This window comes from Streptomonospora sediminis (assembly GCF_054778995.1).
Genome location: NZ_BAAGYZ010000072.1, coordinates 1 through 57,671, shown reverse-complemented (window position 1 = coordinate 57,671; position 57,671 = coordinate 1). Strand labels below are relative to the sequence as shown.

General features: G+C 71.4%; 50 protein-coding genes (1 of these 50 running past the window's edge). 36 read left to right on the top strand and 14 right to left on the bottom strand.

Annotation, left to right across the window (positions count from 1 at the left end):
- Window positions 1-969, bottom strand: the 5' portion of a protein-coding gene (locus tag ACYVD5_RS14650; protein ID WP_461001585.1) for an AurF N-oxygenase family protein. The gene continues 6 nt to the left of window position 1, outside the view; the window shows 969 of its 975 coding nt (coding positions 1-969); it begins with the start codon at window positions 967-969; the stop codon falls past the left edge of the window.
- Between the two features lie 251 nt (window positions 970-1,220).
- Between ACYVD5_RS14650 and ACYVD5_RS14645 the strand changes: the two genes are divergently transcribed.
- Window positions 1,221-2,066: a MerR family transcriptional regulator gene (locus ACYVD5_RS14645; RefSeq protein ID WP_461001584.1), complete on the top strand. Its 846-nt coding sequence runs from the start codon at window positions 1,221-1,223 to the stop codon at window positions 2,064-2,066.
- 24 nt (window positions 2,067-2,090) lie between these two features.
- Here ACYVD5_RS14645 and ACYVD5_RS14640 read toward each other — a convergent pair whose 3' ends face one another.
- Entirely contained in the window at window positions 2,091-3,929 is a 1,839-nt protein-coding gene (locus ACYVD5_RS14640) for a GMC oxidoreductase (RefSeq protein WP_461001583.1), read from the bottom strand.
- 216 nt (window positions 3,930-4,145) lie between these two features.
- Here ACYVD5_RS14640 and ACYVD5_RS14635 point away from each other — a divergent pair, with 216 nt between their 5' ends.
- Window positions 4,146-4,769: a DUF6230 family protein gene (locus ACYVD5_RS14635; protein ID WP_461001582.1), complete on the top strand. Its 624-nt coding sequence runs from the start codon at window positions 4,146-4,148 to the stop codon at window positions 4,767-4,769.
- A 4-nt stretch (window positions 4,770-4,773) separates the two neighbouring features.
- Window positions 4,774-6,300, top strand: a complete 1,527-nt coding sequence (locus tag ACYVD5_RS14630; protein ID WP_461001581.1) for a DUF6114 domain-containing protein — start codon at window positions 4,774-4,776, stop codon at window positions 6,298-6,300.
- A gap of 141 nt (window positions 6,301-6,441) precedes the next feature.
- Here the strand turns inward: ACYVD5_RS14630 and ACYVD5_RS14625 are convergent, their stop codons facing one another.
- Window positions 6,442-8,400 carry a UvrD-helicase domain-containing protein gene (locus ACYVD5_RS14625; RefSeq protein ID WP_461001580.1) on the bottom strand — a complete coding sequence of 653 codons (1,959 nt, stop codon included), beginning with the start codon at window positions 8,398-8,400 and terminating at the stop codon, window positions 6,442-6,444.
- 1,076 nt (window positions 8,401-9,476) lie between these two features.
- On the opposite strand from ACYVD5_RS14625, the gene ACYVD5_RS14620 reads away from it, so the two are divergent.
- Window positions 9,477-10,130 (top strand): DUF1707 SHOCT-like domain-containing protein, encoded by a 654-nt coding sequence (locus tag ACYVD5_RS14620; protein WP_461001579.1) that lies wholly within the window; start codon window positions 9,477-9,479, stop codon window positions 10,128-10,130.
- Window positions 10,131-10,185: 55 nt separating this feature from the next.
- Here ACYVD5_RS14620 and ACYVD5_RS14615 read toward each other — a convergent pair whose 3' ends face one another.
- From ACYVD5_RS14615 to ACYVD5_RS14590, 6 genes are all read right to left on the bottom strand, one after another.
- A complete protein-coding gene (locus ACYVD5_RS14615) occupies window positions 10,186-10,704 on the bottom strand; it encodes a hypothetical protein (protein WP_461001578.1) in 519 nt (172 codons plus the stop codon).
- A 381-nt stretch (window positions 10,705-11,085) separates the two neighbouring features.
- The gene (gene cydC / locus ACYVD5_RS14610) at window positions 11,086-12,822 is read right to left on the bottom strand and encodes a thiol reductant ABC exporter subunit CydC (RefSeq protein ID WP_461001659.1); all 1,737 of its coding nucleotides are present in this window, start codon (window positions 12,820-12,822) and stop codon (window positions 11,086-11,088) included.
- Between the two features lie 134 nt (window positions 12,823-12,956).
- On the bottom strand, window positions 12,957-15,167 hold the full coding sequence (locus ACYVD5_RS14605) for an ABC transporter ATP-binding protein/permease (RefSeq protein WP_461001577.1): 2,211 nt from the start codon (window positions 15,165-15,167) through the stop codon (window positions 12,957-12,959).
- Window positions 15,167-16,273 (bottom strand): cytochrome d ubiquinol oxidase subunit II, encoded by a 1,107-nt coding sequence (cydB, locus tag ACYVD5_RS14600; RefSeq protein ID WP_461001576.1) that lies wholly within the window; start codon window positions 16,271-16,273, stop codon window positions 15,167-15,169. Before cydB ends, ACYVD5_RS14605 begins: the two co-directional genes overlap by 1 nt.
- Window positions 16,274-16,285: 12 nt before the next feature.
- Entirely contained in the window at window positions 16,286-17,755 is a 1,470-nt protein-coding gene (locus ACYVD5_RS14595) for a cytochrome ubiquinol oxidase subunit I (protein ID WP_461001575.1), read from the bottom strand.
- 250 nt (window positions 17,756-18,005) lie between these two features.
- Complete coding sequence (locus ACYVD5_RS14590; protein ID WP_461001574.1) at window positions 18,006-18,413, bottom strand: hypothetical protein; 408 nt, start codon at window positions 18,411-18,413, stop codon at window positions 18,006-18,008.
- A gap of 141 nt (window positions 18,414-18,554) precedes the next feature.
- On the opposite strand from ACYVD5_RS14590, the gene ACYVD5_RS14585 reads away from it, so the two are divergent.
- Entirely contained in the window at window positions 18,555-19,025 is a 471-nt protein-coding gene (locus ACYVD5_RS14585; RefSeq protein ID WP_461001573.1) for a nitroreductase/quinone reductase family protein, read from the top strand.
- A 467-nt stretch (window positions 19,026-19,492) separates the two neighbouring features.
- Here ACYVD5_RS14585 and ACYVD5_RS14580 read toward each other — a convergent pair whose 3' ends face one another.
- Window positions 19,493-20,293: a DUF305 domain-containing protein gene (locus ACYVD5_RS14580; protein WP_461001572.1), complete on the bottom strand. Its 801-nt coding sequence runs from the start codon at window positions 20,291-20,293 to the stop codon at window positions 19,493-19,495.
- A gap of 119 nt (window positions 20,294-20,412) precedes the next feature.
- Between ACYVD5_RS14580 and ACYVD5_RS14575 the strand changes: the two genes are divergently transcribed.
- Window positions 20,413-21,111: a DUF3105 domain-containing protein gene (locus tag ACYVD5_RS14575; protein WP_461001571.1), complete on the top strand. Its 699-nt coding sequence runs from the start codon at window positions 20,413-20,415 to the stop codon at window positions 21,109-21,111.
- 85 nt (window positions 21,112-21,196) lie between these two features.
- On the opposite strand, the gene ACYVD5_RS14570 is transcribed toward ACYVD5_RS14575, so the two are convergent.
- Window positions 21,197-21,658: a DUF3515 domain-containing protein gene (locus tag ACYVD5_RS14570; protein WP_461001570.1), complete on the bottom strand. Its 462-nt coding sequence runs from the start codon at window positions 21,656-21,658 to the stop codon at window positions 21,197-21,199.
- Window positions 21,659-21,714: 56 nt separating this feature from the next.
- Window positions 21,715-21,948, bottom strand: coding sequence for an Lrp/AsnC family transcriptional regulator (locus tag ACYVD5_RS14565; protein ID WP_461001569.1), 234 nt, complete (start codon window positions 21,946-21,948; stop codon window positions 21,715-21,717).
- Between the two features lie 169 nt (window positions 21,949-22,117).
- Here ACYVD5_RS14565 and ACYVD5_RS14560 point away from each other — a divergent pair, with 169 nt between their 5' ends.
- Complete coding sequence (locus tag ACYVD5_RS14560) at window positions 22,118-23,182, top strand: thiamine-phosphate kinase (RefSeq protein WP_461001568.1); 1,065 nt, start codon at window positions 22,118-22,120, stop codon at window positions 23,180-23,182.
- A 441-nt stretch (window positions 23,183-23,623) separates the two neighbouring features.
- On the top strand, window positions 23,624-24,331 hold the full coding sequence (locus ACYVD5_RS14555) for a cellulose binding domain-containing protein (protein ID WP_461001567.1): 708 nt from the start codon (window positions 23,624-23,626) through the stop codon (window positions 24,329-24,331).
- Window positions 24,332-24,505: 174 nt separating this feature from the next.
- On the opposite strand, the gene rpmB is transcribed toward ACYVD5_RS14555, so the two are convergent.
- A complete protein-coding gene (rpmB, locus tag ACYVD5_RS14550) occupies window positions 24,506-24,691 on the bottom strand; it encodes a 50S ribosomal protein L28 (RefSeq protein ID WP_078762759.1) in 186 nt (61 codons plus the stop codon).
- 440 nt (window positions 24,692-25,131) lie between these two features.
- On the opposite strand from rpmB, the gene recG reads away from it, so the two are divergent.
- From recG to ftsY, 13 genes are all read left to right on the top strand, one after another.
- Entirely contained in the window at window positions 25,132-27,387 is a 2,256-nt protein-coding gene (gene recG, locus ACYVD5_RS14545; RefSeq protein ID WP_461001566.1) for an ATP-dependent DNA helicase RecG, read from the top strand.
- A 101-nt stretch (window positions 27,388-27,488) separates the two neighbouring features.
- Entirely contained in the window at window positions 27,489-28,064 is a 576-nt protein-coding gene (rsmD, locus tag ACYVD5_RS14540; RefSeq protein ID WP_461001565.1) for a 16S rRNA (guanine(966)-N(2))-methyltransferase RsmD, read from the top strand.
- A 73-nt stretch (window positions 28,065-28,137) separates the two neighbouring features.
- Window positions 28,138-28,632, top strand: coding sequence for a pantetheine-phosphate adenylyltransferase (coaD, locus tag ACYVD5_RS14535; RefSeq protein ID WP_461001564.1), 495 nt, complete (start codon window positions 28,138-28,140; stop codon window positions 28,630-28,632).
- 546 nt (window positions 28,633-29,178) lie between these two features.
- The gene (locus ACYVD5_RS14530) at window positions 29,179-29,721 is read left to right on the top strand and encodes a YceD family protein (RefSeq protein WP_461001563.1); all 543 of its coding nucleotides are present in this window, start codon (window positions 29,179-29,181) and stop codon (window positions 29,719-29,721) included.
- 143 nt (window positions 29,722-29,864) lie between these two features.
- Complete coding sequence (gene rpmF, locus ACYVD5_RS14525) at window positions 29,865-30,041, top strand: 50S ribosomal protein L32 (protein WP_461001562.1); 177 nt, start codon at window positions 29,865-29,867, stop codon at window positions 30,039-30,041.
- A 275-nt stretch (window positions 30,042-30,316) separates the two neighbouring features.
- The gene (gene rnc / locus ACYVD5_RS14520; protein WP_461001561.1) at window positions 30,317-31,057 is read left to right on the top strand and encodes a ribonuclease III; all 741 of its coding nucleotides are present in this window, start codon (window positions 30,317-30,319) and stop codon (window positions 31,055-31,057) included.
- Window positions 31,058-31,064: 7 nt separating this feature from the next.
- Window positions 31,065-31,931 carry a bifunctional DNA-formamidopyrimidine glycosylase/DNA-(apurinic or apyrimidinic site) lyase gene (gene mutM, locus ACYVD5_RS14515; protein ID WP_461001560.1) on the top strand — a complete coding sequence of 289 codons (867 nt, stop codon included), beginning with the start codon at window positions 31,065-31,067 and terminating at the stop codon, window positions 31,929-31,931.
- A gap of 100 nt (window positions 31,932-32,031) precedes the next feature.
- Complete coding sequence (locus ACYVD5_RS14510; RefSeq protein WP_461001658.1) at window positions 32,032-32,292, top strand: acylphosphatase; 261 nt, start codon at window positions 32,032-32,034, stop codon at window positions 32,290-32,292.
- A 288-nt stretch (window positions 32,293-32,580) separates the two neighbouring features.
- Entirely contained in the window at window positions 32,581-32,772 is a 192-nt protein-coding gene (locus tag ACYVD5_RS14505) for a hypothetical protein (RefSeq protein ID WP_461001559.1), read from the top strand.
- A 436-nt stretch (window positions 32,773-33,208) separates the two neighbouring features.
- Window positions 33,209-36,778: a chromosome segregation protein SMC gene (smc, locus tag ACYVD5_RS14500; protein WP_461001558.1), complete on the top strand. Its 3,570-nt coding sequence runs from the start codon at window positions 33,209-33,211 to the stop codon at window positions 36,776-36,778.
- Window positions 36,779-37,208: 430 nt separating this feature from the next.
- Complete coding sequence (locus ACYVD5_RS14495; protein WP_461001557.1) at window positions 37,209-38,153, top strand: ABC transporter substrate-binding protein; 945 nt, start codon at window positions 37,209-37,211, stop codon at window positions 38,151-38,153.
- Between the two features lie 6 nt (window positions 38,154-38,159).
- Window positions 38,160-39,194, top strand: coding sequence for a FecCD family ABC transporter permease (locus ACYVD5_RS14490; protein WP_461001556.1), 1,035 nt, complete (start codon window positions 38,160-38,162; stop codon window positions 39,192-39,194).
- A 122-nt stretch (window positions 39,195-39,316) separates the two neighbouring features.
- Window positions 39,317-40,495 (top strand): signal recognition particle-docking protein FtsY, encoded by a 1,179-nt coding sequence (gene ftsY / locus ACYVD5_RS14485; protein ID WP_461001555.1) that lies wholly within the window; start codon window positions 39,317-39,319, stop codon window positions 40,493-40,495.
- Window positions 40,496-41,126: 631 nt separating this feature from the next.
- On the opposite strand, the gene ACYVD5_RS14480 is transcribed toward ftsY, so the two are convergent.
- Window positions 41,127-41,390, bottom strand: a complete 264-nt coding sequence (locus ACYVD5_RS14480) for a hypothetical protein (protein ID WP_461001554.1) — start codon at window positions 41,388-41,390, stop codon at window positions 41,127-41,129.
- A gap of 619 nt (window positions 41,391-42,009) precedes the next feature.
- On the opposite strand from ACYVD5_RS14480, the gene ACYVD5_RS14475 reads away from it, so the two are divergent.
- The 15 genes from ACYVD5_RS14475 to ACYVD5_RS14405 all read left to right on the top strand — a co-directional run bounded on the left by ACYVD5_RS14475 (window position 42,010) and on the right by ACYVD5_RS14405 (window position 57,458).
- Window positions 42,010-43,320 carry an ammonium transporter gene (locus ACYVD5_RS14475; RefSeq protein ID WP_461001553.1) on the top strand — a complete coding sequence of 437 codons (1,311 nt, stop codon included), beginning with the start codon at window positions 42,010-42,012 and terminating at the stop codon, window positions 43,318-43,320.
- Between the two features lie 547 nt (window positions 43,321-43,867).
- A complete protein-coding gene (locus tag ACYVD5_RS14470) occupies window positions 43,868-45,022 on the top strand; it encodes a LolA-like protein (RefSeq protein ID WP_461001552.1) in 1,155 nt (384 codons plus the stop codon).
- A gap of 100 nt (window positions 45,023-45,122) precedes the next feature.
- A complete protein-coding gene (gene ffh, locus ACYVD5_RS14465; RefSeq protein WP_461001551.1) occupies window positions 45,123-46,718 on the top strand; it encodes a signal recognition particle protein in 1,596 nt (531 codons plus the stop codon).
- A 336-nt stretch (window positions 46,719-47,054) separates the two neighbouring features.
- The gene (rpsP, locus tag ACYVD5_RS14460) at window positions 47,055-47,552 is read left to right on the top strand and encodes a 30S ribosomal protein S16 (RefSeq protein ID WP_461001550.1); all 498 of its coding nucleotides are present in this window, start codon (window positions 47,055-47,057) and stop codon (window positions 47,550-47,552) included.
- A 1-nt stretch (window position 47,553) separates the two neighbouring features.
- Window positions 47,554-47,796: an RNA-binding protein gene (locus ACYVD5_RS14455; protein ID WP_461001549.1), complete on the top strand. Its 243-nt coding sequence runs from the start codon at window positions 47,554-47,556 to the stop codon at window positions 47,794-47,796.
- Window positions 47,797-47,986: 190 nt separating this feature from the next.
- The gene (rimM, locus tag ACYVD5_RS14450; protein ID WP_461001548.1) at window positions 47,987-48,499 is read left to right on the top strand and encodes a ribosome maturation factor RimM; all 513 of its coding nucleotides are present in this window, start codon (window positions 47,987-47,989) and stop codon (window positions 48,497-48,499) included.
- Window positions 48,500-48,592: 93 nt separating this feature from the next.
- Window positions 48,593-49,396 carry a tRNA (guanosine(37)-N1)-methyltransferase TrmD gene (trmD, locus tag ACYVD5_RS14445; protein WP_461001547.1) on the top strand — a complete coding sequence of 268 codons (804 nt, stop codon included), beginning with the start codon at window positions 48,593-48,595 and terminating at the stop codon, window positions 49,394-49,396.
- A gap of 359 nt (window positions 49,397-49,755) precedes the next feature.
- Window positions 49,756-50,100, top strand: a complete 345-nt coding sequence (rplS, locus tag ACYVD5_RS14440) for a 50S ribosomal protein L19 (RefSeq protein WP_461001546.1) — start codon at window positions 49,756-49,758, stop codon at window positions 50,098-50,100.
- A gap of 275 nt (window positions 50,101-50,375) precedes the next feature.
- Complete coding sequence (gene lepB, locus ACYVD5_RS14435) at window positions 50,376-51,326, top strand: signal peptidase I (protein WP_461001545.1); 951 nt, start codon at window positions 50,376-50,378, stop codon at window positions 51,324-51,326.
- Window positions 51,327-51,540: 214 nt separating this feature from the next.
- Window positions 51,541-51,864 (top strand): DUF2469 domain-containing protein, encoded by a 324-nt coding sequence (locus tag ACYVD5_RS14430; RefSeq protein ID WP_156001510.1) that lies wholly within the window; start codon window positions 51,541-51,543, stop codon window positions 51,862-51,864.
- A 675-nt stretch (window positions 51,865-52,539) separates the two neighbouring features.
- Window positions 52,540-52,884, top strand: a complete 345-nt coding sequence (locus ACYVD5_RS14425) for a YraN family protein (protein WP_461001544.1) — start codon at window positions 52,540-52,542, stop codon at window positions 52,882-52,884.
- Complete coding sequence (locus ACYVD5_RS14420) at window positions 52,884-54,443, top strand: YifB family Mg chelatase-like AAA ATPase (RefSeq protein ID WP_461001543.1); 1,560 nt, start codon at window positions 52,884-52,886, stop codon at window positions 54,441-54,443. Before ACYVD5_RS14425 ends, ACYVD5_RS14420 begins: the two co-directional genes overlap by 1 nt.
- 405 nt (window positions 54,444-54,848) lie before the next feature.
- Window positions 54,849-56,015 (top strand): DNA-processing protein DprA, encoded by a 1,167-nt coding sequence (gene dprA, locus ACYVD5_RS14415; protein ID WP_461001542.1) that lies wholly within the window; start codon window positions 54,849-54,851, stop codon window positions 56,013-56,015.
- A 94-nt stretch (window positions 56,016-56,109) separates the two neighbouring features.
- Window positions 56,110-56,487, top strand: coding sequence for a RidA family protein (locus ACYVD5_RS14410; protein WP_461001541.1), 378 nt, complete (start codon window positions 56,110-56,112; stop codon window positions 56,485-56,487).
- Window positions 56,484-57,458 (top strand): tyrosine recombinase XerC, encoded by a 975-nt coding sequence (locus ACYVD5_RS14405; protein ID WP_461001540.1) that lies wholly within the window; start codon window positions 56,484-56,486, stop codon window positions 57,456-57,458. The genes ACYVD5_RS14410 and ACYVD5_RS14405 overlap by 4 nt, the downstream gene beginning before the upstream one ends.
- Window positions 57,459-57,671 lie beyond the last annotated feature (213 nt).

The following is a 57,671-nucleotide window of genomic DNA, read 5'->3' as shown; positions in this document are numbered from 1 at the left end:
GCGTTGAGCCTCCGGGCCGGCGGTCGAGGGGCCGGCGGCCGAGCGGGCCGCTGTGGCTCCGCTGCTACCGAGCAGTCCGGCTTTGCGCCAGAAGTACCTGCCGGGTCCGGAGATGGCGCCGGCGCGGTCGAGGGTGTCGACGACCTTGCGCGCCGCCCAGGTTTTGGTGTCGGTCCAGTGCGGGTTGCGGCGGGCCGCTTTGCGGGCCGCGCGCGGGTCCAGGCCCACGCGGGCGTAGGCCTTGGGGCTGACCAGGCGGGTCGCGGAGTAGTAGACGACCAGGCCCAGCACGAACCGGCTGTAGTGCTGGACGAGGGGGCCGCGCCGCTGCCAGTCGCGCGCGAACTCCTCGCGGGCGTAGCGCATGTGCCGGGCCTCCTCGACGACGTGGATGCGCGAGACGGCGCGGGTCAGCGGTTCCAGTTCGTCGTCGGCCATGATCTCGCGCTGCAGCTGGTCCAGGATCTCCTCGACGAACAGCGCGCCGCTGAAGGTCAGCGGGCCGTTGGACACCGTCTTGAACACGCGGCCGAGGAACTGGGCGACGGGGTCGAGCCGGTAGTAGGGAGCGTCCAGCTTGCCGAGCAACTTGGCGAACATGACCGAGTGGCGGCACTCGTCGGCGACCTCGGTGTAGGCGTACTGCACGTGGTTGGTGGTGGGGTCGCGGTCGTAGGCGTGGCGCACCAGCATCTGCATCAGGATCGTCTCGAACCAGATCCCGATGCTGGCCAGGCTGGCGATCTCCTGGCGGCTGAGCTCTTTGCGCTGTTCCTCGGTGAGCGTCTCCCACAGCTCGGTGCCGTAGAGGGACACCCGTTCGGGCCGGATCGCGTAGCGGTCGCGGTCGATGGGGGCATCCCAGTCGATCTCCACGAGCGGGTCGAAGGACGCCTTGGCCGAGGAGCGCAGCAGGCGTTTGGCGATGTCTTCGCGATCGGTGGTTCGGGTCTGCGGCTCAACGGTCACGCCGGTCCTCCTTATCCCGGTCGGCGGCGGTCCGGCGGGTACCGAGGGGCCTCGGGGCGGCCGCCGGGCCGCGCCGTGCGGGGCGGATGTGTGATCTCGTCCACATTCGGATGCCGAAACATTACAACGGGCATTGTCACAATTCAACCGGTAGTGGAATGTGGCTCACTGTGCGGAGCGGCGCGCAGTAGGACGGCGGGCCCGGTCGGGCTGTGCAGCGGCGCCCGGGTAAACACGCCTAGTCTTGGGGCATGGCCGAATACCGCATCGACGAGCTGGCGCGGCTCGCAGAGACCACGGTGCGCAACGTCCGCGTCTACCAGGACCGGGGGCTGCTGTCGCCGCCCCGCCGCGAGGGCCGGATCGGTATCTACACCGAAGCCCACCTGGCGCGCCTGCGGTTGATCGGGCAATTACTCAAACGGGGCTACACCTTCGCCAACATCAGCGAGCTGGTCACCGTCTGGGAGCGCGGCGGCGACCTGAACGACATCCTCGGCTTCGAATCGGCCATCGGCGACCCCTGGTCCGACGAAATCCCCGGCTACATCACCGTTGCCGAGCTGCGCGAAATGTTTCCCGGGCAGGTCAGCGCGCCCAACATCACCCGGTCGCTGCGGCTGGGCCTGCTGGAGCGCGAAGGGGTGCGCTTCCGCGTGCCGAGTCCGCGGCTGCTCAACGCCGGCGCCGAACTCGTGGCGGCCGGCATGGAGCTGAGCACCGTCCTGGACATCTCCGAGCGGTTGAAGGAGCGCGTGGGCGGACTCGCCGGCGAGCTGGTGCGCACGGTGGCCGACCACATTCTCGCCGAGCACGCACCCAACGGCATCCTCCAGGGCGACGAGATCGCCGAGACCGCCGCACTGGTGCGCCGGCTGCGGCCGCTCGCCCAGACAGCGGTCGATGCACTCCTCGCCGACGCAATGGCCCGCCACCTGCACGAGGTGCTCGGCGAACACTTCGCCGAGGTACTGGAACACATCAACCAGCGCAAGAGCGCCGGGGACCCCGGCGGCGACGGCGCCGCCGGGGTCTTCGGCGCGGTGGCACAGGTCGGCAACCGCCCGGACGGCGGCAGCGCCGAGCGGTCGGCCTGAGCCGCTCCGCCCGGCGCAGCGGGGTCACTCCCGGGTGCTGTCCGCGCTCGCCACGCTGAGCGGCAGCGGGGCGGTGAAACGCAGCTCGGCGCTCGCGCCCGCGGGAACGGACGGGCGCTGCGGGAAAACCGCGGCGATGCGGCGGTACCCGGACTCCGGGGCCGGGCGCGGGTCCGCCGCGCCCTTGTTCGGCCAGAACGACATCGCCCGCTCGGCCTGGGCGGTGATGGTCAGTGACGGGTTGACCCCGAGGTTGGCCGTCACCGCCGCACCGTCGACGACGTGCACGCCGGGGTGGCCGTAGAGCCGGTGGTAGGGGTCGATCACGCCGGTTTCCGGCGAGGCCCCGATCGGGCAGCCGCCGAGGAAGTGCGCCGTCAGCGGGATGTCCAGGACCTCGCCGACGGTGCCGCCGGGGTCACCGCCGATCTCGTCGGCCAGCCGGGTCATCACCTCCTGGCCCTGCGGGATCCAGGTCGGGTTGGGTTCGCCGTGGCCCTGGCGCGAGGTCAGCACCCGCCGGCCCAGCACCCCGCGCCGCGTGAACGTCGTCAGCGAGTTGTCCAGCGACTGCATGACCAGGCCGATGATGGTGCGTTCGGAGAAGCGGCGTACCGACAGGCTGCGGGAGAAGACGCGGGGGTGGCGCGCGGCTAGCCCGAGGAAACGCAGCCACCGCGGCACCAGCCCGCCGCCGGGGACCTGCATGGTCGCCAGCAGCCCCATGGCGTTGGACCCCTTGCCGTAGCGGACCGGTTCGACGTGGGTGCGGGAGTCGGGGTGCATGGAGGAGGTGATGGCCACGCCGCGGGAGAAGTCCTCGGGCGGGTCGGCGCTCTTGCTCATAGCACCCGCCAGCGACTCGGAGTTGGTGCGCGTCAGCGCGCCCAGCCGCGCCGAAACCCGCGGTAGCAACCCGCTGTCGCGCATGCGGTGCAGCAGCGTCTGGGTGCCGTAGGTGCCGGCGGCGACCACCACTTGGCGGGCGGTGAACGTGCGGGCGTGCTCGCGCCTGCGCGGCGCGCCGGTGGCCAGCGTGTCGACAGCATAACCCGGCCCCCGGTCGCCGCGGGCGGGCAGCTCGCGCAGCCGCTCGGCCGTGGTCATCGGGTGGATCACCGCGCCGTCGCGTTCGGCGAAGTAGAGGTAGTTCTCGGTGAGCGTGTTCTTGGCGCCGTGGCGGCAGCCGGTCATGCACGAGCCGCATTCGATGCAGGCGTCGCGCTGCGGGCCCGCGCCGCCGAAGTAGGGATCGCCGCCGGACTCGCCCGGATCGGCCGGGTGGCCGCCGTCGCCGTCGCGGTCGTCGCCGAAGTAGACCCCGACGGGCGCCCGGTGGAAGGTGGCGCCCACGCCCATGTCCTCGGCGACCTTCTGCAGGTGGTTGTCGGAGGGGGTCATGGTCGGGTTGGTGCGCACGCCGAGCATGCGCCGGGCCTGGTCGTAGTAGGGGGCGAGTTCGCTGCGCCAGTCGGTGATGCCGCGCCACTGCGGGTCGTCGTAGAAGTCGTCCAGCGGCGTGTAGAGGGTATTGGCGTAATTCAGCGAACCGCCGCCGACTCCGGCGCCGGCCAATATCATGACGTCGCGTAGCAGGTGGATGCGCTGGATGCCGTACATGCCCAGCGCGGGGGCCCAGACGAAGTTGCGTAAGTCCCACGAGGTCTCGGGCAGAGTCTCGGGACTGAACCTGCGGCCGGCTTCGAGGACGCCGACGCGGTACCCCTTTTCGGTCAGTCTGAGTGCGCTAACTGCACCGCCGAAACCTGATCCGATGACCACAACGTCGTAGTCGAACCCGTCGGCTCCGGGGGTGGCGGGTGTGGGGTAACGGGGAGCTGTATTGGTGTTGTCGGTCGCCACGGCTTCGCCTTCCTGAACCATCCACGCTGATGAGGGCCCTGCTCCCGGCGGGTTCCGCACGCGAGTCAGGCGGGTGGAAATGTGACATCAACTATTGTAATGTTCCTCACCTACCAGCGGGTAAGGTGTCCTGGGTAACACACGGCAGTGCACACCTCACAATCCCTCGCCCCCGTCACGGGCGCCGAACACGGTGTCCGTAAAGGAGGAAGTCCCATGGCAGAGGAGACGCAAGCGGAAGCCCCCCGCGCCTCCGGCGGAACCGCCTGGAAACGGTTCGGACTCGCCCTCATCCCGGCGCTGGGCGCCGCGGCGGTACTGGTCGGCATGACCGCCCAGGGGACCCTCGCCGCATCGTTCGCCGTCTCCGGCGAAAGCTTCAAGGTCTCGGCCGACCAGCTCAAGGGCACCGGGTTCGCCCAGTTCGGCGACGTCGCAACCTCCGCTGACGGCACCGGGCACCCCGTCGCCATCTCGGTCATCGACGACGTCGAACTCAGCAACCTCTGCCAGTCCGTGCTGATGGACACCCCGGTCGGCGAGGTGACCCTGCTGGTCAACGCCGGCCAGGGCGACCAGCCGGCAACGGCCAAGAACATGGTCATCGACGTGCAGCAGCTCTCCGGCGACGCCAAGTTCACCGAGATGGAGATCGGCCGCGACGCCTCCACCGTCGAGAACGCCACCGGCGAGACCGGCAAGAGCGGGGCCTTCGGCCAGCAGGCGGACACGATCAAGATCGACGGGCTCAAGCAGACGGCGTGGTCGGTCAACGCCGGAACCTTCAGCCTGACCGGGCTGCACCTGGGCATGAAGCCCGGCAACCACGAGTGCTTCTGATCCGATGACGCGAAACGGCGCCTCCCGCGCGTGGCAGACCCCGCGCCCGGCGTTCCGCGAGTGGCGCAAGAGCCGGCCCTTCTGGGGCGGCGTGCTGATCCTCCTCGCCGGAATCGTCATCGTCGCGGCCCCCGCGCTCAACCCCCTCGACCTGATCGTGCAGCAGGGCATCGCCGGTGTCTCGGGCTACTTCGCCGGCGTGCTGCTGATGGCGGTCGGCGTACTGGTGTGGCTGCAGCCCCCGCAGCGGTTCTTCTACGGGATCGCGGCGATCCTGCTTTCCCTGGTCTCCTTCGTCACCTCGAACTTCGGCGGATTCGGGTTCGGGATGCTTTTCGGCATGATCGGCGGCGCGCTGGCCGTGGCCTGGGTACCCGACCGCGGCCGCCCGTCCCGCGCGCCGCGGCGCAACCGCGGGAGGCGGCGCGGTGCCGCGGGCGGGAGCGGGGCCGGGGGTGCGGCCCCGACCGCAGAGGCGCGTCCCGCGCGCGGCCCGGCGGACGTAGGGGACTCCGGGGACTCGGAGGGCTCGGAGGGCTCGGGGGACCGGGCGGATGCCGAGCGCGCGGCGGAAACAGCGGAAACAACGCGGGAAGCCGCCGAGGGTCCGGACCCAGGATCCCCGGGCGGCGGCCAGCACCGGCGGCCGGGCTCCGATGGGGGCGGGACCGATGCGCTGCCGGACGGCGGTCGGCTGCACTCCCTCGTCGCCGTTGCGGCCGTGCTCGCCCTCGCCGCGCCCGCACCCGCCGCGGCCTCCTGGCCCTGGGACGACTGGTTCGGCGGCGGCGACGAGGAGACCTCCTCGCCCGCGCCTTCGCCCTCGCCCACCACTGGTCCGGGGTCATCAGCGTCGCCCGCACCCTCCGGCGGCGACGGCGGTGGCACCGGCGGCGCGGGGCAGGACGGGCAGGACGGCGCAGGGGAAGACTCGGAAGAAGCGCCGGACGGCCAGGACGGCGGAGATGGCGGAGATGGCGGCAAAACCGAACCCGCTGCGGAGTGCACGGTCCAGGAGGGGGCGGCCTCCATCAGCAAGGAAAAGTACCGCGCCCTGCTGGAAGCCTGCAGGCAGGCGAAGGAGCAAGGCAAAGCGCCCGAGTTCGAGGTGCAGCAGAGCGACGACCGCTGGCTCGCCCACACCGAACCCTCCGGGCTGACCGCCGACAGCCTCAGCATGGAGGGCGCCGCCTTTGAAGGCGTGGTGGAGTATCCCGTCAAGGGCGGCACGGTGCGCTACCTCAAACTGTCCATGGACACCGCCGAGGTCAGCGGGGCCCGGCAGTGGTCCAAGGACGGCGGCGCGACCACGTCGATGGATATCCCGGAGATGACCATGTCCGGCGATGTGGTCATGCACGTCACCCGGATGAAGCTGCGGATCCTCGGGATCCCGCTGGAATTCACGCCGAGCTTCCCGCCACCGCTCCTGCTCCCGTCGATGACGGTCACCGACCTGGAGGCCGACCAGTCGCTGGCCCAGGCGCAGACGGTCGAGATCCCTGCGCTCGACCAGCAGGTGAAGGAGTAAGCGGACTGTGGGAGCGGCGGAGCCGGGCGGACCCGCTCCACCGCCCCCGGACGGTGTTTCGGTTTCGCGGGGCCGCCGCAGTTGCCGGCGGCCCCGCCTCGGGTGTTGCTGCGCTGACTGGTACTGGCCGGTCCTACCTGGTCAGACCGCCGAGAGGGCTGCTGCGGACTCCGCGGGATCGGCGGGACCAGCGTCCTGGTCCGCGCCGTCCACATCGGGCAGCAGCCGGCTCGGCGCACCGGCATAGGACACGTGCAGCGCGTCGCGGGCGCGGGTGCAGGCGACGAACAGCAGGTTGCGCTCCTGCTGGTAGATCTGCTCCAGTGCCACCGGGTCGCCCTCGGCGGAGTCGATGGCGGCCTTGGGCGGCAGCAGGGGTTCGCTCATGCCCACGATCGCCAGGCAGCGGAACTCCTGCCCCTTGAGCTTGTGCATGGTGCCCACACGCACTGCCCGGACGTCGCCGCCGGAGTCCAGCGGTGCCGTTGCGATGCCGCGGGCCTGGAGCTCCTTGCCGATGTGGCGGACGATCCACTGGTTGCGGCCGGCCACCGCGATCGACGACGGGTTGGCACCCGCCTTCAGCCAGCCCTGCACCCAGTCGCCCATGGTGTTGCGTTCGCCGGCCCGCGACGCGCAGCCGCGCACCACGGGTTCGGGGCCGTGCAGCAGCGAGCGGTAGCCCGCAAGCGTGTCGGTGCTGTCGTCCATGCCCACGGTGGCGTTGCCGCCGAGGATCGGCATGGCCCAGTCGAGGATCTCCTGGCTGACCCGGTAGCTGACGCGCAGCCGGTGGCTGCGGCCGCGTACGTTGATGCCGAGGGAGGCCAGGGACACGCGGTTGTCGTGGATGCGCTGGTTGGGATCGCCGACGATGAACAGGTCGTCGGGCTCGGCGGGCACTGCGGCGCGCAGCATCCGCCACTGCGCCGGGTGCAGGTCCTGGGCCTCGTCGACGACGACGTGCCGGTAGCGCGGCCCCGTGTTCGCGAGTGCGCGCGCGGCCTCCAGCGCGACCTGCGGGTAGGCCCACTCGTTGGCGACCTCCATCGCGCCCGTGTAGCGCTGGATGGCCTCCCACACGTGGGTGCGGTGCTCGGGCGCGAGGTGGAGCACGCGGCCGCTGCGCTCGCAGCGGATGTAGTCGGGCAGGCGGGTGAGGTTCTGCGCGAGGATCACCTGTTCCCACTCGTCGGCCAGGAAGCGGCCGGAGTAGGGCAGCCCTTCTGCGCGGGCGGCCGTGCGCCAGCGCTCACTGAGCTCTTCGCGCCCGAGGGTTTCGGGGCTGCGCCCGGTCTGCTCGTGGACGAGGGAGCGGGCGAGGCTGTCGACGGTGGCGACCTCGACGCGGCCGCGCAGGTCGCGTTCAGGCAGGATGCGGTCGAGCTGCTGCGAGAGGGTCTGGGCGAGCAGCCGGTTGAACGTGGTCAGCAGTATGGTCCGCCGGCCGCCGCCGGGGTGGCGGGCGGCGTCGCGGCGGGCGAGCTGCGCGGCGCGGTGCAGGGCGAGGACGGTTTTGCCGGTGCCCGGACCGCCGGTGATCTGGGCCGAGCCGGCGAAGTGCGCCTCGACGATGCGGTACTGGCGCGGGTGCAGGGTGACCTGCCAGTCGGCGAAGGACTTCCCCAGGTGGGCGGAGAGTTCGTCGGGGCCGGTGACCCGGGGCAGCGCGGTGGAGAACGCAGCGGCGGAGTCGGAGTTGGAAGAGTCCGGAGTTGCGGTTGCAACGGCGGATTCCGGAGCGGACTCGGCGCGGGGTGCGGGCAGCTCGGGCAGCTCGTGTGCGAAGGCCGCGGCTTCCTCGCGGGGCCGGATGGCGACCAACCACTCGGAGTCCTCGGCGCCCGGGGCGACCACCCCGGACCATTCCCGCCCGACGCGCAGCAGGCGGACCCGGGAGTCGGCGGGATCGGCGGCCGGGGCGGCGGCGGCTTCGGTGGCGGCTTCGGCTGCGGGGGCAACAGGGTCGGCAACGGGTTCGATCAGGCTGCGGTCGCCGGACATGTACGCCTGCACGGCAGTGAGCGCCGCGGCCTGGATCCCTTGGTCGAGTCGGGAGAATTCAGAGAGGAAGGTCGGGGAAATGGCGAGCTTGGGCACGTCCTGTATTCCTCCGGTCGCAGTCCGGGCGTCGGTTGCGTAGGGGAGTTGGTCTGGTCGGGGACCGGCCAACACGTTCAGTAAGTGACATGCTCGCGCTGGAATTTGGGCAAACGCGGCACAACACCGGTTTTCCGGCTTGCTGCGGCGCGTTGTCGGGGGTCATGAATATGCAGGTCAGCGCGCCATTTTCGGCAGTGTTTTCGAGTGCCTGCGGGGTGGTGTCGCCGTGTTGGGTGAGAACCGGCCGAGAACGGGGCCATCTGGGGTCCGATATGGGGTATAAGGGCTGTCCGAAACAGGGGTCGGGGAGGCGGAAAACGCTGGTGGCACACGCTGGGCGTCCCTGTACTCAGGTGTGCGCAACGAGCCCGGATGGGATGTCCGTTAAGGATGGTGCGCGACCGCAGAGCGTGCGTGGGGGCCGGCCGCACTCGGTGGCGCACCGACCCTGCGGCGGAAATGCCCAAAATCAATGCTGAGATGGGCATTCCAGCATGATCATCGCCGGAAGCCGACCTGGCCGGGTTTCGGGGCCCGCTCAGCTGGGCTCAGGTCCCTGCCAGGGCCCGTCCTACCCCGGCAGGGGCCTCAACCGCCTCGCTCGGTGCGCTCGCGAGGGCCCCATGCCCCCATGGGCCGGGGTGCGCCGTGCGGCGGGCGCACAGGTGGCCGACGGGCCGTTGCCGCAACGGCGCGGCAGGCGGCTGCTCGGTGCCGAAACGAGGGTCCGCCCGCTGGGCTGTGCCGGGCCGCGTGCGTGCTGGTGCAGGCCGAGCGCGCATTTCGCGTGGCACCCATCAAGCAAACGGATCCACAATCATCGCATGGACAACGTGGCCGTGCGCACCATTCTTCGAGTCTTGTTTTGCTTACCTTTGCGATGGTTTCGCCCCTCTGGGCTACTCTGTGTTTCCATATGTGTCTCTGCGGTGATTTTCGGATAATTCGACAAATGGTCTGCCTTTATGGGTTTTATGGCCGTGCTGCTAACTCTGGGGGCAGTGGGGCGGCCTACACTAAGATGGGCCGTCTCCGGTGAGATTCGCCGGGTGCCGACCGGCGGAAGGAGCACCGTGAGTCCGGACGGAGAAGTTCAGCCGATGCAGATGCGCACGTCGGACGGTGACCGCGACAAAGTGGCGGAGGTTCTGCGGGAGGCGGCGGCGGAAGGCCGTATCACCCTGGACGAACTGGACGAGCGTCTGGAACGCACCTACCGCGCACAGACCTATGGCGACCTCACCCCCATCACGGCCGACCTGCCGACTGCAGGTGCGGCCCAACCCGCGCACGTGCCGGCCGCCGGCGGCGCGGGTGCAGGGGCCGGGCAGGTCGAGCCGGCCCCGCCCCTGGTCATCCGGTCGGCGGCCGGATCCGTGGTGCGCCGCGGGAACTGGCAGGTGCCGCAGCGGATCGAGGTCAGCAACCCCTCGGGCGAAACCCGGCTGGACTTCCACGAGGCCACCCTGCTCAGTGACGTGATCGACATCGTGGTGAACGGCCCGTTGGGGTCGACCCGGCTTGTGCTGCCGGACAACGCAACCGCCGCCATCAGCGTGGACACCTCGTGGCTCGGTGGTCTGGATTCGGCGGTTCCCGAGATTCCGGCTCCTCCGGCGCCGCATTTCCGGATCTCCGGCAACGTCAAGGCCGGCATATTGAAGGTGCGCTATCGGCGGCCCAGGGACGAGATGGCGAGCTGGCTGAACTGGGAGAACTGGACGTAACCCGGCGGCCGGGACCAGTGGGTCGGCAGAGCGCTTGCGCCGCCGCGCGCCCGGTTCACCCGCCCTTGCGCGCGGGTTCCACCCGGTGGATGCCCAGTGCCGTAGCGGTGAGTTCGGGTTCGGGAAACCGCGCGGGATCGAGGCGGACCTCGGCGACCAGGCCGGGCTCGGCCAGCCAGAACGCCAGGCCGCCGCCCCGCAGCCCCGGCGCACCGCGGTGCCGGAACGGCTGCAGGTCCCAGTCGGCGGGGTCGCGTTCGTGGTACTCGGCAAGGAACGCCCGCGCCGCCGGAAGATCGGCGAGGCGGTCGCCCCGCAGCACGTTGACCTTCAGGTCGACGCTGTAGCCGCCATCAGGCAATTCGCGTTCCCACACCCGCGAGGCGAACACGACGCCGCCCCACTCGGTATGGAAGTCCGTGACCTGGTCGCCGATCCCAGCGGGCAGATGATCGACGGTAAATTCCGCCAACTCGTGCATTGCGTCCTCCTCGACCGTGCCGCCGGCCGGTGGAGGGAGCAACCCGAATCCGACGACCAGCACGGTGGACAGGACGCGGGCGAGGAAGCCCATGGCGCACCTCCGGAAATGCCGCCGGTCATCCCCTGCGGATGCCCGGTCGATCTCCATGCTGGAAGAGGCGCGGTCCGGTCCACCAGACGAATTCATTCCCTGTGGACAGCCGCGCGATTCCGCGGCCGACACTGCCGCACGGGCAAGGGCCGAACCGGACGGAGGCCCAGGGCACGACCATGCCGGGGTTCCCGGGGGACCCCTTAATTCAAGTCAAGCCGACAACCGCCCCACCCCGCTAACCAAACCCGGCACCTGTGGACAGCCGCCATCCCCGCATCAAGGCGCAAATCCCGTTGGCGCAGCAATCTGCGCTGCAGCCCCGGCAACGCTGGCAAACCGCCCGCCCTGAATCGCCAGGAACCGCTCGGTCCCATCGGCTCAAACGCGCAATGCCCGCGCGTACCAGCCCTGTTCCTCGGCCGCCAACTCCTCGTGGGTGCCGTGCTGGACGACCTTCCCCTCGGCAACCACGTAGATGTCGTCCACCCGGTCCAACCCGGCCAGATCATGGGTGATGAACAGGGTCGAGTACCCCGCGGCCGCCGTCAGCAGGTCGTCCACGACCGCATCGCGGGTGTCCGGGTCCAGATGCGCCGTCGGCTCGTCCAGCACCAGGACCCGCGGCGCCGCCAGCAGCGCGCGGGCGAGCGCGACCCGCTGGCGCATACCGCCGCTGAGCCGGACACCGTGCGAGCCGACCTCGGTGCCGAGCCCGTCCGGCATCGCACGCACCTCGTCGGCCAGGCGCGCCCGTTCCAGAACCTCCCACAGCCGTTCGTCATCGGCGCCGGGCGCCGCCAGCCGCAGATTCTCGCGTACCGTGCTCGCGAAGATGTGCGGATCCTGCGGCACTCCCGTTATAGCGGCCCGCACCTCGTCCGCGGCGTACTCCGTGATGTCGGCGCCGTTCAGCGCGACGGAGCCCGCATCGGGGTCGCGGAACCGCAGCAGTACCGCGGCGAGCGTGCTCTTCCCGGCACCGCTGGGGCCCACGACCGCGACCGTTCGGCCCGGGGGCAGATCCACGTCGATGCCCTGCAGCGCCCACGGTTCCTCCGGCGCGTAGCGCACGTGCAGGGAGCGTACGCTCAGCCCGCTGTCGCTGTCGCTGTCGCTGTCGCTGTCGGCCGCGGCCTGCGCGGCAGAGGGGAGCGGGCGCTCGGGATCGCGCGGCGGCGCGATCGACGGCGGAGTGTCCAGTACGCTGAACAGCCGCTCGCCGCCGGCCCGGATCGAGCCCAGCCGCGCCGCGACGGCCGGCAGCGGCGCCACGACCTCGAACGCCGCCAGGACCGTCAACACCAGTACCGCCAGCGAGATCGCACTGAGCGAGCCGCCCTCAACGGCCGCCACACCGAGCAGCAGCGCACCCCATACCGACAGTCCGGTGATGAGCGACGACGCCCCCGCCCCGAAACCCAGCGCGGCGGCGTCGCGCCGCGCGATCCGGGTCAGCTCCGCGTCGGCGTCGTTGACCCGCTGCACTGCGCGGTCCATGGCGCCGTAGGCCACCAGGTCGGGCGCCCCGTAGAGCGTGTCAACCAGGGCAGTTGACAGCTCGCCGCGCGCGGCGGCCTGGCGCTGCCCCGGTCCCCGGCCCAGGGCCGCGGCGATCAGCGGCACCGCCAAGCCCGCCAGCAGCAGCCCCGCACCCAGCAGCAGCCCGCCCGGTGCCAGCAGCACCGTGCAGAAGACCACGGCCGCCCCGCCCGTAAGCAGCGCCGCCAGCGGCGGTGTCAGCCCGCGCACCAGCAGGTCCTGGGTGGCGTCGGTGTCGCTGACCAGCCGCGAAACCAGATCGCCGGAGCGGAAGCGGCGCACCGGCTCGGTGCGGGCCAGCCGTTCGTAGACGCGCACGCGCACATCGGCCAGTGTCGAAAACGCGGCATCGTGCGTGACCAACCGCTCCAGATAGCGCGTGACCCCCCGGGAAATGCCCAGCGCCCGGGTGGCGACCACGGCCACACTGAGCGCCGTGATCGGCGGGTGCTCGGCCGCCCGCGCGATGAGCCACGCGGCGACGCTCAGCAGGGCCACGCCCGACCCGGTCGCGAGCGCGCCCAGCAGCACGCCCAGCAGGAAGCGGGCGCTGCGCGGGCGGGCCAGCGCGATCATCCGCCACAACGGGTCGCGGCCGGGCGCGGGCGGACTGGTGTCGGCCGCAGCGGGGTTGGGGTTGGGGTTGGCGGAGGTGGAGCCGGTGCCGGCCGCACTGCCGGCGGCGGTCCGCTCAGAGTTCCCGGACGTCCTCATGAAGCCACCCCCGACTCGACACGCCCGCCGCGCACGGGCACCACCCCGTCGACCGCATCGGCCCAACGGGTGTCATGGGCCACGACCACCCCCGTGCGCCCCGCAAGCAGCCGGGTGACGGCGGTGCGGACCGCGGCGGCGTTGTCGGGATCGAGGTGGGCGGTCGGCTCGTCCAGCAGCACGATCGGCGCATCGCGCAGAAACGCGCGGGCAACGGCGATGCGCTGGCGCTGGCCGGCGGACAGGCGGGCGCCGCGCTCGCCGAGCCGGGTCTCGTAGCCGTCGGGGAGCGCCCGGATGAAGGCGTCGGCCTCGGCGCGCTCGGCGGCCCGCCGCACCTCCTCGATGCCGGAATCGGGCGAGCCCAACCGGATGTTGTCGGCGACGGTGTCATCGAAGAGGTACGGAGACTGCGGTACCCACGCAATGCGGCGGCGCCATTCGTCGGCGGGGATGTTCTCCAGCGGTACCCATCCAGCGTCGTCCGTGCCGCCTACCAGGATCCGGCCCGACGTGGGCGCGGTGAACCGCAGCAGCAGCGAAAGCAGTGAACTCTTCCCGGACCCGCTCGGTCCCGCGAGGAGCAGCGACCGGCCGGGCTCGATCAGCAGGTCGACACCATCGAGCGCGGGCCGCTCCCGCCCCGGATAGACCAGCCGCACGTCCGCCAACCTGATCCGCACCGAGCCGGAACCGACCGCGGCCGGAAGCCGTTGGGCGGCGGTGCCGCTGCCTGTTGAGTCGGGAGTGCCGGTGCTTCGCGGACTCCGGGGGGCGCCTTCGGGTTCGCCGGTGTCCGCTCCGCTCGCTCGTCGCCTCTCCAGCTCAGTGCCCTCTTGGAGCGATCGGCTTCTCGCTCTGCTTCGCGGACTCCGGGGGGCGCCTTCGGGTTCGCCGGTGTCCACTTCGCTCGCTCGTCGCCTCTCCAGCTCTGTGTTTGCCGGGAGCGTTCGGCTTCTCGCTCTGCTTCGCGGACTCCGGGGGGTGCCTTCGGGTTCGCCGGTGTCCGCTCCGCTCGCTCGTCGCCTCTCCAGCTCTGTGTTTGCCGGGAGCGTTCGGCTTCTCGCTCTGCTTCGCGGACTCCGGGGGGTGCCTTCGGGTTCGCCGGTGTCCACTTCGCTCGCTCGTCGCCTCTCCAGCTCTGTAAAAACCTGTTCTGCCGCCGCCACCCCCTCCATGCTCGCGTGGAAGCGGGAACCCACCTCGCGCAGCGGGAGGTAGGCCTCCGGCGCGAGGATCAGCACCAGCAGGGCGGTCTGGAAGTCCAGTACCCCGTACATCAGCCGGATGCCGATCTCGACGGCGACCAGGGCAACCGCAAGGGTCGAGAGAAGTTCCAGCACGAACGCCGACAGGAACGCCACGCGCAGTGTCCCCATGGTGGTGCGCCGGTGCTCGTCGGTGATGCGCCGGATGATGCCGGCCTGGGCCTTGGCACGGCGGAAGATGGCCAGGGTCGGCAGCCCTTCCACCACGTCCAGGAAGTGCCCGCCCAGCCGGTTCAGCAGCCGCCACTGGCGCTGGGTGCGCGCCTGGGTGTGCCAGCCGACCAAGGCCATGAACAGCGGAATCAGCGGCAGCGTCGCCGCGATGACGGCTGCGGAGATCCAGTCGGCGCCCACGACGACGACCAGGACTGCGACGGGGACGAGCACCGCCAGCACCAGCTGCGGGAGATACCGGGCGAAGTAGTCATCCAGCGCGTCGAGGCCACGGGTGGCGAGTGTGACCAACTCACCGGCGCGTGGCGTGCTCGTCCCCTCTGCGGAGCCGGTCTGCCCTGACAACCAGACCGCTTCCGCCCCCGATTGCCCTGCGGGCCCCGGGGAGTCCGGGTTCCGTTCCTGCGCTTGCGCGCCGGACCGGTCGGCGCCGCTGTCAGCGCCGCCATCACCGCTCGTGCCGGTCACGTGCGCGACCAACCGCCGGCGCAGCTCCGACTTGGCCTTCGCCGCCGAACGCAGCGCCGCCGCCTCCTGGGCGTAAGCCATGGCCGCCCGCGCCACCGCCACTGCCGCGACGGCGCCGATCGCCCAGGACAGCTCGGCTGCGCCCATCCCCGCGGCCGCCCCGGAGATCACCCGCGCCAGCAGCCATGCCTGGGCGAGCACGAATCCGGTCACGGCCACCCCGGTAACCACCGTGACGGCCAGGTGCACCCGGACGGACCGCGCCGTGCGCACCAGGCGGGGATCGAGGGGCTTCATCAGATGGGTCCTCCTCGGTCTCCGGTGTCGCCGGCAGGCGGCGCGGGAGCAGCGGACTGACCGCCGCCGCCCCCGGCACCGGTCGCGTCAGGGCCACCACCATAGGCCGGTTCGGGATGGATCTGTTCGCGGGTGACCCGTTTGCGGAACACCCAGTAGCTCCAGGCCTGATAGCCCAGCACGAGCGGCAGGAACACCACGCCCACCCACGAAATCACCGTGAGGGTGTAGCCGGCCGAGGACGCGTTCTGCACGGTCAGGTCGAAGGCGGGGTCGGTGGTCGACGGCAGCACCGCGGGGTACAGCGACCCGAACAGGGTGACCGACGCCGCGCCGATGGCGACCGCCGTCGCGGCGAACGACCACCCTTCGCGCCCGGCCGCCGCCAGACCCGCCCCCGCCAGCAGCGCTGCGACGGTGACCGCGGCAACGGGCAGTGTCCAGGCAGCCCCGTAGGAGTACTGCGTCCAGGCCAGGAACACCGCACCTGCGGGCACCGCGACGAGCGCCGCGCGGATCGCGGCGGCACGGGCGCGGACCCGGACCGGCCCCGCGGTCTTGAGGGTGAGGAAGACGGCGCCGTGCAGGGCGAACAGCGACAGCGTGGTCACCCCGCCCAACAGGGCGTACGGGTTGAGCAGGTCCGCCAGGCCGCCGGTGACGATGCCGCCGGCGTCCATCGGCACCCCGCGCACGATGTTGCCGAAGACCACACCCCACAGCAGGGCGGGTGCCGCGCTGCCGAAAAGGATGGCCCGGTCCCACCACGCGCGCCAGCGGGCGGTGTCGCCCTTGCCGCGGTACTCGAAGGCGACCCCCCGCACGATCAACGCGAGCAGGATTATCAGCAGCGGCAGGTAGAAGCCGCTGAACGTCGAGGCGTACCAGGCGGGGAACGCGGCGAACATTGCGCCCGCCGCGGTGATCAGCCACACCTCGTTGCCGTCCCAGATCGGGCCGATCGCGTTGATCATGACCCGCCGGTCGGTGTCGTCGCGGCCGATGACCGGGAGCAGCATCCCCACGCCGAAATCGAAACCTTCGAGCACGAAGTAGCCGGTCCACAGGATCGCGATGGCGATGAACCAGATGTCGGGGAGTTCCATGGTGGTCGGCTCCTAGTAGACGAAGGCCGCAACGGGGGCGTCGGTCTCGTCGTCGTCCGCGCGGTCGGGGACGACGTGGGAGGGCCCGGCCTTGATGTAGCGCCACAGCAGCCCGCCCTCCACGACGGCCAGCAGGCCGTAGATCCCGGTGAACATCGCCAGCGAGAACGCGACGGTGCCGAGGCTGACACCAGGGGAGACGCTCGCCGCGGTGAGGAGTTCGCCGTGCACGGTCCAGGGCTGGCGGCCCATCTCGGTGAGGATCCAGCCCACGATGTTGGCCGCCAGCGCGGCGGGCAGCGCGAGGATCGCGGCGTAGTAGAACCATCGGGTGGCGGGCAGGCGGCGGCGCCGGGTCAGCCACAGCCCGGCGGCCGATACGGCGACGCCGAACAGCCCCAGCCCGATCATCAGCCGGAAAGCCCAGTACAGGACGAAGACGTTGGGGATGTAGTTGCCCGGACCGTAGAGCTCCTCGTACTCCTCCTGCAGGTCGTTCATGCCCTGCACCGTGCCGTCGATCTTGCCGGTGGCCAGGAAGCTGAGCACGTGGGGCACGTTCACGTCGATGACGTTGAGCCGCTCGTCGGTGTCGCCCACGGCAAAGGTGGAGAACGGCGCGCCCTGCTCGGTCTCCCAGTGTGCCTCGGCCGCGGCCAGTTTCATCGGCTCGTAGGCGGCGGCGAGTTTGGCCTGGTGGTCGCCGGAGTAGACCGCCAGCACACCGGCGATCAGGGTGACGACCATGCCCGCCCGCAGCGTGATGCGGAACAGTTCCCGCTCGCGGCCGGCGGGGGTCGAGGCGGTGGCGGCGGCGGTTTCGCCGTCGCCGTCGCCGGTGGCCTGCGTGCGCCTGCCGCTCCAGAGCTTGTAGGCGCTCACCGCTGCGACGAACATCCCGGCGGTGATGAAGGCCGCCGACAGCACGTGCAGGTAGGTGGACCAGGCCTGGGTGTTGGCGAGCACCGCCCAGATGTCGGTGAGCTGGGCGCGGCCGGTCTCAGTGTTGCGGGTGAAACCGACGGGGTGCCGCATCCAGGCGTTGGCCGCAAGGATGAAGTAGGCCGACAGGTTCGTGCCGACCGCCACGGCCCAGATGCAGGCAAGGTGGATCCTGCGCGGCAACCGGTCCCAGCCGAAGATCCACAGCCCGATGAACGTGGACTCCAGGAAGAAGGCCACCAGCGCTTCCATCGCCAACGGGGCGCCGAAGACATCGCCGACGAAGCGCGAGTACTCGCTCCAGTTCATCCCGAACTGGAACTCCTGCACGATCCCGGTCACCACGCCCATGGCGAAGTTGATCAGGAACAGCTTGCCGAAGAACTTGGTGGCCTGCAGGTATTGGTGCTTGCCGGTGCGGTACCAGGCAGTCTGCAGCGAGGCGACGATGACCGACAGTCCGATCGTCAGCGGCACGAAGAGGAAGTGGTAGATGGTCGTAATACCGAACTGCCACCGTGCGAGATCCAGAGCTTCCATGCCCGCTTCTCCAAGTGCCCCGATTTAGACGGCCCGTAGTACTCCAAACTGTAGTACTACGCTCTGTCGTAAGTCGAGTCGCCCCCAAGAGGCACACATCACCGTCCCCCCGCCCGGCGCGGGCACGTGCGGGGATCGGGGCGCGATTCGCCTACCGGCCAGCCGGCCGCGGACGCTCTGGGGTGCGGCCACGATGGGCCGTCATCGGGGGCGCCGAGCCATACCCGGTGGTGTCCGGCGGTGTCGGCGCTCAGCCCGAAAGCGGTGATGGCGGGGCGCCCGTTCTCCTCCCACCAATGGCGGGCCGCGAGCAGTTCGTCCCACAGCCGGCGCGGTCCGCCCTGTTCCACGCGGCCGTCGCCGTGCAGGCGCGCCCACGACGGGCCCCGTCGGTCGCCGACAGCCACACGTACCGGTCGCCGCCCGGCTCGTACACGCGCATGCCGAGCCGCCACCCGGGGACCGTGAGCGCGAGAACGGGGCCGGCGTCGTCATCCAGCACCGCATCGCGCGGGTCGCCCTCGACATGGGTCTCCTCGCCGGGGGCGGCGTTGAGGTCGTGCGGCGGGCCGCCGCGGTGCCCGCGCAGCAGCATGAACGAGGTCTCCCCGGCGAACCGGCCCGCCGCCGCGCCCGCTCTGAACGAGATCGGCGGCATATGGGCACGGAGAGACGGAATAACGGGTGCCCGAAGGCGTTTCACTCATTCGCGCGACGAACATCGCGGGCCGGTCGACCGACCCGATGACAGGAAATGACCGCTGATGCACAGTCCAACCCAGGCACGCGAGGAGATCTTTTGAGCTTCGACACGCCCGAGGGCACCCGCGGTGCCCAACCGCCGACCGCCGATCAGATGCGCGCAACGAACGAACGCATCATGGCGGACCTCCGCGCCGGCGGCAGCGGAACGGACACGATCAACGCCTTGGTGCTCATCACCATCGGCCGCAAGAGCGGTCGAGAGCGCCAATCCCCGGTCGCCTATTTCCGACTCCAGGACGGCTCCTACGCGATCGCGGCCTCCGCCTACGGCGTCGCCAAGCACCCGCTCTGGTATTACAACCTGGCAGACGCGCCCGACCGCGTGCGGGTGGAGGTCGCTGGGGAAGAGTTCGCCGTCACCGCCCAGGAACTCACCGGCGCCGAACGCGACCGCGTGTGGGCTCAGATCACCGCAGAAGCCCCGGAATTCACCGCCTACGAGAAGGCCACCGACCGCACGATCCCGGTCATCCGGCTGAGCCCCACCAAGGACCCTGTCGGCTGAACCGCGCCCGAAGGCCCCGCACACTGCACAATGCGGCGCGGGGCCTTCGTCTGTCCGACGCCTTCTTCTCGGTCGGACACTCCGGCCCACGGACCGGCCGCCGACCGCATGGCCTGCGCGCATCCCAGCGCCCTTGCCATCGCACCGACCGTGCTCGATAAACGGCCCTCGTTACGGAGGGTCCGGGCGGCGGCGTGGTCGGCGCGGTCACCGGTTCTCCGCCCCGCGCACGGCCTGCTGGATGGTGAGCCGGGTGTGGATGCAGCGTGCTGAACAGCGGCGCCTGCGCTCAGGGAAATGGTCCCCGTCCTGGGCGGTAGTGCGTTCCGGCGCCCACACGCCGGCCCGTCGTGGAGACGCCGAGGCGCTGCCGCAGTCCATCCGTGTGCACATCGAAAGCGATGAGTGCAAGATCGCGAACCTGAATTACTGGGCGGGCATGGTCGGCGGCACTCCCCCGCCCTCCATCACTCCACCTCGGCGCCGCGGTCGTGGAGCATGTCCTCCATGAGGTCGATCTCGCTCTGCTGGGCCGCGACCATCCCGTCGGCGAAGTCGACGACCATCTGTTCCTGGCCGAGGTCGACCGCTGCCTCGGCCATTTCGATGCCGCCTTCGTGGTGCTCGATCATCAGTTGCAGGAAGAGGATCTCGGCGTCCTCGCCCTCGGCGGCGCGGAGGTCGTCCATTTCAGCTTCTGTGGCCAGGCCGGTCATGCGCTCGGGTTCGTCCTGCTGACCGCCTGAGCCGTGTCCGCCGTGGCCCGACATCCAGGCCATGGCCGGCTGCGCGCCGCGCGCCGGGAGGTCCCACTGGACCAGCCAGCCCTGCATCCGGCCGATCTGCTCCTGCTGGGTGCGCAGGATGTCGGTGGCCAGCACCCGCAGGACCGGGTCGTCGGCCTCTTCCAGCAGGATCAGCGACATGTCCACGGCCTGGGAGTGGTGCACGCTCATGTCGCGCAGGAAGCCGGCGTCGGCGGAGTTGTCGACCGGGTAGCCCGGCCGTCCCAGCAGGTAGCCGCCGATCAGGGCCGCGATGACGAGCGGGACGGCGATGAGCAGCGGCACGGTCCGGCGCCGTGTGCCGCCGGGCTCAGGGTTCTCGGCTTCGGCGCTCCCGGCCTCAGCGCTCTCGGTTTCAGCGCTCGCGGCCCCGGCACTCGCAGCGCTCTCGGCGCTCTCAGCACCGGCCGCGGTGCCGCGGCGGGCGTCTTCGGCCCCTTCCGCCTCGTTGCGGGAGGTGTCGTCGTCCACCGGCTCTGTCATATGCTCTTCCCCACTTATGGGAACCATTCTGGCGAATCGGGCGTTCGGGATGGCGCACGCACTGTGTATTGAGCGTAGCGGTGCACGACATCCACCGAACCCACCCCGGGAGTAGCGCAGTGGCCAAGAACGCATCCGACCGCCGCCGCAAAGCCGAGGAACGGCGCCTCCAGCGCGAACGCGAGGAACGCCGCGGCCGCATCCTGCGGGTGACGGCATTCACCGGTGCGGGAGTCCTGCTCGCGGGAGTGGTCGGCTTCGGGATCTGGGTGGCCATCGACCGCGGAGCCAACGGCGGGGGCGGCGGTGGTGTGCAGGCCTCGGACATCAACAACCTGCAGACTTTTGACGGGCTGACCAACAACCACGTCGCCGAGCCCGTCGACTACGAGATGTCCCCGCCGGCCGGGGGCGACCACCATGCCGTGTGGCAGAACTGCGGCGTCTACGAGGAACCGCTGTCCGCCATGAACGCGGTGCACTCCCTGGAGCACGGCGCGGTCTGGATCACCTACGAGCCCGACCTGCCCCAGGAGCAGATCGACAAGCTCGACGACCTGTACTCCCAGGGCAGCTACATCCTGGTCAGCCCGTTCGACGGCGACATGCCCGCGCCGATCGTGGCCAGCGCCTGGGGCAATCAGATCGAACTGGACTCGCCCGACGACAAGCGGCTGTCGCAGTTCCTGCGCGCCTTTGAACGCAGCCCCAACGTGCCCGAGCCCGGCGCGGCCTGCACCGGCGGGCTCGGGCTCAACGCTGCGGAGCTGGAGGATGCGGGCGGCATCGAAGGACTCACCGGCGGAATGCAGCGATGACCCGGCGCTGATGTGGCGCTGAACAGGTACCGACCGGCCCCGGCCCACCGCCGCCCCAGCGTGCGTGGGCCCGGCCCGGCTCTGCCTACAGCTCGCCCGAGGGCAGGGACGGGATCTCCCGGTCGATCAATTTGCTGATGGCCACCAGCCCTTGCGCCGGGGCGCCGTAGGAGGCCGGGACGGTCAGCTCGACGTAGGCCTCGCGTCCGACGGCCGTGTAGGTCTCGGGGCGTTCGGCGGAGCCGGGCAGCCAGGAGATGCCGTTGACGACCGCCAGTTGGGATTCGGGCCGCAGATCGCCGGGGCGCCCCACACCGCAGCGCAGGGCGATCGGGGGATCGCCCCACGCGGCCGTGTAGGGGGTTTCGGGCTCGGTCTCGGCCCGCTGTTCGCCGTACATGGCCTCGGGCGTGCGGTCGACCAGCGCGCGGCACAGGTCGGCGGCCTTGTTGCCGGGGGAGGGCGCGGGTACCTCGGCGGTGGGGGAGCACCCCGCCAGCGCCGCCGCGGCGCCGAGCGCGGCCAGTACCGCTGCAGCACGTCGCATGTCCTCGCCACCGGGTTTCGCGTTCGGGCCTGGTCCGCCAGTGGCCAGGGCTCCGGTCAGATGTTCACGATCGGGCAGGTGAGCGTGCGGGCGATACCGTCGAGCCGCTGAATCCGCGCCACCACCAGGCGCCCCAGCGCGTCGACGTCCTCGGCCTGCGCGCGCACGATCACATCGTAGGGGCCGGTGACGTCCTCGGCCTGCGTGACCCCGCTGATGGCGCCGATCTCGCGAGCGACATCGGCCGCCCGGCCCGCGTCAGTCTGGACCAGCACGTATGCCTGCACCATGGAACACTCCGTTGCTCGTCGTCTCCGGCCGCAGCGGGGCCGTCCGGATGCGGCCCGCTCCGCCGTACTTTGCTGTCCTGCGCTGTGCCGCCCTCGCGGCCGGCTTGCTGCGGCCCCGCAGGCAGGGTCTAGACCACTGCTGCCGAGGCGTCACCGTACCCTGAGGGCTGTGTTGAGCACCATTGGGGAACTGGGCGAATTCGGCCTGATCGCGCGCGTGACGGCCAGATTCCCGGGAACAGGCAACGTAATCCTCGGCCCTGGCGATGATGCCGCAATCGTGACCGCCCCCGATCGCCGGGTGGTGGCAACGACCGATGTGCTGGTCGAGACCAGGCACTTCCGCCGCGAGTGGTCAACGGCCGAAGAGGTCGGGCGCAAGGCGGCGGCGCAGAACATCGCCGACATCGCCGCCATGGGGGCCCGCGCAACGGCCCTGCTGGTCGGCTTTGCCGCGCCGCCGGAGTTGCCGGTGGCCTGGGCGGAGGATTTCGCCGAGGGGATGCGCGCCGAGTGCGCCGCCGCCGGCGCCGCGGTCGTCGGCGGCGACATGGTGGCCGCCGATGCGATCACCGTGGCCGTCACCGCGCTGGGCGACCTGGAAGGGCGCGCGGCCGTGCGCCGCGACGGGGCGCTGCCGGGCGACGTCATCGCCGTCACCGGCCCGCTCGGCCTGTCCTCGGCGGGATTCGCGCTGCTGGAGGCCGGTGTGGGCGGCGCCGACGACGCGGCGCGCGTGCTGGCGGCCCGCGGGTCCGCCGGTCCGGACGGTCCCGCCGCTGTCCCCGCCGGGGGCCCGGCCGGCGCCGAGTGGCTGCGCTGCCTGGACGAGCACCGCACACCCCACCCGCCTTATGCCGAAGGCCCCGGCGCTGCGCTGTTGGGCGCTCGCGCGATGCTCGACATCAGCGACGGCCTGGTCCAGGACCTGGCCCACATTGCCCGGGCCAGCGGGGTGGCGATCGACCTGGACTCCGCGGCCTTTGTGCCCCACCCGGCCCTGAGCGCGGCGGCGGCGCTGCTGGAGGCGTTGGAAGCGCCCGGACGCACGCCGGTACAGCGCATGCTCTTCGGCGGTGAGGACCACGCCCTGGCCGCCGCGTTCCCGCCCGGCACGCAGCTGCCGCCGCACTGGTGCCCGGTCGGTTCCGCGACCGCTCCCGGCGAGGCCGGGCCCGAGGTGCGGCTCGACGGGGCCGCCGCAGTGCCGCGCGGCTGGGACCATTTTGCCTGAGGTCCTGCGGCCGCCCGGATCCGTCCGCCCGAATCCGCCCAGCGTGATTCGGCCCGGCCGGTTCCGCCCCGCAACCGTTTTCGGCTGACCACTTGCGGCAACCGCCGGCCAACCGGTTCCGGCAGCGGCCCGGCCCGTCCGGCCGGTGTCCGAACCCGGCCGTTCCGGTACGTACGACCATGCTGCGGTACGGCCATGCCGGTACCGAGACCGGCATCCGAACCCCTTCAGCGTTTACGGCGCCAAACGCGTCGAAACCGGCGAACGCTATGTCAGAACGCGCCAACCCCGGGTTAGGATGTCGGTTTTGAAGGCCAATTCGCGCTAAGCTCTGGCTGCTGCATCAGTCTGCACCGGAACGGGGTCACCGTGCGGCCACGTGGAACGGAGCGCCGCTCCGAGGCGGGATCGCCCAAACCGCGGCAGAGCATCTCCGAGCGCATGCGTGCCGATCGCCGCGACCCACTCGCCGAACCGGTGCGCCGCGGCGCCCACCGCTCCGAACCCGCCGAGAAAAGCGGCCTGGCCTCCGTCGGCTACTTCCTGGGCAGTACCGTGCCCCGGCGCGTACAGCCCCCGCGCCTGCTCAACGTGCTGCTGGTCTCCGGTGTCACGCTCGCGCTGGCCCTTTTCGGCTACAGCACGACCCAGATCTACCTGCGCTTCAGCGAACCCCCCACCGCCCAGGACAGCGGACCGGTCACGCCCGGCACGAGCGACCGGCTCGCCCCCAGCGGCGGCAGCGCCTCGCCCGAGTCCGATCCCCACGCCTCGGGCAGCGGTGGCGGGAGCACCCCCAACGCCGCCGTGGTCAGCGTGGTCTCCTACGAGGCCGTCGAGTCCTCGGCCACCGAGTTCACCGGCGAGGTCACCGTCACCAACACCGGCGCCACGGTGCTCGACGATTGGGAGCTCGCGCTGGAGTTCGCCGACGCCAAGGTCACCTCGGCGTGGGACGTGGAATGGCGGGCGACCGAGAACGGCATTGTCGCGCGCGAGCCCGAGTGGTCCAAAGGACTGGGGCCGGGCGAATCCGTGACGGTCAACTTCACCGCCGACGGCCGCGCGCAGAACCCCGTCTCCTGCTCACTGAACGGCCACACCTGCGACCTGGGCCCGGCACCGGACGACCGGCCTTCGGGCAGCTGACCGCGGGACCGCCAACAGCCGGAAGACCCATGGTCAGGACGGCCGACGGCCGCACGCTCACACCCGGATGGGCTCCCGGCACCGGCCTGCCTGCAACATGCGGACATACCAAAAAGCACCACGGCCGGAAGCCGTGGCGCTCATGGCAGCCGTGGATCGCGGAGCGGATGCGCCTCAGCGATCGACCTTGCCGGCCTTGATGCAGGAGGTGCACACGCTCAGGCGCTTGGGCGTACCGCCCACGCGGGTGCGCACGGTCTGGATGTTGGGGTTCCAGCGGCGGCGGGTGCGGCGGTGCGAGTGGGAAACACTGTTACCGAACCCTGGTCCCTTGCCGCAGACGTCGCAGACGGAAGCCACGGTAACTCCATTCAAGCGCTCGGATCCGCACGCGCAAAGGCGCTGCGGGCAGCCCGAGAGAGGTTTGGTGAGCAGGCCGGCGCGGGGCGCCAACCGTCGGAGCGTACACGACGACCTGCACCGACTTCCAATCGCGAAGCAGTGCAGAGCGCTGAGCGCGCACACGGGTGCGGGGGTCGAACGGCCGAGCCCGAATCCGGGTGTGCGCGGCGCGACCGGAATTCCCGGCGGACGCCGCACGTCCGCTCACCACTATACCGGCTTGCGGCCACCACCCCGGCCCGCTCCCACCGGCCGGACCATGCCGCCGCCCCGGCCGGCAGCGGCGGAAAGCGCCGGAAACCGGCACGTGCGCCGCTCCCGGTGTCGGTGCCGGGGTGTAGAAACGATCTAGCGTGTTGGCAGAGGAGGCAGTAGCCACCGGGCGAGGGGGGACCCGAGTGATCAGTTGGGACGAGCCGCTGCGCACCCCGTTGGGGGCCGCCGCGGCAAAGAAACTCGCCGGCGAACTCGACCTGCACACTGTCGGCGACCTGTTGCGGTACTACCCCCGCCGCTACGCCACCCGCGGCGAACTCACCGACCTGGCCACCCTGGCCGAGGGCGAACAGGTCACGGTCGTGGCCGAGGTCTACTCCGTGCACAAGCGCGACCTGCGCCGCGGACCCGGCGGTAAGCCGCGCAGCCTGCTGGAGGCCGTCATCACCGACGGTACCGGTCGGCTCACGCTGGCCTTCTTCGCCAAGGTCGGCTACCACCAGCGCGAACTCGTCACCGGCCGGCGCGGCATGTTCGCCGGCAAGGTCTCCACCTACCGCGGCAAGAAGCAGTTGGCCCACCCGGTCTACGAGATCCTGCCCGAGGACGACTCCGCGGCCGGCGAGCGCGCCCGCGAGTTCGCCGAGCGCCCCATCCCCATCTACCCGGCCACCAAGGACCTGTCGTCGATGACGATCGCCCGCTGCGTGGGCCAGGTGCTCGACCAGGCCGCCGACCTCGCCGACCCGCTGCCCGCCGACCTCCGCTCCCGGCGCCGCCTGCTCGGCCTGCACGAGGCCCTGGAGCGCGTCCACCGCCCGGCCGACTCCGACGACATCCCCGCCGCCCGCATCCGGCTGAAATGGGACGAGGCCTTCGTGCTCCAGTTGGCCCTGGCCCGGCGCCGCCGCGAGGCCGCCGAGATCGCGGCCCGCCCGCGCCCCGGCCGCACCGGCGGGTTGCTCGACTCGTTCGACGCCGCCCTGCCCTTCACCCTGACCGAGGGCCAGCGCGAGGTCGGCACCACCATCGCCGAAGGCCTGCGCGACACCCACCCCATGCACCGGCTGCTGCAGGGCGATGTCGGCGCGGGCAAGACCCTGGTCGCGCTGCGGGCGATGCTGCAGGTGGTCGACTCCGGCGGGCAGGCCGTCCTGCTCGCGCCCACCGAGGTGCTCGCCCAGCAGCACCACCGTTCCATTTCCGCGATGCTCGGCCCGCTGGGCCGCGCCGGGCAGATCGACGGCGCCGAGAACGCCACGAAGATCGCCCTGCTCACCGGTTCCCAGCCCGCCGCAGCCCGCCGCGAGGCCCTCCTCGACGCCGCCTCCGGCGCCGCCGGCGTGATCGTCGGCACCCACGCGCTGCTGCAGGAGCACGTCTCCTTTGCCGACCTCGGGTTCATCGTCGTCGACGAGCAGCACCGGTTCGGTGTCGAACAGCGTGATGCCCTGCGCGAGAAATCCGCCGAGGGCCGCCCGCACGTGCTCGTGATGACCGCCACACCCATCCCCCGCACGGTGGCCATGACCGTTTACGGCGACCTGGACGTGGTGGCGCTCACCCAATTGCCCACCGGGCGCGCCGCCGTGTCCACCCACGTGGTTCCGGTCCTCGACAAACCGCATTTTCTGGAGCGTGCCTGGCAGCGCGTGCGCGAGGAGGCCGGCCGGCAGCGCCAGGTCTACGTGGTGTGCCCGCGCATCGGCGGCGACGACCAAGCCGACCAAGCCGACCAAGCCGAGCAGGTCGAGCAGCCCGAGCCCACCCCCGCCGACACCGCGTCCGGCGAGCCCGCCGGCACCGGCGACGACGAGACCCGCCGCCCCCCGCTGGCCGTGGCCGAGGTCGCCGCCGAACTCGCCGCGGGCCCGCTCAGCGGGCTGCGCGTCGAGCCGCTGCACGGCAGGCTCTCCGCCGACGAAAAGGACGCCGCCATGCGCCGCTTCGCCGACGGCGGCACCGACGTGCTGGTGGCCACCACCGTCATCGAGGTCGGGGTCGACGTGCCCAACGCCACCGCCATGGTGATCATGGACGCCGACCGCTTCGGTGTCTCGCAACTGCACCAGCTCCGCGGCCGGGTGGGCCGGGGCGGCCTGCCCGGCCTGTGCCTGCTGGTGACCGAGGCCGAAGAGGGCACGCCGGCGCGCGAGCGGCTCGACGCGGTGGCGGCCACCACCGACGGTTTCGAGCTGTCGCGGGTCGACCTGGAGCAGCGCCGCGAAGGCGATGTGCTGGGCGGCGCCCAGTCGGGGCGGCGCTCCTCGCTGCGCATGCTCACCCTCCTGCGCGACGAGGAACTGATCGGCAAGGCGCGCGACGAGGCCGGCCGCTACATCGACGACGACCCGGACCTGTCCGGGCACCCGCCGCTGGCCGCGGCCCTGGCGGCCCTGCTGTCCGAGGAACGCGCCGAGTACCTGGAGAAAACCTGAGGCGCAGCCGCACCGCTGCCGCTGCCGCCTCTGCCCGGCCGCCGCCCGCGGCCGCAGCTCGCTCCGGCGCGCGCACCCCCGGGCGCGCTACGGTGACCGGCATGACCCGCATCATCGCCGGAGCCGCCCGCGGCCGCAGGATCGCCGTTCCCGGCGGACGCAGCACCCGGCCCACCAGTGACCGCGCCCGCGAGGCGATGTTCGCCTCGGCCCTGTCGAACCTCGGCACGTTCGAGGGGCTGCGGGTGCTCGACCTCTACGCGGGCTCTGGGGCGATCGGGCTGGAGGCGCTCTCCCGCGGCGCCGGCCACGCGCTGCTGGTCGAGTCCGACCGCAAGGCCGTGGCCACGCTGCGCGCCAACATCGCCGACCTCGGCCTACCGGGCGCGCGGGTCGCCGCCGGGCGTGTCCGCCGGGTGTTGGAGGAGGGGCCGCGCGACGGCGCCTACGACCTCGTGGTCGCCGACCCGCCCTACGCCGCCGGCGCGCCCGAGATCGCCGCCGTACTGGCGGCGCTGCGCGACGCGGAGTGGCTGGAGCCGGGTGCGCTGGTGATCGTCGAGCGGGCCAGCCGCGACGACGACCTGGTCTGGCCCGAGGGCTACGTGCCCGACCGGGTCCGCCGATACGGCGAAGCCGCCCTTTGGTACGGTCGCGCAGCGGGCATTCCGCGTTGAGTTCCGCCGCGGCCTTCGCTGCCGGAACCGCTCGGTCCGCAAGTTCCACGTGCGTCGAGAGGAACGATCCACCGTGCGTCGCGTCGTCTGCCCCGGCTCCTTTGATCCGGTCACCAACGGACACATCGACATCATCGGGCGTGCCGCGCGGCAGTACGACGAGGTCGTGGCCGCCGTGCTGACCAATGTCAACAAGCGCGGCCTGTTCAGCGTCGACGAGAAGGTCGACATGCTCCGCGAGTGCACCGCCGACCTGGAGAATGTGCAGGTGTCCCAGTTCTACGGGCTGCTGGTGGACTTCTGCCGCGACAACGGCATCGGCGCGATCATCCGCAGCCTGCGTTCGGTCAGCGACTTCGACTACGAACTGCAGATCGCCCAGATGAACTACCGCCTGTCCGGGGTCGAGACCCTGTTCATGACGGCCAATCCGCAGTACTCCTTCCTCAGTTCCAGCCTCGTGCGCGAGATCGCCCAGTACGGCGGCGATGTCAGCAGCCTCGTGCCGCCCAACATCGAGCAGCGGCTGCAGGACAAGTACCGGCCCGCCGGCGACGAGTCCGGCTAGTCTCCGCTGGGCGCCCAATGCCGTTCGGTTGAGGGGTCGGAGTACGTTCGGGGACCGGGTCGGACACGGGTCCGCTCGGCGGCCTTGCCCGCGGCCGACTACAGGTGGCCTGGGCTGAAGAGCAGCGGCAACGGCCGCGGTCGGCCGGGGCGCGCGGTCGCCGGTCCCGCCCGCAGGCGGCGGGGGCGGGCCGGGAACCCGACACAACGGACACGCACCCGCCCACCCCGGCCGACCGCCGCCCTCGGCGCCGCTTTTCACCCCGGACCAACCCGCCGCCCGGCCGGTGGCAAGGCCGCATAGTGGACCTGAGCCGCCCATCCGCCGCCTGCCGGAGGGCGGCCGCTGATTTGGGCGGGGTCTGTGCAGGCGGTTATACTCGTGAGTTGGCTACGCCTTCATTCCGGGACGTGGCCCCTCTGCTGTCCGAAGTCGTCCGCGGATCCGCTCCGGCTGTGGCGACCACCGACCGCCGTCCCGCGCTGCGGGCGCGGCACTGCTGAAAGCGCGATCACTCTGTCTCGTCTAGATGCCCGGTCCCCTCTGGTGGTCGACACCCGGCCGCTGGGGCGCCAGCCCGGCTCCATGCGTACCATCGAGCGTTCGGTGCCCGCACCGGCTCAGCTCGCCACGCAGATGGCGGGTGTGCCCGAGGGCGGTCCGGTCGAGCTCGAATTGCGGCTTGAGGCCGTGATGGAGGGGGTCCTGGCCACCGGCCGGGCGCGCGTCACCTACGAGGCCGAGTGCGCCCGGTGCCTGGATCCCATCCGCGACACCGCCGAGGCCGAGTTCCAGGAGCTGTTCCGCTACCCCGGCGAGGACGAGTTCTCCACCGGCGACACGGACACCGAGGACGAGGAAGAGGAATACTATCTAGAGGGCGAACTCCTCGACCTCGAACAGGTGGTGCGCGATGCCGTCGTGCTCGCGCTGCCGCTTTCGCCGGTGTGCCGGGACGATTGCCCGGGGCTGTGCGTCGAGTGCGGGGCCAAACTCGCCGAGGCCGGCCCCGAGCACAGCCACGGCGAGCGCATCGACCCCCGTTGGGAGGCGCTGCGCGACCTCGGCGAGGAGTTCGGCGACCGATGAACCCCGCTCCGCGGACCGCTTCCCCCGCGCCTCTGGGCGGTGGCGGACCCGCCGGAGCAACGGCGTTTCCCGCGCATGCGCGGGGCGCGCCCCTGCCAGCAGCAACGCTCCCGCGACCGCGCGGGTGACCCAGGAGGATTGAAGTGGCTGTCCCGAAGCGGAAGATGTCGCGGAGCAACACCCGCAAGCGCCGTTCGGCGTGGAAGGCCTCGCGCCCGAACCTCGTCGCGTGCCCGCGCTGCCGCGACCCCAAGCTCCCGCACACCGCCTGCCCGTCGTGCGGCACCTACAACAACCGCCAGGTCCTGAACGTCTCGTAACGGGGCACCACCGGGACCGCCGGCCGGATCCGTCCGGCCGCTGCGGCCGCGCGCCCGGATCGCCGGGTGCGCGGCCTGTCTGATTCCATGACAACAGCAAACGACCGCGCCGGTTCGGGCATATCCCGAGGCCGTGGTGGCCGCCGGGGAGGGGCAGCGCCCCTCCGCGACGCTCACCTCGCTCTCGAGCGTCCCTGATCGGCTTAGCCGACTCCAGCCGCGCAACCGCGCACGGCCGGACGAGCGGAGCTGAAGACCAGGAGTGTGAACGTCGAGTGGCCACACAACTCAACGCTACCGAGGCCCGCGATTTCTACCGCGCGATAGGCGTCGAACTCGACGCCGACGTGCTGGCGCGGGCGCTGACACACCGCTCGTACGCCTACGAGAAGGGCGGTCTGCCCACCAACGAGCGCCTGGAGTTCCTGGGCGACTCCGTGCTCGGGCTGATCGTCACCGACACCCTCTTCCGCGAGCACCCCGACCTGCCCGAGGGCCAGCTCGCCAAGCTGCGCGCGGCCGTGGTGAACATGCGCGCGCTCGCCGATGTCGCCCGCGAACTCGGCATCGGCGAGTACATCCGGCTGGGCCGCGGCGAAGAGGGCACCGGGGGGCGCGACAAGTCCTCCATCCTCGCCGACACCCTTGAGGCCATCATCGGCGCGGTCTACCTCGACCGCGGTCTCGACACCGCCTCCGACCTCGTGCACCGGCTGTTCGACCCGCTCATCGCCACGGCCTCCGGGCTGGGTGCCGGGCTCGACTGGAAGACCTCGCTGCAGGAACTCACCGCCGCCGAGATGCTCGGGGTGCCCGAGTACCACGTCGACGAAAGCGGCCCCGACCACCAGAAGACCTTCCGCGCGACCGTCCGGGTCGCCGGTGTCGACTACGGCATGGGCGAGGGGCGCAGCAAGAAGGAGGCCGAGCAGCAGGCGGCGGAGTCCGCCTGGAAGGCCATCCGCGCCGGTTCGGCCGCGCGGGCGGCCGAGGCCGACGACACCGCGCAGAGCTGAGCCGGCCGTGCCCGAGCTGCCCGAGGTCGAGGTCGTGCGCGCCGGCCTGGAACGGTGGGTGAACGACCGCACCGTCGACGGTGTTGCGGTGCTGCACCCCCGTTCGGTGCGCCGCCACGCGGCCGGTGCCGAAGACTTCTCGAACAGGTTGCACGCCCGCACGATCACCGGGGCCCGGCGCCGCGGCAAGTACCTGTGGCTGAGCCTGGACTCCGGCGACGCGCTGCTGGCCCATCTGGGGATGAGCGGGCAGCTGCTCATGCAGCCCCGCGACCAGGGCGCTGAGCGCCACCAGCGGGTGCGGATCGGCTTGGGCGCCGCAGAACGCGAGCTGCGTTTCGTCGACCAGCGCACGTTCGGCCACCTGATGGTCGAGCCGATGGTGGCCGACACCCGCGGTCGGTCGGACGGTGTGCCCGCTGCGATCGCCCACATCGCGCTCGACCCGCTCGACCCCGATTTCGACGACGACGCGTTCTCCGCCCTGCTGCGCCGGCGGCGCACCGAGCTGAAACGGGCGCTGCTGGATCAGTCCCTGATCAGCGGGGTAGGCAACATCTATGCCGATGAGGTGCTGTGGCGGTCACGGCTGCACTGGGCGCAGGCAACGGCCGACCTGGCCGGCCCGCAGGTGCGCGTCCTGCTGGAGCATTTGCGCGACGTGCTGCGCGAGGCCCTGGCCGCCGGCGGCACCTCGTTCGACAGCCTGTACGTGAACGTAAACGGCGAAAGCGGGTACTTCGAGCGCGGACTGAAGGCCTACGGCCGCACCGGCCTGGCCTGCGAACGCTGCCGGACACCGATCCGGCGCGACGCCTTCATGAACCGCTCGTCCTACAGCTGCCCGCTCTGCCAGCCCGCCCCGGGCGGGTGAGGACAGGAACCGGGGGAGCAACGTGGATCACGGCCGAGACCGGGATCAGGGCCGGCACCAGGATCAGGACCAAAAGCAGGAGCACGACACCGCGGCGCGGATGATCGCGTGGGTGCGCGGCCGGGTCCAGGGTGTGGGGTTCCGCTGGTGGGTGCGTTCGCGTGCGCTGGAACTCGGGTTGACCGGCGCCGCGACCAACCTTGACGACGGCAGGGTCGAAGTGGTGGCCGAAGGCTCCCGCGAGGGTTGCGAGGAACTTCTCACCCTGCTCCGCAGCGACGCGCCGCCGGGAAAGGTGGCGGGTGTCGTCGAGAGATGGGAAAATACCAGGGGCGCTTTCTCTGGCTTCACCGAGCGGTGAGTACCCTTAGAGGCGCAACGCGATCTGCGGGCACTCGTCCGGCCGCCGCAATCGGCCGCCGGATGCGCGCATGGGGTGTTCGTACCCGGGTCGCGCACTGTGGCCTGTCCGGTTACAGTGCGTTACGTTCTGTTTCGTGCAATCTTGACCAGCAACGCCCATAGTGAGACTCTGGAAAGTAGACCGCGCGCCTTTCCTATAGCCGGGCCCAGCCGCAACTCGGCGGTGCTCCTGCGGCTCATATGTGCGTGAATCGAATCTGGTCACTCAGTGTGGAGGACCCACATCATGGCGAAGGCTCTGTTTGGCCACGTCGGCGGTCCTGACCCTCAGATGGTTCAGGAGATGCGGCGGCTGCAGAAACGAGTGCGTGACCTCGAAGACGAGATCAGTCGGCTTCAGGCGCGCAACGACCAGCTCTCCGCGGCTGTCACCGATGTCGCTGTCAGCGCGACCGACCGCGAGCCCGCGCTCGCCTGACGCCCCGCAACAACCCGCAACGCAACTACAAGGGACGCCCTTTGACCGACCGGCGTCCCTGAGCGCGGATTCCAGGGGATGACCTGTGCCCCTGTCCGTCTGCGACCACTCTGTTCGCCGATGGTGGTCCGCTCGCCGATGGTCCACTATCGGGTGTACCCGCAAGCGGCACCAGTGAACCCCTGGCGGTATGCGCGCCCATGCGGCGCCGCCGCCACCGCCCCCGATGAAGACGCGCAGCGTTCTTCGATCGTGCAGCCGGCCACCCATGCGCCCCGCCGCCGAGACGGCCCGGGGCGCGTCGGGGTGGGCGGCGCCGCAACCCCCTGCGGTGCAGAAACCCCGGCGGATGGCAGACGGATGCCGCCGGTTCATGGCACCCTGGTTTCCCTGATCACGCGATCGCGGTAGTCGGACGGACGGGGGGACCTGCGGCGTGTACCTGAAAAAACTCACGCTGCGCGGCTTCAAATCCTTCGCCTCGGCGACCACCCTGCGCTTCGAACCCGGCATCACCACCGTGGTGGGACCCAACGGCTCCGGCAAGTCCAACGTGGTCGACGCACTGGCCTGGGTCATGGGCGAGCAGGGCGCCAAATCCCTGCGCGGCGGCAAGATGGACGACGTCATCTTCGCGGGGACCTCCTCGCGCGCCGCGCTGGGACGCGCCGAGGTCAGCCTGACCATCGACAACACCGACGGCGCGCTGCCGATCGACTACTCCGAGGTCACCATCAAGCGGACCATGTTCCGCAGCGGCGGCTCGGAGTACGCCATCAACGGCGACACCTGCCGCCTGCTGGACATCCAGGACCTGCTCAGCGACTCCGGCATCGGCCGCGAGATGCACGTCATCGTCGGCCAAGGCCAGCTCGACACCGTCCTGCACGCCGGCCCCGACGACCGCCGCGCCCTCATCGAGGAGGCCGCCGGCATCCTCAAGCACCGCAAGCGCAAAGAGAAAGCGCTGCGCAAGCTCGATGCGATGCAGGGCAACCTCGACCGCGTCACCGACCTCACCTCCGAGCTGCGCCGCCAGCTCAAACCACTGGGCAGGCAGGCCGAACTCGCCCGCAAGGCGGCCGTCATCCAGGCCGACCTGCGCGACGCCAAGCTGCGGCTGCTCGCCGACGACATCGTCACCCTGCGTGAGGCCCTGGAAAAGGAAGAGGCCGACGAAGCCGCGGTACGCACCCGCCGCGAGGCCGCCGAGAAAGCGCTGGCCGACGCCCAGGCGCGCGAGACCGTGCTCGACACCGCGGCCGGCGAGGCCGCACCGGTGCTCGCCCGCCACCAGGACACCTACCACGGCCTGTCGCGCCTCAAGGAACGCCTCAGTGCCGTGGCGTCGCTGGCCGCCGAACGCCACCGCAACCTCGCCGCAGCGCCGGAGGAGGACCGCTCCGGCCGCGACCCCGCCGAGCTGGAACGCGAAGCCGAGGAGGCCGCCGCCCAAGAGGAGGAGCTGCAGTACCGGCTCGACGACGCCCGCGAGAACCTGGAACGCGCGGTCGCCGAGCGCACCGCCGCCGAGGAGGCGCTCAAGGCGGAGGAACAGCGCGTCGCCGCCGCGGCCCGCGCAGCCGCCGACCGTCGCGAAGGGCTGGCCAAGCTCCGCGGCCGCGTCGACGCGCTGCGCAGCAGGCTCGCCGCCAGCGAAGCCGAGGTCGAGCGGCTCGACAATGCCGCCGTTGAGGCCCGCGAACGCGCCGAGGCCGCCCAGGCCGAGTACGAGGCGGCCCAGGCCGACTCCGCGGGGCTCGACCAGGGCGACGCCGAACTCGACACCGCGCAGGAGAGCGCCAAGCAGCGGCTGGCCGCGGTCGATGCCCGACTCAACGAGCTGCGCGAGACCGAACGCACCGCCGAACGGGAGCGCGCCGCCCTCGCCGCCCGCAAAGAGGCCCTCGAACTCGGCCTCAACCGCAAGGACGGCGCGGCGGCCCTGCTGGAGGCGCAGCAGCGCTTGCCCGGGCTGATCGGTTCCCTGGCGTCCCTGGTCGAGGTCGAACCCGGCCACGAGACCGCGATCGCAGCCGCGTTCGGCGCCGCCTCCGAGGCCGTGGCGGCCGCCGACCTCGACACCGCCGAGGCCGCCGTGGCGCTGCTCAAAAGCGATGACGCCGGCCGCGCCGGCATCGTGGTCGGCGGCTCGGGGCCCGGCACTGCCGGTGAAACCCGCGGCGATTGGCCGGCGCTGCCCGCCGGGCTGCGCTACGCCGCCGATGCGGTGCACCCGCCCGAACAGCTGCGCCCTGCCGTCACCGCGCTGCTCGACCGCACCGTGCTGGTCGCCGACTCCGCCGGGGCGCGCGAACTCCTGGCCGCCCGGCCGGAGCTGCGCGCCGTCACCGCCGACGGCGACCTGTTCGGTACCGGGCTGGTGGTGGGCGGATCGGCCACGGCGCCCAGCCTGCTGGAGGTGCAGGCGGCCGTGGACGAGGCCGCCGAACAGCTCGCCGCGGCCGGCAGCGCCGCAGCAACGGCGGCCGAACAGCTCGCCGCCGCCAAAGAGGAGCGCGAGACCTGCGCCGCCGCCCTGGACGACGTCACCGCCCGGCGCCGGGCCGCCGATAAGCAGCGCAACGACGCCGCCCAGCAGCTCGGCAAGCTTGGCGGGCAGGCGCGTTCGGCGGCCGCCGAGATCGAGCGCTACACCGCCGCCGCTGCCAAAGCCGCCACCGGCAGGCAGAGCGACCTCGACGACCTTGCCGCGTTGGAGGAACGCCTCGCCGAAGCCGAGCCGGCCGAGTCCGACGACGACACCGAGCCCGACACGGCATACCGCGACACCCTGGCCGAACAGGCCCGCAATGCCCGCGCCGGCGAGACCGAGTCCCGTTTGGCCGTGCGCACCGCCGAAGAGCGGGTCCGTTCCATCTCCGGGCGCGCCGACGGCCTGCTGCGGGCCGCCGCCGCCGAACGCGACTCCCGCCGCCGGGCCGCCGAACGGCGCGCCCGCCGCAGCAGCCAGTCCCGCGTCGCACAGGCCGTCGCCGAATCGGCCGCCCTTGCGCTGGAACGCATCGAGACCTCGCTGGCCGGCGCCGACGCCGAACGCAAGCGGGCCGAAGAGGAACGCGCCGCGCGCGACGCCGAACTGAAAACGGTGCGCGCCCGGGTCCGCGAGCTGTCGGTCGAGATGGAGAAGCTGGTCAACGTCGCCCACAGCAGCGAGGTCGCGCGCGCCGAACGCAAACTGCGCCTGGAGCAGCTGGAGACCAAGGCCGTCGACGAGATGGGCATCGAGGTCTCCGTGCTCGTCGCCGAGTACGGCCCCCGGGTACCGGTGCCGCCGCCGGCCGACGCCAAGGAGGACGAGGCGGTCGCCGTCCCCTACGTGCGCGAGGTGCAGCAGAAACGCGCCCGCAGCGCCGAGCGGCAGCTCAACCAGCTCGGCAAGATCAACCCGCTGGCGCTGGAGGAGTACGCCGCGCTGGAGGAGCGCCATGCCTTCCTCAACGCCCAGCTGGAGGACCTGAAAAAGACCCGGCGCGACCTGCTGAGCGTGGTCGAGCAGGTCGACGCACGGGTGCAGGAGGTGTTCTCGGCCGCCTTCGCCGACGTCGAACGCGAGTTCGCGCACATTTTCGGGCGGCTCTTCCCCGGCGGCGAAGGCCGGCTGGTCCTCAGCGAGCCCGGCGACATGCTGGCCACCGGCATCGAGGTCGAAGCCCGCCCGCCCGGCAAGAAGGTCAAGCGTCTGTCGCTGCTCTCGGGCGGCGAGCGGTCGCTGACCGCGGTCGCGTTCCTCGCCGCGATCTTCAAGGCGCGGCCGTCGCCGTTCTACGTCATGGACGAGGTCGAGGCCGCGCTGGACGACACCAACCTGCAGCGGCTGCTGGTGATCTTCGAAGAGCTGCGGGAGTCCTCCCAGCTCATCGTTATCACCCACCAGAAACGCACCATGGAGGCGGCCGACGCGCTCTACGGAGTGACCATGCAGAACGACGGGATCTCCCAGGTCATCAGCCAGAAGCTCGACCGCGCGAGCCCCGGCCCCTGACCCCGGGCGGCGCGGGAACGGGCGCCCGGGAGCGGGCGGGCGCGCACCGGTGCCCGCCACCGCATCCGGCGCCGCGCGCCGGCTCCCGCGAAAGCGCCCCGCCGGTTCGTTCCTGCAGGTCAGGCCGCCGACTCCCACCCCTGCCCCGAGCGCGCCCCCGCAGGCGGCTAAAGTGGACATACTGCCCTGCGGGTTCGATTCCGCAGGACAACGGCACCGCGCGAGCGAAGTCCGGTGCGGGCCCCGGCAGTGCCGGGCCCGCGAATCCGGCGCTGCCCCGCAACTGTGAGACCCCGCCCCTCGGGGCGCGGCAAGCCAGGTCGCCTCCGCGGTGCCGCGGCCCACTGTCCTCGCGGGAGGGCGGACCGCCCCGCTCTTCGCGTGGGCACCGCCACTCAGCCGCGCCCACCGAGATCCGAGAAGGAGACCCGTGCCAAGCGCACGTCGCCTGCCCGCAGCCCTGCTGCTGGCGGTCCTCGCCCTCACCGCCTGCGGCGGCCAGCAGAACTCCGGCCAACAGGAGCAGGAGCAGGGCCAGGATGCCGGGGCCTTCCCCGTCACCGTTGAGGACGCCACCGGCGAGGTCACCATCGATTCGCCGCCGCGGCGCATCGTTTCCCTGACACCGACCGCCACCGAGATGCTGTTCGCGGTCGGCGCCGGAGAAGCGGTCGTGGCCGCCGACGAGTACTCGAACCACCCGGAGAAGGCGCCCACCACCGACCTGTCCGGTTTCACGCCCAGCGTTGAAGCCGTCAGCGAGTACAACCCCGACCTGGTGGTGCTGGCCCGCGACGCCTCCGACGCCGCAAAACAGCTCCGCAAGGTCGACGTCCCCGTGCTGATGATCCCCGCTGCCACGACGCTGGACCAGGCGTACGGCCAGATGCGCATGCTCGGCAAGGCCACCGGCCACGCCGACAAGGCCGGCAAGGTCGCCGACCGGGTCGAGTCCGAGGTCGACGGGATCGTCGAGGAGACCACCGCCGAGATCGGCGACACCGACCTCAGCGTCTACCACGAGCTGGACGACGGCATGTTCTCGGCCACCTCCGACACCTTCATCGGCCAGGTCTACGACCGGTTCGGCCTGGAGAACATCGCCGACTCCGCCGAGGACACCGCCGGCGGCTACCCGCAGCTGTCCTCGGAGTACATCGTCGAGCAGAACCCCGACCTGATCTTCATCTCCTACGCCGGCGACGGCGCAGTGGAGGGGGTGGGCGAAAGGCCCGCCTTCGACAGCATCGACGCCGTACGCAACGGCGACGTTGTCCAACTCGACCCCGACATCTCCTCGCGCTGGGGGCCGCGCGTGGTCGACCTGGCCGAGAGCGTCTCCGATGCCGTGACCGCGGCCGCCCAGGAGGGGTAGCCGGACTTGCGACGCAAGCGGGCGGTCTGGTTCTGGCCGCTGCTGGGGCTGGTGGCGCTCGCCGCGGCCATGCTCGTGGGTGTGGCCGCCGGCGCCGCGTCCATCACCCCGGGCGACATCGCCGCCGCAGTGGCGAGCCGCCTCCCCTTCAGCCCGGTCGCCTCACCGCTCAGCGAACTCCAAGAGGCCGTGCTCGTCGAACTGCGCCTGCCCCGCGTTGTGCTGGGCGCGCTGGTCGGGGGGCTGCTGGCCAGCGCCGGTGCCGCCTACCAGGGGGTGTTCCGCAACCCGTTGGCCGACCCCTACCTGCTGGGGGCCGCCGCCGGGGCCGGACTGGGCGCCACCCTGGTACTGGCGTTCGGCCCGCAGCTGCTGGACTCGCCCCGGGCCCTCGTGCCGGTGGCGGCCTTTGCCGGAGCGCTCGCCGGGGTCGCCGCGGCCTACACACTGGGCTCGGTGGCCGGAGGCAGCGGCACCGCCACCCTGGTACTGGCCGGCGTGGCGGTGTCGTCGTTCCTCTCGGCGGCGCAGAACCTGGTGCAGATGATCCGGGTCGAGGAGCTGCGGCGCATCTACGCCTGGATGATGGGCGGGCTGGGCCGCGGCGGCTGGGACGACGTGGCGATGGTCGCGCCGTATGCCGTGGTGGGGGTGATCGTGCTGATGGGCTGCGGCTACCTGCTCGACCTGCTCGCGCTCGGCGACGAAAAAGCGCTCAGCCTCGGGTTGAACGCCACCGGTGTGCGGCTGCTGGTGATCTCCGCGGCATCGCTGGCCACCGCCGCGGCGGTTTCGGTGAGCGGACTGGTCGGCTTCGTCGGCATCGTGGTTCCGCACATCGTCCGGCGCCTGGTGGGTACCGGCTACCGGATGATCCTGCCCATGTCGCTGCTGAGCGGTGCCGCGTTCCTGGTCCTGGTGGACATCGCCGCGCGCACCGTGATCGCGCCGGCGGAGATCCCGCTGGGCGTGGTGACCGCATTCCTGGGCGCGCCGTTCTTCGTCTTCATCCTCAGGGCGACACGCAACCGAGGGAGCTGAGACACCCGCGCGTGACCTGACTGAGAGGCGTGATCTGGGAGACTGGTCCGTTGTGGCTCCTCCCCGGTCCGAGGCTTGAGCGCGGCATCGGCCCCAGGGCGCACGCACACGCTAGGAGACTGATGGACTACACGATCTTCGCCGTCATCATTTTCGTCGTTGCCCTGCTGGTGGTCGGCGGCGCCTTCCTGATCCGGCCGCGGCGGCCGGAAGCCCCGCCGGAGCCCCCGGCCGAGGAGCGCGAAGGCGGCACAGCGGGCACGGCCACGGCGGAGCCCGAGGAGGCGGTCGAGGAGCGCGAGCGCCCCATCGACGCCACAGCGGGAGCCACCGCGGCCGAGGCGCCGGCGGTTCCCGAGATCGAGACCCCGCCGCCCTCGGCCGGCCGCCTGGTGCGGCTACGCGCCCGGCTCGCGCGCTCGCAGAACGTCTTCGGGCAGGGGCTGCTCAGCCTGCTGTCGGCGGACCGGCTCGACGAGTCGTCCTGGGAGGAGATCGAGGACACCCTCATCACCGCCGACGTCGGGGTCACCGCGGCGTCCCAGATCGTCGACAACCTGCGCACCCGGGTCAAGGTGCTGGGCAGCCGCACCCCCGACGACGTGCGCGCACTGCTGCGCTCCGAACTGCTGGACCAGATCGGCACCGAGCAGGACCGCGCGGTGCACACCGAACCGCACGCCGACTCGCCCGCGGTCGTCATGATCGTGGGCGTCAACGGCACCGGCAAGACCACCACGGCCGGCAAGCTCGCCCGGGTGCTGGTGGGCGACGGCCGCAGCGTGGTGCTGGGCGCCGCCGACACCTTCCGCGCCGCCGCCGCCGACCAGCTGGAGACCTGGGGCGGCCGCGTGGGCGCCCCGGTGGTGCGCAAGGACGAGGGCGCCGACCCCGCCAGTGTGGCCTTTGAAGCGGTCACGAGAGGTTCCGACGACGGCGCCGACACGGTCATCGTCGACACCGCCGGCCGACTGCACACCAAAACGGGGCTGATGGACGAGCTCGGCAAGGTCAAGCGCGTCATCGAGAAGAAGGCGCCGGTCGACGACGTGCTGCTGGTGCTGGACGCGACCACCGGGCAGAACGGTCTGCGCCAGGCGCGCGTGTTCGCCGAGGTGGTCAACATCTCCGGCATCGTGCTGACCAAGCTCGACGGCACCGCCAAGGGCGGCATCATCGTCCAGGTGCAGCGCGAACTGGGTGTGCCCGTCAAGCTCGTCGGTCTGGGCGAGGGCCCCGACGACCTGGCGCCTTTCGACCCCGAGGCGTTCGTCGACGCGCTACTCGAATCGGGGGAGTGAGCGCTCCGCCGCCGCCCCGGGGGCGGCAGCGGAGCTTCGGCATGCGCGGGTACGCGGCTTGGGCCGGGGGCCGGTCCGCACCGGCGCCCGGTTGAACCGCGCGCTGAACGAGCACGTCGCGCCGGGCGAACCAGACCGTGCCGATCGCCACCAGCACCAGCGGAACGGCCACCAGCACCGCCGTGTACCCGGCGTCGACCCCGTTGACCAGCGGTTCGGGTCGAGCGCGCAGTGCCGGCACCAGCTCCAAGGCGCCCCCTCCCTCCCCGCCCGCGACGGCGCGGGTGCCGAAGGCGATCGCGGCGACCGTGACCAGGATCGGGGTCAGCAGCGAGAACACGGTCCCGCTCAGGTACCCCTCGGGCGTGGACAGGTCGTTCCAGCCCATGGACTCGGCCAGCCGACGACGAGCACGTGGCACGCGCCAAGCCGCCGGGCACGACGAAGGGGCCGCCCCGCCACGGGATCGGCCCCTTCGTCGTGCCTACGCCTTACCAGCCCACCGTTCGCTTCGGACGACCGCACACACGGCAGTGGACCGCCTGCTGAGCGTTCTTGTGTGCACAGTAGGTGCAGTACCAGTCGTTGTCCTTGTCGCGGTGTTTCGCGTTATGGCCCACCCGGCGACTCCTCAGATTTGGGGCTGCACAGCCAAATTCCGTCCCACCGGAGGAGTACCCACCGTCCACATGATCGGTTCGCCGTTGGCCAACCGCGTTTCGGCGAAGTACGAGCGGACGACCGGGTTCGCGGTTTGGAGCTCTGCCATGTCCGGAATCCGGATCTCGCGGGCGCGATCCTTCAGCCAGTCGGCCGCCTCACGAGGCGTCGCGTAGGTGGCCATATACGACCACTGGCCACCGGAGACGGGCTGTTCATAAGCGTGGTAGGGCATACCGTGAGTGTACGACGCGCGCATCGCTCCACCAGGGCAGCGCCGGGGCCAGATCCCGCCACCCTTGCCGTCCCGCGGCCGCGCCACCCCGAGGCATCGAGCCACCGCGCGGCGCCGGGTGGTGCCGGGGTGCGCCGGCTACTCCCCGGGCGCCGGGTTGCCGCCCACTTTGGGTCGACGCCCGAAAGGGCGCGGTAGCGCCCGTAGCTCTTGGTCGGCCCCCGGCAATTGATCACCGGTAGGGGATTGGCGGTCATGGCATGTCCCGATTCTGTGCAACAGGTGAACCCGCACCATTCGCTACTTGCGCCGGTCTCAGCTCGGGCCTTGCGGGTTCTTAACGAGCATCCGGCGGCGAGCCGCCCGCACCGGGTGCCGCCTGTGCGCCGCGGCAGCGGGCGCCGAATGCCCCTAAGTCGGCTGTGACCAGTCCATTCACCGATATGTAACACCACGGGCCATCTCTTTACGGCGGTGCAACACCGCAGGCGGCGCGGGGTAACACACGGCCCCGAGGGTGAGGGGCGTAGTGATCTTGGCCGGGCCCGATGGCGTGCTCGCCGATCCATTCCTCGGATTACGACGGCGAATCCCCCGCCCGATCTATGGAGGCGACGCAATGGAAGGCATCGACAGCGGCACCACCTCGTGGCTGCTCATCTCATCGGCACTGGTGATGCTGATGACCCCGGGACTGGCGTTCTTCTACGGCGGCATGTCGCGGGCCAAGAGCGTGCTCAACATGATGCTGATGAGCTTCGCGAGCATCGCGCTCGTCAGCGTCCTGTGGGTGGTCATCGGGTACTCGCTCGCCTACGACAGCGCAGGCGCCTTCATCGGCGGTTTGGGCTACCTGGGCGTCACCGGACTCATCAGCGAGGTCGACGGCGGCATCCCGGTCCTGCTCGATGTGGGCTTCCAGATGATGTTCGCCGTGCTCACCGTCGCGCTGATCAGCGGGGCCATCGCCGACCGCGCCAAATTCGGCGCATGGCTGCTCTTCGTCCCGATCTGGTCGCTGCTGGTGTACTCGCCGGTGGCCTACTGGGTGTGGGGCGACGGGTGGATCGGCAGCCTGGAGATCGGCGGCTACAACGTCGTCGACTTCGCGGGCGGCACCGCGGTGCACATCAACGCCGGCGCCGCCGCCCTGGCGCTCACCTTCGTGCTGGGCCGCCGCAAGGGCTTCGGCTCGGAGTCGATGCGTCCGCACAACCTCCCCTTCGTGCTGCTGGGCGCCGCACTGCTCTGGTTCGGCTGGTTCGGCTTCAACGCCGGCTCGGCCTACGCCGCCGACGGCGCCGCCGCGCTGGCTCTGCTCAACACCCAGGTCGCCACGGCCGCCGCCACCGGCGCCTGGATGCTGGTCGAACGCATCCGCTACGGCAAGGCCACCGCTCTGGGCTTTGCCTCCGGCGCGGTCACCGGCCTGGTCGCGATCACCCCGGCCGCTGCCGACGTCACCCCGCTGGGCGCGATCGCGCTGGGCCTGGTCTCCGGCGCCATCTGCGCCTACGCCATCAGTTGGAAGTTCAAGTTCAAGTACGACGACGCCCTGGACGTGGTCGGCATCCACATGGTCGGCGGCATCGTCGGCTCGCTGCTGATCGGGCTGCTGGCCGCCTCCTCGGCCAACGGCTCCGCGGGCCTGCTCTACGGCGGCTCCATCGGCCTGCTGGCGGTCCAGGCCGTGGCGGTGGTCGGTGTCCTGCTGTACTCGTTCGCGGTCACCTTCGTCATCGCCAAGATCATCGACCTGATCATGGGCTTCCGGATCCCCGAGCACGTCGAGACCAACGGGCTCGACGCCGAACTGCACTCCGAGACCGCATACGCCTTCGATGAGCTGGACGAACTCGAAGAAGGCGGTGAGCTCTCCTCGCCGACGCCTCCGGGCGAGGAGGTGGCCTCACAGCAGGCCCGGTCCTGACCCGGCTCAACGTGGAGGCGGTACGACCGAGCCGGACAATGCCGTGAGGTGAAACCGGGCCGGCGGGGAAGAACTCCCCGTCGGCCCCGTTGCGTGTCCGACGCATGCCCCAGGGTGGGCGTTTCCGGGCATATTTCCCGGTCGGCGTGGTTTCACTCACCCAATCGGCGCGCCGGGCGCCGGCGCGGATGCGGCGCGCAATCCCGCGCACCGCGGGTTCGGGGCCGGGTCCGGCCGGACCCGATTGCGTGTCGGCGCGCCCGCGACCGCTTCGCTCGCACCCTGCGTTCGGTACGCTTATGCCGCAACGGAGAGGGCGCGGGACACGCGCCGCGGCCCCCTGCCCGGTTCGCGCAGCGTCCAGCACCCCTCCTTTCGAACGTGCCCGGAGCCGAAGCGGTGGCCCGCGCGTCGGATTCCCAGCCAAGTTTCCGCAGACACATGTGCGCCCCGTGGCAGGGGGCCAGGAGGCAAGATGTCGCCGGTTCATCCCACTACCCGCCGATCGCGCTCACGCCTGGTATTCGGAGCAGCGACGGCCGCAGTCGTGATCGGCGCGTCCGGCTGCGGCATCGACCTGAGCGAGTTCCGGCCCGGCGGCGAGGACCCCTCACCCTCGCCAACGCCGGTCAAGGCGGGGCCGCTGCTGGATTCCGCACTGGAGACCCTGCGCAGCCAGCCCGCAGTCAACGTGCAGGGCCAGATCTCCCAGACCGAGAACAGCGCGGTCAACGACGTCTCGCTCACCACCACCAGCGCCGGAGCGGTCGACGGCACACTGCGCGCCAGCGGCAACGAAGCCCAGGTCATGCAGGCCGACAGCAAGCTGTTCGTGAACGCCCCCGACGCCTACTGGCTGGACCAGAGCATCGTCAACCCCGACACCGACAGCTACGCCGACAGCTGGGTCCGGGTATCGGGCAGCCAACTCGGCGTCGATCCGGGCAAGGCCCTGACCCCGGAGGCGCTCGCCGACATCATCGGCGCCATGCCTCCCGCCGGCGGCAAGGCCAAGCTGGAGAACCTCGACGGCACCACCGCCTACCGGATCGACCTGCAGGGAGGCGAGCAGAACCGCGTGTGGGTCGGCGAGGAGTCCGGCGAACTGCTGCGCGCCGAGATCGAGGAGCTGGCCCCCGAGGGCGCCGACTCCGGGCCGCGCAGCCGGCTGAACTTCACCGTTCCCGAGACCGCCGAAATCGGCACCCTGTACGAGGACGTGCTCGCCACCGTCCAAGACGAACTGAGCGGCTCGCCCGACGCCCGCATGCCCGTCAGCTGGAGCGAGCAGCTGAGCCTGAACTGCGAGACCGGCGGCGCCTGCGACGTCACCGGCACCGTCAAGGACGACTCCAGCGGCGACGACTCCACCAGCGGCGAGCTCAGCGTCCTCGTGCGCATGGACGCCAAGGTCGAGAACGACGAGCTCGGCACCAAGAAGTGCGACGACTCCGCATCGCTGAAGACCGGCAAGAACGTGAAGCTCTCCTGCGGCGTCGACTTCAACCTCGAACCCAGCACATCGCCGCAGTCCTACCAGGTCAGCGGTGACGCGCAACTGTCCACGACCGCGCTCAGCGGCGACGCCCGCAAGGAGTTGGTCTCCACCATCGAGGAGCAGCGCGACGCCGCCATGGAGGGCTCGTCGCCGTCGGCCGGCGCCTCGGGATCCCCCTCGGCGCCGGAGTCGGCCGGAAACTGACCGCCGCCCGGGTGCGAACGCGCGCCCGCCGGGGCGCGCACGGCGCGTTCCGACGGGTAACCTGGGGAGAGAATCCCGAGATGAAGGACTGGCCACACTCGTGTTCGAGACGCTTTCCGACCGGCTGACCTCGGTCTTCTCCTCGCTGCGCGGCAAGGGGCGGTTGTCCGAGGAGGACATCAACGCGACCGCGCGCGAGATCCGTCTCGCGCTGTTGGAGGCTGATGTCGCGCTGCCCGTGGTCCGCGCGTTCATCGCGCAGGTCAAGGAGCGCGCTCAAGGGGCCGAGGTCTCCAAGGCGCTGAACCCGGCGCAGCAGGTCATCAAAATCGTCAACGAGGAACTCGTGCAGATCCTCGGCGGCGAGACCCGCGAAATCCGCTTCGCCAAGAACCCGCCGACCGTCATCATGCTCGCCGGCCTGCAGGGCTCGGGCAAGACCACCCTTGCCGGAAAGCTCGGGCGGTGGCTGGCCGGCGAACGCAACACTCCGCTGCTGGTGGCCGCCGACCTCCAGCGGCCCAACGCCGTCACCCAGCTGCAGGTGGTGGGCGAGCGCGCCGGAGTCCCGGTGTTCTCCCCCGAACCCGGCAACGGGGTGGGCGACCCGGTCGAGGTTGCGCGGGCCTCGATCGAGCAGGCCGAGCGCAACAACCACAACGTGGTCATCATCGACACCGCCGGCCGCCTCGGCATCGACAGCGAGATGATGCAGCAGGCCGCCGACATCCGCGATGCGGTCAATCCCGACGAAATCCTCTTCGTCGTCGACGCGATGGTCGGCCAGGACGCGGTGAACACCGCCCAGGCGTTCCTCGACGGCGTCGGCTACGACGCGGTGGCGCTGACCAAGCTCGACGGCGACGCCCGGGGCGGTGCCGCGCTGTCGATCCGGCACCTCACCGGCCGGCCGATCATGTTCGCCTCCACCGGCGAGAAACTCGACGACTTCGACCTGTTCCACCCCGACCGGATGGCCTCGCGCATCCTCGATATGGGCGACATGCTCACCCTTATCGAGCAGGCGCAGCGCACGTTCGAAGAGGACGAAGTCAGCAAGATGGCCAGCACGCTGGCCTCCGAGGACGACTTCACCCTCGACGACTTCCTGCAGCAGATGGCCATGGTCCGGCGGATGGGGCCGATCAGCAACCTGCTCGGCATGATGCCGGGCATATCGCAGATGCGCGACCAGGTCAGCAACGTTGACGAGAAGGACCTCGACCGCATCACGGCCATCATCCGGTCGATGACCCCGGCCGAACGCGGCAATCCCAAAATCATCAACGGGTCGCGGCGGCTGCGCATCGCCAATGGTTCGGGCACCCAGGTCAGCGACGTCAACGGGCTCGTCACCCGGTTCTTCGAGGCGCAGAAGATGATGCGCCAGATGAAGAACGGCGGTATGCCGGGAATGCCCGGCATGCCGGGCGGTGGCGCGGGCGGCGGCAACCGCAAGAAGGCCAAGGCGCAGACCAAGAAGGCGAAGAAGGGCAAGCAGCGCAGCGGCAACCCGCTCAAGGCCAAGCAGCAGGACGCCGAACGCGAGGCCGAGCGCCAGCGGCGCCGCGAGGACGGCGGCGAGCAGCAGGCGCCGCCGGAGCTGCCCCCGGGGCTGGGCGGCGGGCAACTGCCCCCAGGACTCGGCGGCGGCTCAACCCCCGACCTCTCCAACTTCAAGCTGCCCAAGAAGTAGCGGACGGCTGCGCCCGGGGCCGCGCCGTTGGGGCGTGGGTCCGGGCGCACCGGCCGCCGAACGGGGTACGCAGCGCGGGAGCGCGCTGAACACCCCGCGGTTTTTTCCGCGGTCCGATACCGGCGGTGTGGCGGCTTCCACCGCAGGCGGACCCGCCGAACAGTCCGCAACGCGCGTTGCGCTCTCCGGCATCTGGCACAATGGGTGATTGACTAACGGTGTGATGGGCCAGCCCTCTAACTAGCCCGGGCACCTACGTCGTGGCCCGAAGTTCCGCCGTATCCCCACGCGGCGCGACCACGGGCAATCGCATCACAACTGGGAGAGACCACACCTGTGGCTGTCAAGATCAAGCTCAAGCGTATGGGGAAGATCCGTACGCCGCAGTACCGGATCGTCGTCGCCGATGCCCGCACCAAGCGCGATGGCAGCGCCATCGAAGAAATCGGCAAGTACCACCCGAAGGAAGAGCCGAGCTTCATCGAGGTGAACTCGGAGCGGGCGCAGCACTGGCTGTCAGTGGGGGCGCAGCCCACCGACCCGGTCAAGCACATCCTGAAGCTGACCGGCGACTGGCAGCGGTTCAAGGGGCTGCCGGAGCCGGGGCCGCTGAAGGTCGCCGAGCCCCGCGACAAGGAGGCCGAGGAGGCCGCCTTCCAGGCCGTGCTCAAGGAGCTCGTCCTGCCGGACAACGAGTCCGCGAAGGGCGGCGGCAAGTCGCGGAAGTCCTCTGGCTCGCAGAAGACCGAGAAGGCCGACAAGCCTGAGAAGGCTGAGAAGGCCGAGAACACCACCGGCGAAAACACGACCACGGAGCCTGAGGGCGAGGCCTGACGTGCTGGAAGAGGCGCTAGAGCACCTGGTTCGGGGCATCGTCGTGAACAGCGACGACGTCCAGGTGAGAGCCCGACGGCTCCGCAAGGGCAAGGTGCTCGAAGTCCGGGTCCATCCCGACGACCTCGGAAAGGTCATCGGCCGCAACGGTCGCACCGCCAAGGCGCTGCGCACCGTCGTCGGCTCGCTGTCGGGCGGGCGCTACGTCCGTGTCGACCTGTTGGACCTGAACGAAGTGCGCTGAGCGCTCGGCCGGGCGCCCCGCCACCTGCGATCCGCAGGTGTGCGGGCGCCCGGCCGAGCCGCCGCGCCGTTCCACGCCGAGCGGCGCGGTCCGGTTGTGCGCGCAGCCCTCTGCGCGAGTTCGCTGACCATTTTCGCAACGCCGGTTCCGCACATCCGCACACCGGTGTTCGCAATACCGCAGGAGGACGATGCGTCTCGTCGTCGGCCGGATCGGCCGCGCCCACGGAATCCGCGGTGCCGTCACCGTGGAAGTGCGCACCGACGCTCCCGACGCGCGTTTCGCGCCCGGCTCCGTCCTGCAGACCGACCCCGCCGGCGCCGGCCCGCTCACCGTTTCGGCGGTGCGCGCGCGCTCGGGCGGGCTACTCGTCCGATTCACCGGCATCCGCGACCGCAACGCCGCCGAGGCGCTGCGCGGCACCACGCTGCTGGTCGACTCCGCCGATGTGCCGCCGCCCGGCGACCCCGATGAGTTCAACGACCACGAACTGATCGGACTGCGGGTGCGCACCACCGACGGAACCGAGGTGGGCACCGTCGCCGACATCCTGCACAACGCACAGGACGTCCTGGCCATCACAGACACCTCCGGAGCCGAGGTGCTGGTGCCCTTCGTCCGCGAACTGGTGCCCGAAGTCGACACCGAGGCCGGCCTGCTGGTGATCGATCCGCCGCCCGGCCTGCTGGAACTGGGCGACTGAGCCCGGCGCCTGCGCCGCCCTGCCGCCCGCATCCCATCCCGCAGACACCTACCGGCGGCCGCGGGCCGGAACCGCCGCCGGAACCGCACACTTATGCGCATCGACATCATCAGCATCTTCCCCGACTACTTCGCGCCGCTGGAGCTGTCGCTCATCGGCAAGGCGCGGGCGGCGGGCATCCTCGACATCCGGCTGCACGACCTGCGGTCCTGGACCTATGACCGGCACAACACCGTCGACGACACGCCCTACGGCGGCGGGCCGGGCATGGTCATGAAACCCGAGCCCTGGGGCGAGGCCCTCGACACGGTGACCGCAGGCGGCGCCCCGCCGCCGCGGCTGGTGCTGCCCACACCCAGCGGCACGCCATTCACCCAGGAGCGGGCCAAAGGGCTTGCTGCGGAGCCGTGGCTGGTGTTCGCCTGCGGGCGCTACGAGGGCATCGACTCCCGGGTGGCCGCCGACGCGGCACAGCGCATGCCGGTGGAGGAACTGAGCATCGGCGACTACGTGCTGGCCGGGGGCGAGTCGGCCACGCTGGTCATCGTTGAGACGGTCTCGCGGCTGCTGCCCGGGGTGCTGGGCAACGCCGAGTCGGCCGTGCAGGACTCGTTCGCCTCCGGCGCCATGGAGAACCTGCTCGAAGGCCCCGTCTACACCAAACCGGCGCAGTGGCGCGGCCACGAGGTCCCGCCCGTGCTGCTGTCGGGCGACCACGGGGCGGTCGACCGCTGGCGGCGCCGCGAAGCGCTGCGCAAGACCGCCCGCAACCGTCCGGAGCTGCTGCGGGAGATGGCCGCCGAACAGCAGGCCGGGCCCGACCGGGACCTGGTCCGCGAACTGCTGGATGAGGCGGAGTCCGGCGGTTCGCCGGGCGAGGAGTCGGGCCGCGTGTAGGTCGGCGGCTGTAGCGCCCGCTGCGCTCGCAGCGGCTGCAGGTGCTGCCGGGGCGGTCACCGGCGCCGCCGGCCGGGATTTCCGGCCGTGGGCCCGATCCCGGGCTGTGCGGGGGGTTGCGCCCCTGTGCGGCCCGGTCGGCCCCGCTCCCGCGGGGACATCCGTTGCAGAGCGGTGGCGCACCTATGGCAGACTAGGGGAGTTGCCCCTGCCGTCGCGCGTTGTTCGCATGCCTTCTTTACCGGCACGCGGCCGCCACGATCCGACAGAGGCCTACCGATACGACCCCAGCAGCAGATCCGCCCGCGCGAACCGCACTGTCCGTCGCCGCGGCGCGCAATCGATGAGGAACCGCTGAGATGCACACCGCTATTCAGGAAATTGAGAAGACTCAACTTCGCACGGACATTCCTGATTTCCGCCCGGGCGACACGCTGAACGTGCACGTGCGCGTCACTGAGGGCACTCGTTCGCGCGTTCAGGTCTTCAAGGGTGTCGTGATCCGGCGCCACGGAGCCGCCAACCGCGAGACGTTCACCGTCCGCAAGATCAGCTATGGCGTGGGTGTCGAGCGCACCTTCCCCGTGCACACCCCGGCGATCGAGAAGATCGAGGTCGCCTCCCGCGGCCGCGTGCGCCGGGCGAAGCTGTACTACCTGCGCAACCTGCGCGGCAAGGCCGCCCGCATCCCCGAGCGCCGCTGACCCTGCGGTGCGGGGCCGATGCGCCGCGCACGGGGCCTCGCGCGCCAATGCCCGACATGCGGCGCTGCGCTCGGATAGGCTTCGTTTTCGATGACCATCGACGAATCGGCCCCCGCTGCAGCGCCCGGCACTCCCGGGTGCGGTGACGGCGCCCGAATCCGACGACTCTGGCTCTCCTTCGTCCGCGTGGGGGAGCCAAAGTCGTGTCGGGGCGGTGGTGCCGCTGTGCAGGCCGATGCGGGCGGTGAGGCAGAGCAGCCGAGAGCGGGGATTCGATGAACGCCAAGAAGGACGGCACGGACGAGAAGGCGCGGAAATCGGGATCGTTCTGGAAGGAACTTCCGATCCTGATCGTCATCGCGCTGGTTCTGGCGTTCGTTATCCGCACGTGGATCGCCCAGCCGTTCTACATCCCCTCGGGGTCGATGGAGAACACACTGCTCATCGGCGACCGGGTACTGGTTAACAAGCTCGTCTACCAGGTGCGCGACATCGAACGCGGCGACGTCGTCGTGTTCAACGGCGGCGGGTCCTGGGACGAAGGGCCGGCCGCGGTGCCGGTCGAGGAGCCGACCAACCCCGTCGCCCGCATGTTCAACTGGGTCGGCCAGCAGTTCGGCGCCTCGCCCACCGGCCGCGACTACATCAAGCGGGTCGTCGGGGTGCCCGGCGACACCGTCGAATGCTGCGATGCCCAGAACCGGGTCCTGGTCAACGGCGAACCGCTCGACGAGCCCTACCTGTACCCCGGCAGCGTCGAGACCCACGTCGAATTCGGACCCGTCTCGGTGCCCGAGGGCCGGCTGTGGCTGATGGGCGACCACCGGGTCAGCTCGAAGGACTCGCGCCGGCACCAGAGCGAACCGGGCGGGGGCTCGGTGCCCATCGACCACGTGGTGGGCCGCGCCTCGCTGATCGTGTGGCCGCTGGACCGGTGGTCCACCATGCCCGTGCCCGAGACCTTCGCCGAGCTCAACGAGGGCACGCCCGAATCGGCCGGCGGCGCCTCCGGCGGATCCGGGCAGCAGGACACCGCCGGTGCGGCCGGCGGTTCGGCGGCGGGCCCGGCGCCCGAGAACCCCGCACAGGCGTCGGCCGCGCTGCCGCTCGTCCTGGGCGCGGCCGCGGCGGTCCCCATCCACCGCACCGGCCGCCGGGTACTGCTCGGCGCGCGGCGGCCCGCACCGCGCACCCGCCGCCGCTCCGGCACCGACCGGCAGGACTGAGCCGGTGGGCAGGGGCGGGCCGTCCCTGCCCGGCTCGTGCCCCGCCGCCCCTGCCTGCCCCGCCCCGTTGTGTAGCGGCCGGCGGCGGCAGTTGACACGTAGCGCATCATGGTTGCTGTAGTGGATTGATCAAGCGGGATACGTCCCGCGAGACCCCGCAGGCTAAGGGGGCCGGGCCGCTCAACCGGGACTGCACGACGAAAGCGAGCGCGAAATGAGTTCTGAGGACCTGGAGAAGTACGAAGCCGAGATGGAGCTGCAGCTCTATCGCGAGTATCGGGACGTCGTCGGCCTCTTCAGCTACGTGGTCGAGACCGAACGCAGGTTCTACCTCACCAACCACGTGGATCTACAGCCGCGCAGTACCGAAAACGGCGAGATGTACTTCGAGGTCACGATGGAGGATGCCTGGGTCTGGGACATGTACCGCCCGGCCAGGTTCGTCCGGAATGTGCGCGTGGTGACGTTCAAGGACGTCAACGTCGAGGAGATCACCAAGTCCGACCTGGAGGTCCCCGCCACGGGCAAACCGCACTAGGTTCTTTAGTTCTCTAGAGCTCGGGCGGGTTGCGCCGCAGGCCATCCCGCCCCAGCACGGTTCTTCTCCCGGTCGCCCGGCCGTCCCGCTGCCACGCTGCCGCCGCTCCTGCGGCCCCCGGTCGCCGGACCGGTGACCCGGGCGGCCCCGTCGCCATTGAGCCCCCGTTGGCGCCCACGCGCCGGCGCCGCTAGCGACCCTGCGGAAATGCCCAGATCCGGCGCCGGATCTCGGTATTTCCGCATGATCATCTCCGGCGCCCGCCCGCTTGCCCGGTCACCACGGCGGGTGGGGTTGATCGCCGCTGCGTCTCGGGTGCGTGTTGCGTGCCTGCCGCGCGGTTGTCCACAGGCCGGCGGATCGGGTTGGTGGTGTGGGGTTGGTGTCGGGTTGACTTGAAATAAGGGGTCCCCCGGCACCTCCCGCATCGTCGTGCCCACGGCCGATGCGGCCTTTGCGGCGCGGGCGGTCCTGGGCCGCGGCTGATCGGGGTGCCGCGAGTGCTGCCGGGGCGGGGGCGGCGCGGGTTTCCACAGGCGGCTGATTCGACTGGATTGGCACGGGCCGCCTGGCCAGGCTGGAAGCATGAGCTTTTTCCGCCGCATCGCGTCCCCTTCCTCCAGCAGCGACCGTGTGAAAGCGCCTCCTTGCCGGGGGCCGGGTAACCGCAGCCGGGTGCTGCTCGGCGCCCGCGGCGAGGACATCGCTGCGGCCTATCTGGAGCGGTCCGGGCTGCGCATCCTCGCGCGCAACTGGCGCTGTCCCGAGGGCGAAATCGACATCGTGGCCTGCGAAGGCCCTACCATCGTCGTCGCCGAGGTCAAGACCCGCACCGGACTGCGCTTCGGGTCGCCCCTGGAGGCGGTCACCGATCCCAAACGGCGGCGGCTGCGCAGGCTGGCGCGGCGGTGGGCCGCCGCACACGGGGGCGCCGGCAGGCCCGCGCGGGTCGATGCGGTTTGCGTGCTCGTGCTCGCCCGCGACCGCGTCTTCGTCCGGCACCACCGGGGGGTGGCCTGATGGCCCTGGCCCGCACCCGCTCAATGGCTCTCATCGGGGTCGACGGCCACACCATTGAGGTCGAGGCCCACCTGGGCGAAGGCGCCCCAGGACTCACCCTGGTCGGTCTGCCCGACACCGCCTTGCGCGAGGCCCGCGACCGCATCAGAGCGGCGGTGGTCAACTCCGGCGAACGCTGGCCCGAGGGCCACATCACGGTCAGCCTGTCCCCGGCGAGCCTGCCCAAGCGCGGCAGCGGCTTCGACCTCGCCATCGCCGCCGCCATCATGGCGGCCGAGGGCGCGGCGCCCGGTGCTGATCTGCGCAGCGCGGTCGTCCTGGCCGAACTCGGGCTCGACGGCCGCGCGCGTCCGGTCAGCGGAGTCCTGCCCGCGGTGCTGGCGGCGGTCCGCGGCGGACACTCCACCTTCGTGGTATCCCGCGGCAACGCCGAGGAAGCCGCACTGGTGCCAGGAATCAAGGTTGTGGCGGTGGCCTCGCTGGCCGAACTCCTGGCCCGGCTGCGCGGCGAACCCGTCGCCGATCACCCGCCGGGCGGCGACGATACGCCGTCGCGCGAAACCGGCAACGACCCCCAGGCCGATACCGGCAGCGGTACCGGCGCCCGCCGCCCCGACCTCGCCGATGTGCTCGGCCAGCCGGTGGCCCGCCGCGCACTGGAGATCGCGGCGGCAGGCGGCCACCACCTGATGATGGTCGGTCCGCCCGGCACGGGGAAAAGCCTGCTGGCCGAACGCCTCCCCACCGTGCTCCCGCCGCTGACCGCCGCCGAATCCATGGAGGTCACTGCGGTCCACTCGGTGGCCGGTTCCCTGCCTGCGGGGTCGCCGCTGATCTCCCGCCCGCCGTTCTGCGCGCCCCACCACACCGCCACACGAGCCGCGATCGTCGGCGGCGGCAGCACGCGGCTGCGGCCGGGCTGTGTCTCGCTGGCCCACCGCGGAGCCCTGTTCCTGGACGAGGCCCCCGAGTTCGCCCGCGGGGTACTCGATTCACTGCGCCAGCCGCTGGAGACCGGCGAAGTCGTCGTCGCGCGCTCCGCCGCGACCGCGTGTTTCCCCGCCCGGTTCCTGCTTGTTCTCGCCGCCAACCCGTGCCCGTGCGGCAAGTCCGGCAACGCCTGCACCTGCTCGTCCCCGCAGCGCCGCCGCTACCTGGCGCGCCTGTCCGGGCCGCTGATGGACCGGGTCGATCTGAAGGTCGAACTCCAGCCCGTCGCCCACGCAGAACTCCTGGCCGACCGCGCTTGCGCGGAGTCCTCGGCCGACGTTGCACAGCGGGTCGTGCTGGCCCGCGAACGCGCCGCGGCGCGGCTGGCCGATACGCCCTGGACCACCAACGCCGCCATTCCCGGTGCCGAACTCCGCAGGCGCTTCCCCGTGCAACCCGCGGCCCAACGCGTCCTGGCCGCCGCACTGGAACGCGGCGAGATCAGCGCCCGCGGCCTCGACCGAGCCCTACGCATCTCCTGGACCCTCGCCGACCTGGCCGACCGCCCCGAACCCGGCACCGAGGACACCGCCTATGCCTACGCCCTCTGGACCGGACGCGCCCAATAACCGCCCGCGATGCCCCCTGACCCGCCGCGCCGCCCGCGGCCCGATGAAGGAGAAGCACGGGGGCTGCTGGTTGCTGTTGGCCCGATTGCTTTGGAAGGAGGGCCACCCGGGTGCGGGTGCCGGTATGGCGGCGCCGCAGTCGCCGGGGGCATCGCCGCTCGTCGGCACGGGCGCGGCTGCCGGGACCGCTGGTTGCTGCCGGCTTATTGCTATTGGAAGGAGGGAGGCGGTGTCCCGCCGGTCGGGTACCGGTGCCGGGCCGCCGTGCTCATGAACGGTTCTGCTCACCAGGAAACAGGTCCCGACGCTGGTGGCCGCCACGGCACGGGCCCGGGCCTCCATGACACAGGCCCCGGCGACACGCCGCTCCGCGGCGGTGCCGTCGCGGACGCCGGCGAACCCGGGTTGCACGATGACGCTACGGCCCGGGCGTGCCTTACCTGTGTCGCCGAACCCGGCGACCCCGCAATGGGGGCGCTGCTCGACGCACACGGCGCCGCCGCGCTCTGGCGGACGCTGTCGAACGGCGAGCTTCCGCAGGCCCCGCCCGGTGTCCGACCGGACACCTTCGCCCGGCGGGCCGCCCGCTGGCGCGATCGGGCGGCCCGGACCGATCCTGACGCCCTGCTCGCGGCGACCGCCGACCTCGGCAGCCGGCTGATCGTCCCCGGCGATCCCGGCTGGCCCACCCAGCTCGACGGGCTCCAGCAGCGCCGCCCCTACGCCCTCTGGGTCCGCGGCGCACACGACCTGCGGAACGCTTGCCTGCGCTCGGTATCGATCGTGGGCGCACGCGCGGCCACGGCTTACGGCCTGCACGTGGCGACCGACCTCGCCTGGGGACTGGGTCTGCGTTCGTGGGCGGTGGTCTCGGGCGGCGCCTACGGCATCGACTCCGCCGCCCACCGCGGCAGCCTCGCCGCGGCTGCGCCCGCGGTGGCGGTCCTCGCCTGCGGGCTCGACCTCGCCTATCCGCGCGGCAACGAGAACCTGCTCGCCGATATCGCCGCCCGCGGGGTGCTCGTCGGCGAGCACCCGCCCGGCGCGCCGCCCAGCAGGCACGGGTTCCTGGTGCGCAACAGGATCATCGCCGCGCTCACCCCCGGGACCGCGGTCGTCGAGGCCGGGCTGCGCAGCGGCGCCCTGAACACCGCGCGGCACAGCCAGGACCTGCAGCGCTGCGTCATGGCGGTACCGGGCCCGGTCACATCGGCGCTCTCGGCCGGTTGCCACCGGCTGCTGCGCGACGGCGGTGCCGTCTGCGTCACCGGCACCGACGACATCGTCGAGCAGGTCGGCAGGATCGGCGCCGATCTGCGCCCCGACCACGGCACGGCGCTCGATCCCGGCTTACTCGGCCCCGCCGCCCGCGAAGTCCTCGGCAACGTGCCCGAACGCACCTGCGCCGGTACCGCCACCATCGCCGCGGCCTGCGGCATCGGTCTCGACTCCGCACTGCGCCGCCTGGGGTTGCTCGCCGCCGCCGGTTTCGTCGAACGCGGCCCCACGGGCTGGCGCGCCCGGGGAGGGAGCGGCACCGGTCGAACCGCCGCGGAACCGGATCGCCGGTGAGCCCCGGCCCAGGAGGCGAAACGCTTGCACGGAGTACGTTGGCTGTTCCAAGGTCGGCGCAGGAGGGGATTCGGCCGAGCGAGAGGAGTTCGGGATGGCCCAGAGGTACAGCAACGCCGTTGTGGCCGAGGGGCCGTTGGTGTTCGTTTCGGGCCAGGTACCGCGCGACACCGACGGAACGGTCGCCGACGGCGACGCGGCAACCCAGGCCCGGCAGGTTTTCCGCAACATCGACGCCGCGCTGGCCGAGCACGGCTCCGGCATCCGCCATCTGGTCAAGGTCACCTACTACCTGCGCCACATGGCCGACCTCGGCGACCTGCGCCAGGCCGTCGACGAATATTTGGTGCACGAACCCCGCCCCGCGAGCACACTCGTCGAGGTCAGCGGGCTGGTCGATCCCCGGTATCTGGTCGAGGCCGACGCCGTGGCGCGGTTGCCCCGGTGGCCGGGAACCCAGGTGGCGGTATGAGCGCCGATCCGCCGGAACGCCGCGAGCTGCTTGAAGACCTGCGCGGGCACCTCGCCGTCGACCGGTCGCCGCACACCGTGCGCGCCTACCTCGGTGATGCCCGTGCACTGCTGGACCACCTGGACCACACCGGGTGCACGCTGGCGGAACTCGACCTCGCGGCGCTGCGCGGCTGGCTGGCGCGCATGCGCGACCACGGCGCCGGGCGCGCGACCATGGCGCGGCGGGTCGCCGCCGCCCGGGTGTTCACCGCGTTCCTGTACCGCACGGGCCGTATCGGCCACGACCCGGGACCGCGGCTGTCGGCACCGCGTGCGCCCCGGACCCTGCCCGCGGTCCTCAGCGAGGACGAGACCGCCGCCGCCCTTGCCGCCGCGGAACCCGCCGCGGCCGGTGGCAGCGCCGGTGCCGACACCGGCCACAGTGCCAGTGCCAGTGCAGGTTCCGGCGCCGGCGCCGGAACCGGTGCGGCCGAGCTGCGCGCCCGCGCGGTCGTCGAGGTCCTCTACGCCACCGGTATCCGGGTCGCCGAGCTGTGCGGACTCGATGTCGACGACCTCGATTGGGAACGCCGCACTCTTCGAGTCCACGGCAAGGGCGGCAAGGACCGGGTGGTGCCGGTCGGCGCGCCCGCCCTGGACGCGGTGAGCACGTGGCTGCTTGATGGCCGCCCCCGGATGGCGGCCGCGGCCTCCAGCGGCCCCGCACTGTTCCTGGGCGCGCGCGGCGGCCGGCTGGGCACCCGCTCGGCCCGCCGCGACGTGCATACGTTCCTCAACGCGCACGGGGCCGATGCCGCGCCCCACGGGCTGCGCCACAGCGCGGCCACGCACCTGCTCAACGGCGGCGCCGACCTGCGCAGCGTGCAGGAGATCCTCGGACACGCGTCGCTGTCGAGCACCCAGATTTACACCCACGTCTCGATCGAACGCCTCACCCGCACCTACAACCAGGCCCACCCGCGGGCGTGACGCGGCAATGGTTGCGCACTGTCGTTGATTCTGGGTGATCGCAATGACCCTGCAGAAATGCCGTGTACGGCCCCGGAAACGGCATTAGGGATCACACGGGCACCCGCCCGGGGTCCTGCGGCCGTTGGTGCCGCTTTTCAGCGCAGGCACCCGCCGCTCGGCCGGTGGCAAGGCCGCATAGTGAACCTGAGCCGCCGCCCCGCCCCCCGCCCT

Bases quoted from the DNA above. Each gene is read 5' to 3' on its own strand.
- ACYVD5_RS14645 (WP_461001584.1), top strand. From the start codon at position 1,221: ATGGCCGAATACCGCATCGACGAGCTGGCGCGGCTCGCAGAGACCACG.
- ACYVD5_RS14635 (WP_461001582.1), top strand. From the start codon at position 4,146: ATGGCAGAGGAGACGCAAGCGGAAGCCCCCCGCGCCTCCGGCGGAACC.
- ACYVD5_RS14630 (WP_461001581.1), top strand. From the start codon at position 4,774: ATGACGCGAAACGGCGCCTCCCGCGCGTGGCAGACCCCGCGCCCGGCG.
- ACYVD5_RS14615 (WP_461001578.1), bottom strand. From the start codon at position 10,704: ATGGGCTTCCTCGCCCGCGTCCTGTCCACCGTGCTGGTCGTCGGATTC.
- cydC (WP_461001659.1), bottom strand. From the start codon at position 12,822: ATGATCGCGCTGGCCCGCCCGCGCAGCGCCCGCTTCCTGCTGGGCGTG.
- ACYVD5_RS14605 (WP_461001577.1), bottom strand. From the start codon at position 15,167: ATGAAGCCCCTCGATCCCCGCCTGGTGCGCACGGCGCGGTCCGTCCGG.
- cydB (WP_461001576.1), bottom strand. From the start codon at position 16,273: ATGGAACTCCCCGACATCTGGTTCATCGCCATCGCGATCCTGTGGACC.
- ACYVD5_RS14595 (WP_461001575.1), bottom strand. From the start codon at position 17,755: ATGGAAGCTCTGGATCTCGCACGGTGGCAGTTCGGTATTACGACCATC.
- ACYVD5_RS14590 (WP_461001574.1), bottom strand. From the start codon at position 18,413: ATGCCGCCGATCTCGTTCAGAGCGGGCGCGGCGGCGGGCCGGTTCGCC.
- ACYVD5_RS14580 (WP_461001572.1), bottom strand. From the start codon at position 20,293: ATGACAGAGCCGGTGGACGACGACACCTCCCGCAACGAGGCGGAAGGG.
- ACYVD5_RS14570 (WP_461001570.1), bottom strand. From the start codon at position 21,658: ATGCGACGTGCTGCAGCGGTACTGGCCGCGCTCGGCGCCGCGGCGGCG.
- ACYVD5_RS14565 (WP_461001569.1), bottom strand. From the start codon at position 21,948: ATGGTGCAGGCATACGTGCTGGTCCAGACTGACGCGGGCCGGGCGGCC.
- ACYVD5_RS14555 (WP_461001567.1), top strand. From the start codon at position 23,624: ATGCGTGCCGATCGCCGCGACCCACTCGCCGAACCGGTGCGCCGCGGC.
- rsmD (WP_461001565.1), top strand. From the start codon at position 27,489: ATGACCCGCATCATCGCCGGAGCCGCCCGCGGCCGCAGGATCGCCGTT.
- ACYVD5_RS14510 (WP_461001658.1), top strand. From the start codon at position 32,032: ATGATCGCGTGGGTGCGCGGCCGGGTCCAGGGTGTGGGGTTCCGCTGG.
- ACYVD5_RS14505 (WP_461001559.1), top strand. From the start codon at position 32,581: ATGGCGAAGGCTCTGTTTGGCCACGTCGGCGGTCCTGACCCTCAGATG.
- ftsY (WP_461001555.1), top strand. From the start codon at position 39,317: ATGGACTACACGATCTTCGCCGTCATCATTTTCGTCGTTGCCCTGCTG.
- ACYVD5_RS14480 (WP_461001554.1), bottom strand. From the start codon at position 41,390: ATGCCCTACCACGCTTATGAACAGCCCGTCTCCGGTGGCCAGTGGTCG.
- ACYVD5_RS14475 (WP_461001553.1), top strand. From the start codon at position 42,010: ATGGAAGGCATCGACAGCGGCACCACCTCGTGGCTGCTCATCTCATCG.
- rimM (WP_461001548.1), top strand. From the start codon at position 47,987: ATGCGTCTCGTCGTCGGCCGGATCGGCCGCGCCCACGGAATCCGCGGT.
- trmD (WP_461001547.1), top strand. From the start codon at position 48,593: ATGCGCATCGACATCATCAGCATCTTCCCCGACTACTTCGCGCCGCTG.
- rplS (WP_461001546.1), top strand. From the start codon at position 49,756: ATGCACACCGCTATTCAGGAAATTGAGAAGACTCAACTTCGCACGGAC.
- lepB (WP_461001545.1), top strand. From the start codon at position 50,376: ATGAACGCCAAGAAGGACGGCACGGACGAGAAGGCGCGGAAATCGGGA.
- ACYVD5_RS14430 (WP_156001510.1), top strand. From the start codon at position 51,541: ATGAGTTCTGAGGACCTGGAGAAGTACGAAGCCGAGATGGAGCTGCAG.
- ACYVD5_RS14420 (WP_461001543.1), top strand. From the start codon at position 52,884: ATGGCCCTGGCCCGCACCCGCTCAATGGCTCTCATCGGGGTCGACGGC.
- ACYVD5_RS14410 (WP_461001541.1), top strand. From the start codon at position 56,110: ATGGCCCAGAGGTACAGCAACGCCGTTGTGGCCGAGGGGCCGTTGGTG.
- ACYVD5_RS14405 (WP_461001540.1), top strand. From the start codon at position 56,484: ATGAGCGCCGATCCGCCGGAACGCCGCGAGCTGCTTGAAGACCTGCGC.